Source organism: Pseudoalteromonas sp. NGC95 (assembly GCF_015864705.1).
GTDB classification, from domain to species: domain Bacteria; phylum Pseudomonadota; class Gammaproteobacteria; order Enterobacterales; family Alteromonadaceae; genus Pseudoalteromonas; species Pseudoalteromonas arctica.
Genome location: NZ_JADYWR010000006.1, coordinates 57,672 through 115,342, shown reverse-complemented (window position 1 = coordinate 115,342; position 57,671 = coordinate 57,672). Strand labels below are relative to the sequence as shown.

Annotated in this window: 53 protein-coding genes (2 of these 53 cut by a window edge); 29 read left to right on the top strand and 24 right to left on the bottom strand. The window is 39.7% G+C overall.

The features are described from left to right. On the bottom strand, positions 1–545 hold the beginning of the coding sequence (locus tag I6E70_RS07570; protein ID WP_197188421.1) for an RluA family pseudouridine synthase. The gene continues 1,111 nt to the left of window position 1, outside the view; only the first 545 of its 1,656 coding nucleotides appear in the window; it begins with the start codon at positions 543–545; the stop codon falls past the left edge of the window. A 321-nt stretch (positions 546–866) separates the two neighbouring features. Here I6E70_RS07570 and poxB point away from each other — a divergent pair, with 321 nt between their 5' ends. The 3 genes from poxB (at position 867) to I6E70_RS07555 (ending at position 4,314) form a co-directional block, all read left to right on the top strand. Then, positions 867–2,591, top strand: a complete 1,725-nt coding sequence (gene poxB, locus I6E70_RS07565) for a ubiquinone-dependent pyruvate dehydrogenase (RefSeq protein WP_197188420.1) — start codon at positions 867–869, stop codon at positions 2,589–2,591. Positions 2,592–2,737: 146 nt separating this feature from the next. After that, positions 2,738–3,256, top strand: coding sequence for a TetR/AcrR family transcriptional regulator (locus I6E70_RS07560; protein ID WP_197188419.1), 519 nt, complete (start codon positions 2,738–2,740; stop codon positions 3,254–3,256). Next, the gene (locus tag I6E70_RS07555) at positions 3,256–4,314 is read left to right on the top strand and encodes an alcohol dehydrogenase family protein (RefSeq protein ID WP_197188418.1); all 1,059 of its coding nucleotides are present in this window, start codon (positions 3,256–3,258) and stop codon (positions 4,312–4,314) included. The genes I6E70_RS07560 and I6E70_RS07555 overlap by 1 nt, the downstream gene beginning before the upstream one ends. A gap of 62 nt (positions 4,315–4,376) precedes the next feature. Here I6E70_RS07555 and I6E70_RS07550 read toward each other — a convergent pair whose 3' ends face one another. The 3 genes from I6E70_RS07550 to I6E70_RS07540 form a co-directional block, all read right to left on the bottom strand. Continuing rightward, positions 4,377–5,603 (bottom strand): threonine/serine ThrE exporter family protein, encoded by a 1,227-nt coding sequence (locus I6E70_RS07550; protein ID WP_010553647.1) that lies wholly within the window; start codon positions 5,601–5,603, stop codon positions 4,377–4,379. A 116-nt stretch (positions 5,604–5,719) separates the two neighbouring features. Continuing rightward, the gene (locus tag I6E70_RS07545) at positions 5,720–6,949 is read right to left on the bottom strand and encodes a glycosyltransferase (RefSeq protein WP_197188417.1); all 1,230 of its coding nucleotides are present in this window, start codon (positions 6,947–6,949) and stop codon (positions 5,720–5,722) included. Next, positions 6,946–7,941: a LacI family DNA-binding transcriptional regulator gene (locus tag I6E70_RS07540; RefSeq protein WP_197188416.1), complete on the bottom strand. Its 996-nt coding sequence runs from the start codon at positions 7,939–7,941 to the stop codon at positions 6,946–6,948. The genes I6E70_RS07545 and I6E70_RS07540 overlap by 4 nt, the downstream gene beginning before the upstream one ends. Positions 7,942–8,107: 166 nt before the next feature. Between I6E70_RS07540 and I6E70_RS07535 the strand changes: the two genes are divergently transcribed. The 12 genes from I6E70_RS07535 (at position 8,108) to I6E70_RS07480 (ending at position 20,484) form a co-directional block, all read left to right on the top strand. Continuing rightward, positions 8,108–10,570, top strand: coding sequence for a S9 family peptidase (locus tag I6E70_RS07535; RefSeq protein ID WP_197188415.1), 2,463 nt, complete (start codon positions 8,108–8,110; stop codon positions 10,568–10,570). A 71-nt stretch (positions 10,571–10,641) separates the two neighbouring features. Further along, positions 10,642–11,259, top strand: a complete 618-nt coding sequence (locus tag I6E70_RS07530) for a LysE family translocator (protein ID WP_197188414.1) — start codon at positions 10,642–10,644, stop codon at positions 11,257–11,259. Between the two features lie 304 nt (positions 11,260–11,563). Continuing rightward, positions 11,564–12,286 carry a hypothetical protein gene (locus tag I6E70_RS07525; protein WP_197188413.1) on the top strand — a complete coding sequence of 241 codons (723 nt, stop codon included), beginning with the start codon at positions 11,564–11,566 and terminating at the stop codon, positions 12,284–12,286. Continuing rightward, on the top strand, positions 12,286–13,188 hold the full coding sequence (locus I6E70_RS07520) for an LPP20 family lipoprotein (protein WP_197174328.1): 903 nt from the start codon (positions 12,286–12,288) through the stop codon (positions 13,186–13,188). Before I6E70_RS07525 ends, I6E70_RS07520 begins: the two co-directional genes overlap by 1 nt. Positions 13,189–13,196: 8 nt before the next feature. Next, a complete protein-coding gene (locus tag I6E70_RS07515; RefSeq protein WP_197188412.1) occupies positions 13,197–14,327 on the top strand; it encodes a hypothetical protein in 1,131 nt (376 codons plus the stop codon). Next, positions 14,324–15,691 (top strand): hypothetical protein, encoded by a 1,368-nt coding sequence (locus I6E70_RS07510; RefSeq protein ID WP_197188411.1) that lies wholly within the window; start codon positions 14,324–14,326, stop codon positions 15,689–15,691. The genes I6E70_RS07515 and I6E70_RS07510 overlap by 4 nt, the downstream gene beginning before the upstream one ends. A gap of 9 nt (positions 15,692–15,700) precedes the next feature. Further along, complete coding sequence (locus I6E70_RS07505) at positions 15,701–16,996, top strand: hypothetical protein (protein WP_121955187.1); 1,296 nt, start codon at positions 15,701–15,703, stop codon at positions 16,994–16,996. Next, positions 16,996–17,709 (top strand): hypothetical protein, encoded by a 714-nt coding sequence (locus I6E70_RS07500; protein ID WP_165735613.1) that lies wholly within the window; start codon positions 16,996–16,998, stop codon positions 17,707–17,709. Before I6E70_RS07505 ends, I6E70_RS07500 begins: the two co-directional genes overlap by 1 nt. Before the next feature lie 19 nt (positions 17,710–17,728). Further along, on the top strand, positions 17,729–18,946 hold the full coding sequence (locus I6E70_RS07495) for a murein transglycosylase domain-containing protein (RefSeq protein ID WP_197188410.1): 1,218 nt from the start codon (positions 17,729–17,731) through the stop codon (positions 18,944–18,946). 1 nt (position 18,947) lies between these two features. Further along, positions 18,948–19,517 (top strand): hypothetical protein, encoded by a 570-nt coding sequence (locus tag I6E70_RS07490; protein WP_002960153.1) that lies wholly within the window; start codon positions 18,948–18,950, stop codon positions 19,515–19,517. Positions 19,518–19,594: 77 nt separating this feature from the next. Further along, on the top strand, positions 19,595–19,843 hold the full coding sequence (locus I6E70_RS07485; protein WP_197188409.1) for a DUF4282 domain-containing protein: 249 nt from the start codon (positions 19,595–19,597) through the stop codon (positions 19,841–19,843). A 149-nt stretch (positions 19,844–19,992) separates the two neighbouring features. Beyond that, the gene (locus I6E70_RS07480; RefSeq protein WP_197188408.1) at positions 19,993–20,484 is read left to right on the top strand and encodes a DUF2798 domain-containing protein; all 492 of its coding nucleotides are present in this window, start codon (positions 19,993–19,995) and stop codon (positions 20,482–20,484) included. A gap of 72 nt (positions 20,485–20,556) precedes the next feature. On the opposite strand, the gene I6E70_RS07475 is transcribed toward I6E70_RS07480, so the two are convergent. Further along, entirely contained in the window at positions 20,557–21,069 is a 513-nt protein-coding gene (locus tag I6E70_RS07475; RefSeq protein WP_197188407.1) for a MarR family winged helix-turn-helix transcriptional regulator, read from the bottom strand. A 180-nt stretch (positions 21,070–21,249) separates the two neighbouring features. Here I6E70_RS07475 and I6E70_RS07470 point away from each other — a divergent pair, with 180 nt between their 5' ends. Continuing rightward, a complete protein-coding gene (locus I6E70_RS07470; RefSeq protein ID WP_197188406.1) occupies positions 21,250–22,137 on the top strand; it encodes a haloalkane dehalogenase in 888 nt (295 codons plus the stop codon). 120 nt (positions 22,138–22,257) lie between these two features. On the opposite strand, the gene uvrA is transcribed toward I6E70_RS07470, so the two are convergent. Beyond that, positions 22,258–24,810, bottom strand: a complete 2,553-nt coding sequence (gene uvrA / locus I6E70_RS07465; protein WP_197188405.1) for an excinuclease ABC subunit UvrA — start codon at positions 24,808–24,810, stop codon at positions 22,258–22,260. A gap of 255 nt (positions 24,811–25,065) precedes the next feature. On the opposite strand from uvrA, the gene I6E70_RS07460 reads away from it, so the two are divergent. Next, on the top strand, positions 25,066–25,470 hold the full coding sequence (locus I6E70_RS07460) for a hypothetical protein (RefSeq protein WP_197188404.1): 405 nt from the start codon (positions 25,066–25,068) through the stop codon (positions 25,468–25,470). A 55-nt stretch (positions 25,471–25,525) separates the two neighbouring features. Next, positions 25,526–26,071, top strand: coding sequence for a DUF7010 family protein (locus I6E70_RS07455; protein ID WP_165742590.1), 546 nt, complete (start codon positions 25,526–25,528; stop codon positions 26,069–26,071). A gap of 344 nt (positions 26,072–26,415) precedes the next feature. On the opposite strand, the gene I6E70_RS07450 is transcribed toward I6E70_RS07455, so the two are convergent. Both I6E70_RS07450 and I6E70_RS07445 read right to left on the bottom strand, forming a co-directional pair. Continuing rightward, positions 26,416–26,916 carry a hypothetical protein gene (locus tag I6E70_RS07450; protein WP_050548727.1) on the bottom strand — a complete coding sequence of 167 codons (501 nt, stop codon included), beginning with the start codon at positions 26,914–26,916 and terminating at the stop codon, positions 26,416–26,418. Positions 26,917–26,958: 42 nt separating this feature from the next. Then, the gene (locus I6E70_RS07445) at positions 26,959–27,201 is read right to left on the bottom strand and encodes a DUF2798 domain-containing protein (RefSeq protein WP_007581809.1); all 243 of its coding nucleotides are present in this window, start codon (positions 27,199–27,201) and stop codon (positions 26,959–26,961) included. 137 nt (positions 27,202–27,338) lie between these two features. Between I6E70_RS07445 and I6E70_RS07440 the strand changes: the two genes are divergently transcribed. Then, on the top strand, positions 27,339–28,256 hold the full coding sequence (locus tag I6E70_RS07440; protein WP_007581810.1) for a LysR family transcriptional regulator: 918 nt from the start codon (positions 27,339–27,341) through the stop codon (positions 28,254–28,256). A gap of 93 nt (positions 28,257–28,349) precedes the next feature. Here the strand turns inward: I6E70_RS07440 and I6E70_RS07435 are convergent, their stop codons facing one another. Further along, on the bottom strand, positions 28,350–29,933 hold the full coding sequence (locus I6E70_RS07435; protein ID WP_197188403.1) for a tetratricopeptide repeat-containing sulfotransferase family protein: 1,584 nt from the start codon (positions 29,931–29,933) through the stop codon (positions 28,350–28,352). Positions 29,934–30,036: 103 nt separating this feature from the next. After that, positions 30,037–32,454 carry a TonB-dependent receptor gene (locus I6E70_RS07430; protein WP_197188402.1) on the bottom strand — a complete coding sequence of 806 codons (2,418 nt, stop codon included), beginning with the start codon at positions 32,452–32,454 and terminating at the stop codon, positions 30,037–30,039. A 477-nt stretch (positions 32,455–32,931) separates the two neighbouring features. Between I6E70_RS07430 and I6E70_RS07425 the strand changes: the two genes are divergently transcribed. Next, complete coding sequence (locus I6E70_RS07425) at positions 32,932–34,026, top strand: NADH:flavin oxidoreductase/NADH oxidase (RefSeq protein WP_197188401.1); 1,095 nt, start codon at positions 32,932–32,934, stop codon at positions 34,024–34,026. 74 nt (positions 34,027–34,100) lie between these two features. Beyond that, the gene (locus tag I6E70_RS07420) at positions 34,101–35,297 is read left to right on the top strand and encodes an MFS transporter (protein ID WP_024608862.1); all 1,197 of its coding nucleotides are present in this window, start codon (positions 34,101–34,103) and stop codon (positions 35,295–35,297) included. An 82-nt stretch (positions 35,298–35,379) separates the two neighbouring features. Here the strand turns inward: I6E70_RS07420 and I6E70_RS07415 are convergent, their stop codons facing one another. The 4 genes from I6E70_RS07415 to I6E70_RS07400 form a co-directional block, all read right to left on the bottom strand. Then, on the bottom strand, positions 35,380–36,243 hold the full coding sequence (locus tag I6E70_RS07415; RefSeq protein WP_197188400.1) for an EamA family transporter: 864 nt from the start codon (positions 36,241–36,243) through the stop codon (positions 35,380–35,382). Positions 36,244–36,478: 235 nt separating this feature from the next. Continuing rightward, positions 36,479–37,222, bottom strand: a complete 744-nt coding sequence (locus tag I6E70_RS07410; RefSeq protein ID WP_197188399.1) for a FadR/GntR family transcriptional regulator — start codon at positions 37,220–37,222, stop codon at positions 36,479–36,481. Between the two features lie 428 nt (positions 37,223–37,650). Beyond that, on the bottom strand, positions 37,651–38,637 hold the full coding sequence (locus tag I6E70_RS07405) for a Gfo/Idh/MocA family protein (protein ID WP_197188398.1): 987 nt from the start codon (positions 38,635–38,637) through the stop codon (positions 37,651–37,653). A gap of 37 nt (positions 38,638–38,674) precedes the next feature. After that, positions 38,675–39,685, bottom strand: coding sequence for an AraC family transcriptional regulator (locus I6E70_RS07400; protein ID WP_197188397.1), 1,011 nt, complete (start codon positions 39,683–39,685; stop codon positions 38,675–38,677). Positions 39,686–39,787: 102 nt separating this feature from the next. On the opposite strand from I6E70_RS07400, the gene I6E70_RS07395 reads away from it, so the two are divergent. Further along, the gene (locus I6E70_RS07395; protein WP_197188396.1) at positions 39,788–41,392 is read left to right on the top strand and encodes a GMC family oxidoreductase; all 1,605 of its coding nucleotides are present in this window, start codon (positions 39,788–39,790) and stop codon (positions 41,390–41,392) included. Positions 41,393–41,419: 27 nt separating this feature from the next. Here the strand turns inward: I6E70_RS07395 and I6E70_RS07390 are convergent, their stop codons facing one another. The 3 genes from I6E70_RS07390 to I6E70_RS07380 all read right to left on the bottom strand — a co-directional run bounded on the left by I6E70_RS07390 (position 41,420) and on the right by I6E70_RS07380 (position 43,326). After that, a complete protein-coding gene (locus tag I6E70_RS07390) occupies positions 41,420–42,235 on the bottom strand; it encodes a class I SAM-dependent methyltransferase (protein ID WP_121955528.1) in 816 nt (271 codons plus the stop codon). A 3-nt stretch (positions 42,236–42,238) separates the two neighbouring features. After that, positions 42,239–42,640 carry a hypothetical protein gene (locus I6E70_RS07385; protein ID WP_002960599.1) on the bottom strand — a complete coding sequence of 134 codons (402 nt, stop codon included), beginning with the start codon at positions 42,638–42,640 and terminating at the stop codon, positions 42,239–42,241. A gap of 266 nt (positions 42,641–42,906) precedes the next feature. Beyond that, complete coding sequence (locus I6E70_RS07380) at positions 42,907–43,326, bottom strand: DUF3429 domain-containing protein (protein WP_165725021.1); 420 nt, start codon at positions 43,324–43,326, stop codon at positions 42,907–42,909. A gap of 282 nt (positions 43,327–43,608) precedes the next feature. On the opposite strand from I6E70_RS07380, the gene ahpC reads away from it, so the two are divergent. Together ahpC and ahpF are read left to right on the top strand one after the other, a co-directional pair. Next, a complete protein-coding gene (gene ahpC / locus I6E70_RS07375; protein ID WP_007581822.1) occupies positions 43,609–44,178 on the top strand; it encodes an alkyl hydroperoxide reductase subunit C in 570 nt (189 codons plus the stop codon). Between the two features lie 157 nt (positions 44,179–44,335). Beyond that, on the top strand, positions 44,336–45,910 hold the full coding sequence (gene ahpF, locus I6E70_RS07370; RefSeq protein WP_197188395.1) for an alkyl hydroperoxide reductase subunit F: 1,575 nt from the start codon (positions 44,336–44,338) through the stop codon (positions 45,908–45,910). Between the two features lie 416 nt (positions 45,911–46,326). Here the strand turns inward: ahpF and I6E70_RS07365 are convergent, their stop codons facing one another. The 3 genes from I6E70_RS07365 to I6E70_RS07355 all read right to left on the bottom strand — a co-directional run bounded on the left by I6E70_RS07365 (position 46,327) and on the right by I6E70_RS07355 (position 49,760). Continuing rightward, positions 46,327–48,348: a GAF domain-containing hybrid sensor histidine kinase/response regulator gene (locus tag I6E70_RS07365; protein ID WP_197188394.1), complete on the bottom strand. Its 2,022-nt coding sequence runs from the start codon at positions 48,346–48,348 to the stop codon at positions 46,327–46,329. 410 nt (positions 48,349–48,758) lie between these two features. After that, a complete protein-coding gene (locus I6E70_RS07360) occupies positions 48,759–48,980 on the bottom strand; it encodes a hypothetical protein (RefSeq protein ID WP_007581825.1) in 222 nt (73 codons plus the stop codon). Positions 48,981–48,989: 9 nt separating this feature from the next. After that, positions 48,990–49,760: an undecaprenyl-diphosphate phosphatase gene (locus tag I6E70_RS07355; protein ID WP_197188393.1), complete on the bottom strand. Its 771-nt coding sequence runs from the start codon at positions 49,758–49,760 to the stop codon at positions 48,990–48,992. Between the two features lie 236 nt (positions 49,761–49,996). Here I6E70_RS07355 and I6E70_RS07350 point away from each other — a divergent pair, with 236 nt between their 5' ends. Genes I6E70_RS07350 through I6E70_RS07340 form a run of 3 tightly spaced genes read left to right on the top strand, consistent with a single transcriptional unit; the run spans position 49,997 to position 52,118 of the window. Next, entirely contained in the window at positions 49,997–50,284 is a 288-nt protein-coding gene (locus tag I6E70_RS07350) for a hypothetical protein (RefSeq protein ID WP_197188392.1), read from the top strand. Continuing rightward, positions 50,281–51,876 (top strand): PepSY-associated TM helix domain-containing protein, encoded by a 1,596-nt coding sequence (locus tag I6E70_RS07345; RefSeq protein WP_197188391.1) that lies wholly within the window; start codon positions 50,281–50,283, stop codon positions 51,874–51,876. Before I6E70_RS07350 ends, I6E70_RS07345 begins: the two co-directional genes overlap by 4 nt. Then, positions 51,873–52,118 carry a hypothetical protein gene (locus tag I6E70_RS07340; RefSeq protein WP_197113724.1) on the top strand — a complete coding sequence of 82 codons (246 nt, stop codon included), beginning with the start codon at positions 51,873–51,875 and terminating at the stop codon, positions 52,116–52,118. Before I6E70_RS07345 ends, I6E70_RS07340 begins: the two co-directional genes overlap by 4 nt. Before the next feature lie 9 nt (positions 52,119–52,127). Here I6E70_RS07340 and I6E70_RS07335 read toward each other — a convergent pair whose 3' ends face one another. Continuing rightward, a complete protein-coding gene (locus I6E70_RS07335) occupies positions 52,128–52,964 on the bottom strand; it encodes a patatin-like phospholipase family protein (RefSeq protein WP_197188390.1) in 837 nt (278 codons plus the stop codon). Positions 52,965–53,131: 167 nt separating this feature from the next. Here I6E70_RS07335 and I6E70_RS07330 point away from each other — a divergent pair, with 167 nt between their 5' ends. Next, positions 53,132–54,004 (top strand): SMP-30/gluconolactonase/LRE family protein, encoded by an 873-nt coding sequence (locus tag I6E70_RS07330; RefSeq protein ID WP_197188389.1) that lies wholly within the window; start codon positions 53,132–53,134, stop codon positions 54,002–54,004. 34 nt (positions 54,005–54,038) lie between these two features. Here I6E70_RS07330 and I6E70_RS07325 read toward each other — a convergent pair whose 3' ends face one another. From I6E70_RS07325 to I6E70_RS07315, 3 genes are all read right to left on the bottom strand, one after another. Then, a complete protein-coding gene (locus I6E70_RS07325) occupies positions 54,039–54,494 on the bottom strand; it encodes an NfeD family protein (protein ID WP_197188388.1) in 456 nt (151 codons plus the stop codon). A gap of 21 nt (positions 54,495–54,515) precedes the next feature. Next, on the bottom strand, positions 54,516–55,469 hold the full coding sequence (locus I6E70_RS07320) for a slipin family protein (protein WP_007581832.1): 954 nt from the start codon (positions 55,467–55,469) through the stop codon (positions 54,516–54,518). 130 nt (positions 55,470–55,599) lie between these two features. Then, positions 55,600–57,039, bottom strand: coding sequence for a diguanylate cyclase domain-containing protein (locus I6E70_RS07315; RefSeq protein ID WP_197188387.1), 1,440 nt, complete (start codon positions 57,037–57,039; stop codon positions 55,600–55,602). Positions 57,040–57,422: 383 nt separating this feature from the next. Between I6E70_RS07315 and I6E70_RS07310 the strand changes: the two genes are divergently transcribed. Next, positions 57,423–57,671, top strand: partial view of a cation diffusion facilitator family transporter gene (locus I6E70_RS07310; RefSeq protein ID WP_007581834.1) — the 5' portion only. 645 nt of this gene lie beyond the right edge of the window; the window shows 249 of its 894 coding nt (coding positions 1–249); the start codon lies at positions 57,423–57,425; its stop codon lies beyond the right edge, outside the window.

The following is a 57,671-nucleotide window of genomic DNA, read 5'->3' as shown; positions in this document are numbered from 1 at the left end:
TTTAACTGCTCAAAATCACTTTCGCTAAGCTCTAATTCGCCTTCGGTACGTTGTATTTTACGTTGCTGGCGACCGGCTTGTATTACTGCCTGTTGGGCTAATAGTGCTTGCTGGTAGCTTTGTGTTGCATCATCAAGTTTGCTATTAACTTCATGCAGTTGTTCACTATTTTCTAACTGCTCAATTTGAGCATTAATATCGTTAATTATTTTACTTTGAGTCAAATAGCTATCGTCTTGCAGCTGCATGCTAGAAACAGGCGGCACAAAGCTAATATTACCTTTATCACCTTCAATTTGCCCCGAATAAGCACTTAAAAAGCCTAATTGTTGCTTAGCATTTTGCACCACTAAAACCCCAAACATTTTACCTGCATTTTCTGCTTTTAAATGCGTTAACGTTTCAAGCTGTTGCTGTAATTGTTTTGTGGCTGCTACAGCTAAAGGTTGCGGCTCGTAATAAAAAGGGAAAGTAAACTTTTCAGGAAGCGCGAGAGAATCAATATTTTGAGAAAATAATGTAAAGCACAAAGCAGAATTTGACATAGAAGTAAGAGAAAAGCATTCAGTAAAATAATTGAGCGCATAATAACATATTCATAGTTAAGCCACTAAAAATCTCGCACCCGCATATTCATAAACACTTTAAAGCGGACATTCATGTTTTATGTATCAGTATGGGGGCACAGCAAACCTAGTAGTACCGTTTGTTAGTAAAGTCTCGGTAGTAATATGTCTATCATTATCAAAATACCTAAGCTTATCGATTCTCAATAATTGAGCGCATTTCGAAACGATGACTTACTTGATAGAGCAGAGACGAAAAATCAATTTACAGAATAACTGAATATTTAGGAGTTCTATATTATGAGTCAAAATATCGCAAGTTTTATCACTAAAACCCTTGAACAAGCTGGCGTAAAACGTATTTGGGGAGTAACTGGCGATTCACTTAACGGCATTAGTGAAAGTCTGCGAAAAATGGGAACAATTGAATGGTTAGGAACGCGACATGAAGAAGTTGCCGCATTTGCAGCCGGTGGCGAAGCGCATTTATCAGGCGAGCTTGCGGTGTGTGCGGGTTCTTGCGGGCCAGGTAATCTTCATTTAATTAACGGCTTATTTGATTGTCAGCGCAATAATGTACCGGTATTAGCTATTGCCGCACACATTCCTTCATCTGAAATTGGCAGTAGTTATTTTCAAGAAACCCATCCGCAAGAATTATTTAAAGAATGCAGTGTATATTGTGAAATGGTTTCGAGCCCTGAGCAAATGCCGTACCTGCTAGAAACCGCAATGCGACAAGCAATACTAAACAAAGGCGTGAGTGTACTTGTGCTACCTGGCGACATTGCATTAAAAGATATGCCCAAAGCTATTAAGCCAAAATGGAACGTGCCAAAACCAGCAACGTATACCCCCGCTTTATCTGATATTGAAGCGATGGCAACTCATCTTAATAAAAGTAAAAAAGTAACCTTGTTGTGTGGTGCTGGTTGTAAGGATGCCCACGACGAAATTGTTGCGCTAGCCGAAAAATTACAAGCACCGATAGTGCATGCCATGCGCGGTAAAGAATTTATTGAGTACGATAACCCTTACGATGTTGGTATGACTGGGTTTATTGGCTTTGCGTCGGGCTATCATGCAATGCAAGAAGCCGATACGTTACTTATGATTGGTACTAGTTTTCCTTATCGTGCTTTTTACCCCGAAAATACCACCATATTGCAAATTGATAATCAGGCAGCGTCACTTGGGCGACACGTTCAAATTGATTGTGGCGTATTAGGAGACACAAAAAATTCAGTGACCACACTGCTTGATTATATTAAAGGTGAGCGTACAAGTTCACACTTACAAAAGAGTGTTAAAAACTACAAAGAGTCTCGACAAGATCTTGATGAACTTGCCAGTGGCAAAACCTCGCAAAATTTAATTCACCCGCAATACCTAACACGTTTACTCAACGAGCAAGCGGCTGACGATGCTGTTTTCACTTGTGACGTAGGTACGCCAACAGTGTGGGCTGCGCGTTATTTATCAATGAATGGTAAGCGTCGCTTAATTGGCTCGTTTAATCATGGCTCTATGGCAAATGCGATGTCGCAGGCAATGGGGGTCCAATCTGTTGATAGAGACCGCCAAGTAATTGCAATGTGTGGCGATGGTGGCTTTTCGATGTTAATGGGCGATTTAATCTCGCTTAAACAGCTTAATTTACCAATAAAGATTGTTGTTTATAATAATCGCTCACTTAGTTTTGTGGCCATGGAAATGAAAGCCAGTGGGTTTTTATCAAGCGATACTGATTTAGAAAACCCAAGTTTTGCTAAAATTGCAGAGGCTTGTGGCTTAAAAGGGATTCATGTGGACGACCCTGAAAAATTACCATCGGCAATGAACGAGATGATGAACCACTCAGGACCTGTTGTTTTAGAAGTAGATACCGCAAAACAAGAGCTTTCAATGCCGCCGCAAATTAAACTAGAGCAAGCAAAAGGCTTTAGCGTTTACATGATGAAGGCGCTTATAAACGGCAAAGGAAACGAAATTATAGAGCTTGCCAAAACTAACTGGTCACGCTAAGTGAGTTACTTTTCTTAGAAATTGATAGCGCTCTAAAATTGCACGAGTGCTAATTAATAAAACCGTATAATTTTTTGAATATTGACCATGTAGAATGAATGCTCTACCATGTGGGTAGAGTGTTCGTTCTACATGAGTTTAATACTATGCTTAAACAAGAAATAGCAGGGGCTTTAGAAGTCGCCTTTAGTCAGTATGGCTTTGCTGAGCCAAGCGTCGCAAAATTGCAAAAGCTGAGTGGCGTTAGCCTTCGCACGCTTTACAAATATTACCCTTCAAAACAAGCAATGATCGTTGCTGCACTTGAGTATCGACATCAGCGCTATATCGCATTTTTACTCGAAAACGCTCCAGCTAAGGGAGCCGATTGCATAGTGCATATTTTTTCACGATTAAAGCATTGGATGGAGCAATTTGCCCCTAATGGCTGTTTGTCGATTAATGCGCTTAGTGCTTTTCCTGATGATTTAGAAATTAGTAGCGCCGTGCAAAAACACAAAAATGAGGTGAGGCAATTGCTTGCGCAGCAAAGTTTACAGCAGCCACTTGCCGATGTTTTATTTTTACTACACGAAGGCGTTTCGAGTGCATGGCCTGTAATGGGTGACACCGCTGTTATTTCTGCGCAGCAAAGTGCTTTATTACTAATGAAGGAGAAAAGCTAATGACTGATTTACCAAAAACCATGCAAGGTGTTCAGCTTACAGGGCATGGTGATTTTAGTATGCTTAAATACACGGCAGACATAGCATTAGCAACACTTGGCGAAGACGATGTTTTAATTAAAGTTATGGCAGCGGGTGTTAATAATACCGATTTAAATACGCGTTTAGCTTGGTATTCTAAACAAGATGAAGGTAGTGAAGATGCAAGTTGGTCTGGTAATGCTCTGGTATTTCCACGTATTCAAGGTGCTGATGTGTGCGGTGTTATTGTTGCTGTTGGCAATAATGTAAAGCCAAGTAGAATTGACGAGCGTGTACTTATTGAGCCTTGTATTGTTAATGCTGCTGGTAAAGAGCTTGAAACACCGTGGTATTTTGGTTCTGAATGCGATGGTGGTTTTGCACAATATACCTCTGTTGATGCAAGCCATGCTTATAAAGTTAATAGTCATTATAGTGATGTGGAACTTGCGTCATTTCCTTGCTCGTACTCCACAGCCGAAAACATGCTTTATAGGTCTAACGCAAAACACGGCGAAACCGTTTTAATTACTGGTGCATCTGGTGGCGTAGGCTCAGCTGCAGTGCAACTAGCTAAAGCGCGTGGTGCGTACGTTGTGGCTCTTACGAGTAAAAGTAAGGCGCAGCAATTAAAAGATTTAGGTGCAGATAAAGTTATTTTTCGAGAAGACGATTTAGTCCAAACATTAGGGAAAAACAGTATAGATGTTGTTGTTGATTTAGTTGCTGGTGAGCAATGGCCTAAATTATTAGACGTATTAAAACCTAAAGGGCGTTATGCGGTTTCGGGTGCAATTGGTGGCCCGTTAGTTGAGCTTGATATACGCACACTTTATTTAAAAGATTTAAGCTTTTTTGGCTGCACAGTGTTAGAGGCTGGGGTATTTAAAAACTTAATACGCTTTATTGAGCAAGAAAAAATAAAGCCAATCGTGGCGCATACTTTTCCTCTTACACAAATAGTAAATGCACAGCAGGCCTTTAGTGAAAAACAACACGTGGGTAAGATTGTATTAACTATCCCTCATAGTGATTAAGTTTATTTTAAAAGCTCGCGATGCTGTAAAAAGCGCAGCGAGCTTTTGCCTCAAAGGGGATTTTACAAACTCTTTTTAGGCGGTAGGGCTACGTTTGCAAATATTAGTCCTGCAACAAGCGACATAAATATTAAAAACGTTTGTTGGCCTATGTGCTCTGCATATACAAAGTCTTGGCCTTCAATAAGTGAGTTTAAGCCAATATACGTTTTGCTTCCTGGTACTAATACAATTAAACCTTGCATGGCAACAATAGAGGCCGGCGCATTAGCAACGCGGTTAAACAAGTTACTAAATATACCCACCGATAAAGCACCTACAAACGTACCTAACGTGTAATCAAGGTACATAGCCGAGCCAATACTGGTGCCGTACGCTATAAAGCCTGATGCAATAGACCAAACTGCGTGTTTAAGTTTGGTTCTAAAAATAACGATTAGGCTGCTACAAAGTAAAAATATAGCCAGCCATGCGGTCCACTTTGGTAATGGCTCAGGTTGTACAAAATCAGCTTGCCCAAAAAGTGCAAAGCCAATACCTATGCCAATAAAACCGCCAAAATACAGTTTAAATAGCAGCATAAACGAGTCCATGACTCGCGCAGTACCAGAGACTAAGTGCCGTGCTGCCAGCTCAGCTAAGCCAAGCGCAAGTGCTAAACCGGGTATAAACACAATAATGGCCGAAAGTACCACCAAGCGTATGTTTATTTCAGGTGTTATGTATACGCTTACTGCACAGGCAAGTATGGCCGATATTATTGCTACTAATGGCTCAAGCATATGTGCTACGCGTTTTGAGCGCCCAGACCAAAGCACAAACACATAAACAACTAAAGTAAGAAGCGATGACCAAATAACATCAGTCCAGCTAGTACCCATTAACATGGCAAACGCACCACCAGAAGTTGCAAACGCAACGCCCGTAACAAGTTTATTGTATGGGTTTGGCATTACAAAAATAGCGTCTAGTTGCGCATCAACTTCTTGTAAACTTAGCTTGTCGTCAAGCATTTGGTTTACAAGGTCGTCGGTGTCGGCAAGTGAGCCTAAATCGTGATCGCCAGGGTCTACACGTGCAACATGGGTATATTCGTCTTCGTGGCCATCGGTCCAAATAACAAACGTTACAGAGGTTGGCGACATAACAAACGACGATTTAAGTCCTAAGTATGTAGCCACTTCCATTAGGTGGGCTTCTAGGCGGTAAGCAGGCGTACCATACTTGTGAAGCATCTTACCTAATTTAACGATAAATTTGCGTTTTTCTGTAAAGGTTGCAGTTTTCAAATCTTTTTGGACCAAATATTGCGATAACTAAGCTAAAAATATAGACAATACAGCTAAAAATGCCCACGTTTGATGGGCGCGATTTTAAACACTAATTGGTGCGTGTCTAGTCATTTTTAATCTAATTTTTTATTTTTTTCAGCTATCCATTGCGACATGTATTGAGTGCTGCGCATTGTATGATGTTTGAGCATTTGGCCTGTGAAGTTTTTTTCGCGATGAGCGTTTAAATCACTACTTATTGAATCGACTTTTTGAATTAACGCTGCGCTTAATTGGGCTTTATCGTACAGCGTATTAAGGAGTGTATTACCATCTTGCTGCGCTTGTTCAAAGTCACTTTGATTGGTGTACATTTCAATGGCAGCGTTGGCAAAGTCATCGGCGGTGTTGGCTATTTTACCCGGCCATGGTAAATCGTTATGCATGCCTTCTGCGCCAATATTGGTGGTAACGCTGGGTGTTTGCATAATCATGGCTTCAAGCAATTTACCTTTAATGCCTGCACCAAAACGCAGTGGTGCTAAACATACGCGTGCGCTTTGCATTACATCAAATGCATTATCGGCCCAGCCTTTTATTAAAAACCCTGTTTTAGGGTTATTTAGTGCCGTGGCTTTTGGTGGTGGGTAAGAGCCATAAATATGTAGTTCTGCTTTTGGTAGCTGCTTGCGAATAAGTGGCCATATTTTTTGTAGGTAAAGTACAGCATCCCAGTTTGGCGCGTGTCTAAAGTTACCTATGGTCATAAAGTGCTGGCGCTGCTCAAACGTTTTTGTACTTGTAGGCAGTGAGCTTAAATCGACCATAAACGGTAAATGGTGTAATAAGCTTGGCTCTATTTTAAATACGCTGTTTAGCAGGCTCATTTCATAACTTGAAATAATTAAGCTTAGGTCGCAGCGTAAAATAGCGGCAATTTCGCGTTTTGCTATGTCTGAGTGTAAATCGCTGGTTGTAAATTCACGCTCACCTTTAAACGCTTCGTGGCGAGCGTTACGCAGACATTGTAAATCTTCGGTATCTAAAATTTTAATGGCTTGTGGGCAGTGTTTATCGACGCGCCAGCCAAATTGTTCTTCCATCATAAAACGGTCAAACATGACTATATCTGGATTATAGGCTTTAACGTATTCGTCAAAACTGTCACAGTTTAGCGCAATGCTTTGGCTGGTTATGCCGAAGTCGTCAAGGTTTACCATGTGGTCGGTGCGCTGCGCGGGCGTTGCAAATTCAACGTCCCAGTTTTGCGCTCTAAATGCATTTAATAACGACATCATGTGCGTTCCCGCAGCAGACGAATTTGGCTCTGGCCATACGTAGCCAATTACCAGCACTTTTTTCATTGGCTAGAATCTCTAATTTGTAAGTTTACATTTACCAGTGTTTTTACTGGCGGGGCTGTATTTTGTAGTAGCTCTTGCAGTATTAAAAGACACCGCTTGGCTATATCGGTTGTACTTATAGCGACGGTGGTTAAGTGATCATTTACAACCGCGCTATTAGGAATATGGTGGCAGCTCACCACTTTAATACAGTGATGTGTTAATGAGTTAATAGCAGCAATAACACCTTGAGCAATAATATCGTTTGCACACACGACTGCGTTTAATGTTGGGTTGTGTTTATATGCTTCTATAAATGCATTTTTAGCGCTAAGGGCTGTGTTTACTGCGCAGTAAATGGATGCTAATGGTGTAATGCTGTGCTGCGTGCAAGCGGTATTAAAGCCACTTTGTAGTGCTTGTGAATCACTTAAAGTAAGTTCACTGCCTATAAATGCAATGTTTGTCACGCCTTGTGAGAGCAAATGCATACTGGCTACGTGGCTGGCTTTTTTATAGTCGGGTAATACACAAGGAGCTGCGCTAAAGGGCACTTCACTCATTACGGTAATTACTTTGTGTTGCGCGCTGAGCGTATCAAGCCATTTGGGGCAAGTACTAGCAACGGGGCAAATAATAAATGCAGCAGCGTTGTATTCTTTTAAGTTTTTAACTGCGTTTGCTTGTAGTTCAAGACTATTATTACTGCTTACAATCATGGCTTGTAAGCCATTGTCGTTTAACAAAAATTGTAGGCTGGTAGCAAGGTGTGCCATAGCTGGGTTAGTTAAATCGTTTATTACTATGGCCACTAAATTTGAGCGCTTTGAGCGCATAGCAGCGGCATCACGATTATAAACGTACCCTAGCTCATCAATCGCTTTGAGTATTTTTTGTTTACTTTTATTGCCCACTTTATCGCTTTGGGTAAGCACCAAGGATACGGTTGATTTTGATACACCAGCACGTTCTGCAACATCAAAAATAGTGACTGATTTGGCTTTGTTATGCATTGTATTTTAAGTACCGCAGTGGTGAATAAATAGCGCTGTAGTTTAGCTTAATCAGCACTATTAAGTCATCTTTTAGAGGTGTTTAACTTACCTTAATACTTTATGAACAAAGCAAAACGTGTTTATATACGCCTATAAGAGTAAAAAATAACAAAAGGATAAAAACATGAGCGCTTTTAGGCTGTTAGTTGCCTTTATTTGTTGTGCGGCATTAGTACCAACAAGTTACGCCGAGCAGGGCTATCAAACCCCATCACCCGAACTTGCAGCTTTGGTTGACGCTAAGTTAGCACCCACTAGTTACTTATCGAGCGATGGCCAGTGGCTAGCGCTTTTTGCACGCAAACGTGTAGTAACCCTTGATGAACTTGCAAAAGAAGAGCTTAAGCTTGCTGGTATTAAGCTAAACCCCGCTAATTTTTCGCGCTCTCGTGTGAGTGCCAAATTTAGTGCCGTGGAGCTAAAGCATGTTCAAAGCGGGTCGGTTATCAGTATTAACAACTTACCTAATGGCATTATTCGTTCTCCTAAGTGGTCATCTAATAGTCAATATTTGGCCTTTATTGTTGAGCAACCAACCCAAGCCAACTTATGGCTTTACAGCGTTGAAACCAAACAAGCAAAAGAGCTTTCAAGCGCTGCATTAAATTCGGTATTAACTGCCTCACCATATAGATGGCTGCCAGATAGCAGCGCCATTGTTGCAAATCTTGCTGTTAATTTTGGTAAACCAAAGCTTGAAAATAACAGCCAAAATGTAGTGCCTGTTATTCAACAAAGTACTGGCGAAAAAGCGCCAGCACGTACTTACCAAAATTTATTAACCAGCCCGTTTGATGAATCACAATTTAAGTTTTACGGTCAAGGACAACTGGCTTACATAACGCTTGATGGCAATACTCAAGCAATAGGTAGCCCTTCTTTATTTAAATCATTTTCGGTGTCACCTGATTCTACCAATATTTTAGTAGCCGGTATTAATGAGCCGTTTTCGTATCAAGTGCCTTACAGCCGATTTGCAAGCACATGGCAAATATGGGGCATGCGCGGCTATGCATTAGCAGAGCTGGCAAAACAGCCACTTGCCGATAACATTCCACAAGGTTACGACAGTGTACGCACTGGCCGCCGCGATTTTGAATGGCGAGCAGACCAAGGTGCAGAGGTTATTTGGGCGCAGGCGCAAGATGGCGGCGATATGAAAACCGACGTTGAGCATCATGATTATGTTTACAGCTTACGTGCCCCCTTTAAACGCGAGCCTAAATTATTTGCCAAAGTAGAACGTCGTTATTCGGGAATAGAGTGGGGTAACGAAAACGTAGCAATGCTGACAGACTGGCGCTTTAGCGATCGCCAAGTACGCACCTTTGTTGTACAACCTCGAAATGCCGACAGAAACCGCGTGCTATTTTCAGAGCGTAGTTACAACGACGCGTATAAAGACCCTGGTAATGCAATTTACGAGCGCAACGATTTAGGCGCAAACGTAATTAAAATTGTAGGCGGGCGTTATATTTACCTGCGCGGTAATGGAGCTTCAGAGCAAGGTAATATCCCGTTTTTAGACCAATACGATGTTAAAACAAATAGCAGCAAGCGTTTATGGCAATCAGAAGCGCCATACTACGAGCGTGTACGCGCTCTGCTTGACGACGAAGGTGAGCGATTTATTACTATTCGCGAATCTAAAACTGAGCAACCTAACTTTTTTATACGTGATTTAGATAACGACACGCTAACGCAATTAACGACATTTGAGCACCCGTACCCTGCATTTAAAGGCGTAACTAAAGAGCAATTACGTTATAAACGCGACGACGGTGTTGAGCTTTCGGGCACGCTTTATTTACCACCAGGGTACGATAAAACACAAGGCCCGTTACCGGTACTTATGTGGGCTTACCCACTTGAATACAAAGATAAAGCCGTAGCATCACAAGTACGCGAATCGCCTTATGCATTTACCTACATTGGTTATTGGGGGCCAATGCCTTATCTTGCTAAAGGGATTGCCGTGTTTGACGACCCTAAAATGCCAATAGTGGGTATTGATGGCAGCGAGCCAAACGATAACTTTAGAAAGCAGCTAGTATCAAGTGCGCAAGCAGCTGTTGATGTATTAGTTAAAAAAGGCATTGCCGATAAAGATAAAATTGCCATAGCAGGGCACTCATACGGTGCATTTATGGTTGCTAACTTATTGGCTCATAGCGATTTATTTAAAACAGGTATTGCCCGCAGTGGCGCGTATAACCGCACATTAACGCCGTTTGGTTTTCAAGGAGAAGAACGTGACTTTTGGCAAGCACAAAGTGTGTACGCTAATATGTCGCCGTTTTTTCACGCTGAAAAAATCAATGAGCCAATGCTAATGATCCACGGTCAAGAAGATCCTAATTCAGGAACCTTCCCAATGCAAAGTGAGCGCATGTACGCAGCGCTAAAAGGTTTAGGTAAAGATGCTCGCTTAGTAATGCTCCCTTACGAAGCACATGGTTACCGTGCGCGTAAAAGCTTATTACATGTATTGTGGGAACAAGAACAGTGGTTAGATAAGTATTTGTTAAATGGTACAGCAGAGCCAGTAGAGGTTATTACTGAACCCGTGGTAAGTACTGGGCAATAGTAATAAACATGAGTAAGCAACAGCGCGGCTACTTATAGCCGCGTTTTTGCTTTTAATATGAGAGTAAATTAATGATTGATGTAGCAGCACTTGCGGTTTTTATTCCTACGTTCTTTTTTGTGTCGATAACGCCTGGTATGTGTATGACCCTTGCCATGACACTCGGTATGAGCATTGGCGTGCGCCGCACATTATGGATGATGATAGGTGAGCTGCTAGGCGTAGCAACCGTTGCCATAGCTGCGGTATTAGGCGTTGCAAGCGTAATGCTAAATTACCCAGATGCATTTGCCATTTTAAAGTGGGTAGGCGGTGCGTACTTAATTTACATTGGCGTTAACATGTGGCGAGCCAAAGGCAAAATGTCGGTTGATACCTCAAAACCAAATGACGTAAGTAGAAAGTCGTTATTTACGCAAGGTTTTGTAACCGCAATTGCTAACCCTAAAGGGTGGGCGTTTATGATCTCGTTATTACCGCCGTTTATTAGTGTTGAGCATGCTGTAGCCCCTCAGCTTTTAGTATTGCTTGGCGTTATAATGACCACCGAGTTTTTAAGTATGTTAGCTTACGCAACAGGCGGTAAAAGCTTACGTTTATTTTTAGCCCGTGGCGATAATATTAAATGGATGAACCGTATTGCTGGTAGTTTAATGGTTGCTGTAGGTGTGTGGTTATCGTTGGACTAATTATTCAAGATTAATAATAAATGTGGTTGAGCGATATTTGTACAGTTTGCAAGGTTTTTTATATAAAACTAAATAAATAGAGCTATCATACAAAAATGAGACAAAAGTATTAACTTAAGCTGAACGCCTTGTCGTGGTTACATTTGTTTGTTTTTTTGTTGCTGGTAATATAAATTTATTAATTTTCCGTGTTGCATTTTTTTACAAATTCGGTAATTCTAATCTCATATTCAAGGAAGAATGAATCAAGTCAACTGCTTAGCTTTGTGCTTTCTTGCCTTTTTAATGTATAGGGAATTACCTCATGAAAAAAGCTATTCTATCCGCACTTATTTTCGTACCTCTTTTTGCTGGTTGTGTTTCAACAACCGATACTAGTACTTCTGCTAATTTAGACCGCAATACTGCAGTTGCTGAGTTGACTACTCGAATGGATACACTTGGCTATTTTCACCCGGTGGCTGTACAGGTAGGTATTGACGAATTTTTAAATATGTCAGCTATTATCCTTGAGCGTCAACGAAAAGTTATGGGTGAATACCGCACTCAAACTGATAACTACCGTGATGTACAAGCCTTTTTATATGCCCATCAAAAGTCGACACCAGAGCAACTTCAAGCTGCAATCGAAGAGTTTGACGCAGGAGCAAAGAATAAAGATGAAGAAATTGGTTATAAAATAGCAGCTTATAACTTAGCGAACGAAGGTATTTATCAGCAAAATGTTGAACTTGCGACTGATTTAACGGTAGAGATTGCTAAATCTGCTTATATTTTAAGCCAGCACAGCACTGTCATAGCCAAAGTAACAGCTTTAAAAATGGGTGGAAATCTTGTCAATTCATGGCTTTCAAGCGATGAAGAGAATGCTGAGCAAGAAGAGGATCCTAAAGATATAGGCACAGCTCTTATTAAAGCAAAAGATCAACTTGCGTTAGCGCTTGAAGCAAACGAAATTATAGAACTTGAGCAAGCCACAATTACTGCAATAAATGAGTTACAACTTGAGCAAGAAGCGAAAGGTTAATGAAAACAAGCATTTTTGCTTTTTTTATAGCATGTGCTTTTAGCTGCTCAGCTCAAAACTGGCCAGATTGGGTAACTCAACCGCAAAAAAGTGATGAATATATTACTGCGGTTGGGATTGGTGAGAGTCGCTTAGCTGCAAAGCAAGCGGCTATAGCCGATATTACTACTCAACTAAGCGTTGATGTAAGTACGCAGCAATTACAAAAGCTCATAAAGCAGGACAACCAAGCAAGCAATTATTTTGAACAAGCAACAACCTTAACTAGTTTACCGTTTACATTAACTGGACTAGAGGAGTTAAATACGCTTGAGCAAAATAACTTATTTGCTTTAAAAATGGGAGTTAAAAAATCGGCTTTAGTTAAAAACCTAAAATCTGATTTATTAAAACTTTCTCGTATCTCTGCGCCAAAAAATGACAACGAACAGCGTTTCATTTGGGCACTTAAAAATAGTGGAGGTCTTGATGTTGCGGCAAAAAAGCTAGCAGTATTAGAGCTCCTTTCTGGGCCTAAGCTATTAATTCAATCGACTTTAAATAATTTATTGAATGAGCAAGCAAAAGCATTAAATGCTGTTTCTTGTGATGTGATCGGTGCTAATAATATTAGCGAAATTAAATCAGCACTAAATAATGCACTCCCACATAGCGGCGATACACGTTTATGGATGCGTCCCCAAATACGTTGGCAGTACGCCAAATCTAATAATAATTATTCAGCCAAAGTTATTTTAACTCTAGCGCTTACGCGAAGTTCAAGTCCTTTCAAAGTATTACTACAACAGGATCTTTTTGCGCAGGAAAGTGCCACGACACAAGAAAATGCAAAACAAAAAGCGATTAACAATTTAATACAACAACTTAAAGCGCCTGCTAGTCAGTGGCTGTTCGATATTTAGGAATGGTAATGAAATTAATAAAAAACTTAACTCTATCAGCATTTACACTCGCCTTATTAGCAGGTTGTAACTCTTCACCTAAACAAGGAAGTGCTACACAATCAGGGTTGGTTAGTAACAACGCCTCGAATACCGTAATAGCCAAAAGTGCTTATATATTTAATGACGCGGATATAGCTATGCCTGCATATTTTGATACCCAAGGTTTAGAGCGTTGCACGTTTGATGCAAATACAGAAACAGATAGTTGTCCGCTTAAAAAACCAATTGTACGCATGTACTTTGATTTAGCTGGTGTAAATGGCAGTGGTATTGGTGTTGATGCTATGCGCGAGTTTGACAACCAAAACTTATTGCTAATGCTCGAAAATCAATTTGCAGGAATTAATCGCTTTAGAATAGTAACGCGTGATGATGATGCTATTTCAAAGGAACAACAATTAATTTTACAACAGCAAGGCTTAAAAACAGCGGCCAAACGTGCCGAAGTTAAAGCATTAATCCCCGATTTTGTGGTAAAAATTGATTCATTAAGAACACTAAAAACTGAAGGCGCGATTACAGATTGGGCCGATTACACATTAGAGCTAACAACCGGTGTGATAAATCCGCAAACACGTGAAAAGCTATCGCATCCTAATTTAGGAAAGATTCGCGTTAAATCTGAAGATGTACGTGATCGCTCGGAGTTAAAATTTACGACTGTAAGCGGACGCTACGTCGCAGGTTTTCACTTTGATCAAAGTGCTCATGTAAATGCAGTACTCAGCGATATGGGATCGCGTGGTATTGATATTTTGCTTACCCGTATGTTGAGTGAAATGCCTGCCACAGCGCAAGTTTTAGGTATTAAAGGGAACAAAATTAGTTTAGATAGAGGTCAAAATGCAGGCGTACTTCCTAACGAAACAATGATAATTTTTAGCTATGAGGCAGGATTTGTTGAACCGATTGGCGTTGCGAATGTTAACCCTTCGCGTAGTAGTGCAAATGGTGAAATTATTCGTTGGAAAGACTCCGATGCAGCAGATGATGTTAAAAACAAAGCTGAAAATGGTATTTATCGACCGTCAAATGGTACAAAAATATTTGCTGTATCGGTCGGTACTCCCGCTGACTTTTTGGAGAGCCGTACATGATCAAAAAGCTTGGTTTATTAGCATTATGTTCCTTGAGTGCGCAAGCTCAAGTGGATGTATTGTCTGATGGTACGCTACAAACACAGGCATGTGCATATGGACGAGGTAGTACGGCTATTTCGGGTGCAAAAACCCAGGCTAGTGCTGAGCTTATAAGTTTTATTAAAGGTAATAAAAGCCTAACAACCCAAAGTGCGCAGCAACATTTAACAACAAGTTTAGATAATGATGCCGCCAGCTTATATGAGCAACAACGGACTATGATGATGGAAGGTTTGAGTGCTGGTGCCGTTCCTTTAAATTACTCAACGCCTACACTCAGTGGTAACGACACATGCATGACTGTAAGCCTTAACCCGCAAGAGTTAGGAGAGCCGCAAGAGCAAAGCTGGCAACAAACCACTCAAAATATTAGTGTGACAGTAATAGGCCAAGGCTGGAAAAAAGAAGGTAAAACAGCACTGACGATTGCAGAACAAGATGCTTTGCAACGTGCTGTATCGCAAGTTGTAGGTGTGTGGCTTACTCAGCAGCATACGCAATCATCAAGTACAAGTATGAATATTGTTGACGGTAACGAATCAACAAACATACAAGAGTTAATAGGGCAACAGCTTTCGAGTCATAGTGAAGGGCTTGTGAAAGAATGGCAAACCCTGCAAACCAGAGAACTGCAAAATGGTGGTGTGGAAGTCACCGTTATGGCTGTTGTAGAAAAAGCACCACTTATTCAAAAAGTATCTAAATTACTGAGCATGATTGGTTCACCTAGAGTGCAAGTTATTGCGCCTGAACCATTAAAAAAAGAACTAAAAGTTTGGTTAAACGAGCAAGGAATTGAAGTTGGTAACGCGGCTAGTTTAGTTATTTATGCAAAATCTGAAGTGATTAAGCGCGCTAACAACAGACAACTTTATTTAAGTGCTGACGTTAGAGATTTAGCTGGAAACATTTATGGTCAGTGGAAAAACGATCCTTCATTTATGTCGTTGCCTAATGCTCCTTACGTAGAAAAAGATTTAATGGCAGTACATTTGGCGAGCGAGTCACAATCAAAAGCGCTTCATAAAGCCCTTAATAATGCATTTACTCAAGTAGTTGCAAGAGGGGGCTTGGTTCGTGAAGTCATGTTGCCAAGCAATAAGCTAACGCAACCAGAAAAATTGCATGATGTGTTAAGTACGTTAGGTGGCGTAAGCGATATATCTATACATAAACAGCAAAAATATACCGTAGCAAGCCTGAGATTTAAAGGTAGCACCGGGGAACTTGCTCATGCGCTTGATCAGGCGTTAATGACAATAACAGCAAAAAGCCTTTCAAAAATTACAGTCGAAGACGACTTTACACTCAGGTACAAATAAGGATAGATGATGAAATTAAAAATATTAACATTAGCAATGGTTTTAGCTATGCCTGCAATCGCAGAGGAAGAATTTAGCTTAACAGATATGATACCTGCTCGCCCAGGCGCGCAAGTAGTGGGTGCTGAACAAGCCGAAGTTTCTGGCGATGTAGTGGTTGCAAAAGATACAAGCGTTGCAGTTGCTGTTGCTCATCAGGCACTGATGGATGACAACGAAGACGGTATTAAAATGATTCAAGTTGGTAGTGGCACCGGTATTTTATCTATTGGTAGTGCTAGTTATAACACCTACGAAAATATGAATGCGACTTTGCTGTCTAAACGCGGTGCTTATAATCAAGCTTATTTAATTGCGAAAAAACAATTAATTGAAAATATGAAAGGTGTTGAACATCAATGTAGCAATGTAGTGTCTGCAAGAATGGATGTTATTGATACGGGCGTTGAAGGTACGGCAAACGAACAAACTAATATGATGGAGGCGTGTAAAGAGTCTGTATCGGGTTCGTTAGCGGGCTTTGTTACTTATGACGTTTACGACAACATTGATGATAAAGGCGTACGTGTAAGCTTAATTTCAACGCCTAAAACACGTTCACAAATTAAAGGTAATCGTGGTGCCGTAGCGGTAACTACTGAACCGAATGTAATTTTCCAACAAGTAATCAGTGATGTTAAAAGTGGTGTTTTACCACCGGTTGGCGCCAAAGTACTTACTAACGCTGATACTGGCGAAGTTATCGTTTTAGGTTATGGCTCTGCAATTGCACGTCAAAATAGAAACAGCAATGTTGCTCGTAAGCTTAAAGGCGTTGCTAAATCGCAATCGCAAACACGTGCGCGTTCTGCGTTGCTTGCCACTATTCAAGGTGAAAAAGTGTATTGGCAAGGTAGTTTTGACGAAAAGCAAATGGAAGGTACTAAACAGTTTGAGTACGATGACCCATACTTAAATGATCCGCAACAAGTAGAAATTCTTGAAGAAGATCGCAGTACGTTTTTAAATCAATTAAAAACATCTGACGAGTATTCAACCGTTGCAAAAGGTAAATTACCACCTGGTGTAAGTGTTAAAAGTTTTGCAAGTGATGATGGATTTTGGCAGTACAGCGTAGCTGTTTATGCGCCAAGCTTAGAGGCAACGGCACGCAAAGCAGCTAAAGAGATGGAAGGTAATAATGGCCAAACTGTTAACGGTGTAAGTCACTACGGCCACAAAATAAAAGCACACGGTGGGTTAAACGAAAAAGCGGCTAACCCCCAAGGTGCATCAGGTAAAGTAGCGAGCGAAAAGGAACTTTAATGCTAGCACCTATTTTAGCGCTTTCGTTGGTGGCTTCGGCCACTTTCGACTCAGAGCAAACCATTGAACAACAAACTGCTTTTTTTAAAAGTCAGGCTAATGGTCAATACGCCCGAGTAATGGCGTTAAAATCGAGTGCAAAAAATGCGCTTGAGCAGGCATGTCGAAATGCATTGACCTTGCCTGATCGTCGTATTATTAAAAATACTTTAGCTAATAAGCTCAATATTACTTTGCCAGAGTCGGTAAGCTTTATTGACGCTGAAATTACGGACTATGAGCAAGAAAAACAGCAAGAATGGTTAACTTGTACTGGTGTTGTAACACCTGCCGCGCAAGATATTAACGAAGCTGGACTTGCCATTAGAGCGGCTTGGCAAGTTGGTAGCCAAAAAGATAAAGCAAACTTACGCCCTTTATTGCAAGTTGCATTGAATCACCCTACAACGATGTCTGATGCAGTAGCATTAGCAGCGGATCAATCGCCAGAGGAGCAACGTTTAAGCTATCTCGATAAATATTTAAAAGCGAGTGAGCTAAAACTCGACGAAGCGAGAGCCTCAGTTGCACAAACCTGGTTTGTTAATAAGCGCTATAAGCAAGTAATTTCGTTAACCCGGCGATGTGAAAGCATAGACTGTAAGCGTTTAAACTTAGCTGCTCAAACTGAGTTTGATAATCTATCTGCTGATGATTTAAGTAGTTATTTTTAATTTTATAGGGATATAAAAAATGCACTCAAAAGTTAAAATACTACTAAAAATTAGCGCTTTAGCTTGTTTAACTATGAGCTTAAATAGCTTAGCTCAAACAAGTGAAGAAGCCGAATTTGAGGCTTTTTTAAAAAAGCGTCAAAGTGAGTTTAGTCAGTACGAACAACAGCAAAAGCAAGAATTTGAAGCGTTTGTAAGTGCTTGGCATAATGCGCAAAATGCATATTTAGAACAAGTAACCCAAAAGTGGCAAGATCCAAATCTGCCAAGCTCAACAGTGTGGGTTAAATACAGTGATGATCTAAATAAACGCACGAGTGTAAATTTCGAAAGTGGTGAAGTCGTTGTTGAGTTATTAAACAGCCAAAACGACGAGCAAGCAGTTGAATATGCAAAGCAGCAATTAAATGAGCTTTCACAAGTAACGGTAAATAAAACACTTTCAAATGATCCCGTTTATATTGCGGCAAATAACACAATAAACAGCAAAAACTTTACCTCAACGGGTAAGCCTTTAAATAAAAAAGTTGAGCAAAGTAAGTCACCAACAACGACTCAAGCTAAAAAAATAGTCGAGCAAACGGTGCTCTCTACAGAGATTGTAAAAGAGGTGCTCACTGCAAAGGCACCTGTAATAACTAAACAAAAAGACAGAGTAACAATTAGCTATAAATTGCCCGATAATATACTTTCGAACCAAGCAAAACGTTATCTACCAGAAGTCCAACAGCAAGCCAAGCGTTATAACTTAGATCCCGCACTGTTATTGGCAATTATACATACCGAATCGAGTTTTAATCCGCTTGCACGCTCGCCAATTCCTGCTTTTGGTTTAATGCAAATAGTGCCTACTTCAGCGGGTAAAGATGTGAGCAATTTTTTGCAAGGTAAACCGCTATTACTTAGCCCTGAGTACTTATTTCAGGCTGATAATAACGTAGAAGCAGGCAGCACTTATGTGCATATTTTAAGTAATCGTTACTTTAAAAATGTACGTAATGTGCAATCAAGAATTTACATGAGTATTGCCGCTTATAATACTGGCCCAGGTAACGTAGCCAAAACGCTGAGTGGCTCTAAATCACTGAACCAAGCAAGTATTGCAGCTAATGCAATGTCAGCTGAGAAGGTTTACACCCTAATGGTTAACAATTTACCTGCGCAAGAAACCCGTAACTATTTACAAAAAGTGGTAAAACGCACCGCTTATTATCAAAAGCAATTGAAAGGAATTTAAAATGAAAAAGTTATTACCTCTAATAGCCGCTTTAGCATTAGGTGCGTGTTCAAGCACTGAAAAAACACAGTCGGAGCCGTTAGCAAAAAATGATTCAGTACCAAGTTGGGTGTTATTACCTGTGTCTGATAAAGGTTTAGCATCGTCGTCATGCGTACCTTGGTCAGGCAGTATGTCAACCGACAGAGCACAAGCAATTGCAGCTGCTCGCGCCGATTTATCTCAGCAAATACAGGTTAAAGCAAGCGTTATGGACAAGCTATACCAACGTAAAGCACAAAGTAATGATGAGCTAAACGTTGGTGGAACTTTTGAGCAAGTAAGTAAGCAAGTTGCACAGCAAAGCCTTGTGGGTGCTGTGCCACAAGAAGTTGCATTTGCTAAATTAGACGGGGTAAAGCAACTTTGTACATTCGTTGTAATGAGCAATACACAAGAAACATTTAATAACCTAGTAGCTCAATCTGGTAAGCGTCTAGATCCTAGTTCACGCGAAGCGCTTTACGAAGAGTTTAAAGCCCAAAAAGCGATGAAAGATCTTGAAAAAGAGCTAGATAGTTTAAATAAGTAATAAAAAATTCTATATTACTAGTTTAGTTTCTAACTCCGCTAAACTAGTATTCTTAAACGGAGTTATAAAGGACTAAAATGAAAGATATATTCTTTTTTGATTCAATGTTAACCCCAAAAATAATTACATTCGTTTACTGGTTAATTTTAATAGGTACTTTGATCTCAGGTGTAACAACAATGTTTGCTAAGTATGGTGGTGGTTTCATTAGTGGTTTGGCCATAATCGTTGGTGGGGCAATTGGTGCGCGCATCTGGTGTGAGCTATTAATTGTATTATTTAAAATTCATGAGAATCTTCAAAAAATAGTTAATAAATCAGAATAAATTTAAATACTCATAAAGTAGTGGTTGCATCGAGTGCTACCACTACTTTTAATCTTAGGCGGTCCAACCAATTTAAAGTAGTTGATATTATCAATTAATTTGCTATAGTTGATTTTGTCATCTATTTAACGCTTAAGGCATGCCCAAAAATGAGTACACCCGTATCAGCAAATCCAGTAATGGTTGAGCCTAAAAAAACACCTGTAATTTATAAAATACTGGTTATGGTAAGTATTATCACTCTAATCGGCGGTACTCTAACTGGCATTATGACTTATGTGAATGTGGGTGTTACAGAGCATTTTTATGCCGACTGGTTTACCTCATTTATAAGTGCAGTATTGGTTATGGCGCCTGTTGGTTTTGTAATGTTGACCTTAATGCATAAGCTAGTTGCCCAGTTATTACCTAATAGCAGTGAGCTAAAACGTAATTTATTGATTAGTGTTTTTATGGCGCTGATCATGGAGTCGGTGATGGCGTTTGTTACCGCTACTAATAATATTGGCTATGCAGATATGCGTGTATTTGTAACTGGATGGGCTGAAGGGTTATTAGCCGCATTACCAATAGGTTTAACTATAATGCTGATAATGTCGGTTACGGTAAAACCTAAAATAGAACGCTTTTTAAAGAGCTAACACTTTGAGCGCTAACGTATTAAAGCAAATAATTTAATACGTTTATAGTGGGCAGATGCATGAAGTAATTAGTTACTTAATTGAGTTTTCTACCGGGCAGCCTTGTTTACGGCATACACCTTCGTTACATAATTTGCATATTTTACGTGCTTCTACCCGCTCGCTTGTTAGGCTGCCAAGTGCTACTTCTATCAAACTTAAAAAACTTTGTTTTTGTTCATCATTAAAGTTGTTTAGTATTTTAGAGGTGGCAGTTTCTCTGCTGGCTAGTACTAGTTCAACTCTTTGGCTTCCTTTATCAGTTACGCATAAAACAACAGAGCGGGCATCTTTTACTGACTTTCGCCTTTCTACAAGTTCTTCTTTTTCAAGTGTATTTATTAATCTAACTGCACCAGAATGCGTTAAGCCTAAAACCTTGCTTAGTACATCAATGGTTTCATTCGGATGATTGTAAATAGTTACCAGTGCCGCTTCGTGGCTTAGGCTTCGCCCGCCTAATTCGGCAATCTGTTTTTCAATGTCATTAGAAACAGAAGTAGCAAACGTGCCGATTAAATTTGATATATATTTTTCATTTTTCATAAATTTAATTATATGTGATTCGATCATATAAATATAGTGACAAATTAAGTGCGCTCATTTATTGTGTGACTCAGTCATGTATATTGGCTCGGAATTAGTTAATCTACTTCGAATATTACACAAATTACATGAGCGAGGATTTACCGCCAGCTCATCAGTTAAATAAAGCGATATAATTAAATGAAAAATGATTCAGAAACATTACGTTATACAAAAAAGTTTAAAACAGTATTAGATAAAAAAATGGCCTATATAGATGAAGGCGAAGGTGATCCTATTGTATTTTTACATGGTAACCCTACATCTAGCTTTCTTTGGCGAAACGTTATGCCCTATTTGCAAGGAAAAGGGCGTTTAATTGCTATTGATATGATTGGATTAGGAGATTCGCAAAAGTTAGATAACACCCATGAGGGCAGTTACTTACTTGCTGAAAACAGCAAATACACATTTGCACTTTTAGAAGCGTTGGGTGTAAATAATAACGTTACCTTGGTGCTACACGATTGGGGCTCTGGTGTTGGCTTTAACTGGGCTAATACACATCGTGATGCAGTAAAAGCCATTGCCTTTATGGAAGCAATTGTTACTGACTTTCCAACATGGGACGATTTTCCTAAAGATTTGCACGGCCCTATTGGCACTATGCGCTCAGCTGAGGGTGAAAAAATGGTGCTTGATGACAACTTTTTTATTGAAACAATATTACCAGCGACCATTGCACGCAAATTAACGCAGGCAGAGCATGATGAGTATCGCAGACCCTTTATTAATTCAGGAGAGGATCGCCGTGCAATTTTAGCAGGGCCTCGCCAACTGCCCATTGCTGGAGAGCCTGCCGATACCGTGGCTTTAGTTAAAAGCTATGCGAGCTATTTAGCTAACTCTCACGATATTCCAAAGCTATTTATTAATGCTGAACCGGGTGCTTTTTTAGTTGGTTACGCAAGAGACTTTGTGCGCACATGGCCAAACCTAACTGAGGTAACCGTAAGCGGTATTCACTATATTCAAGAGGATTCACCGCACGAAATAGGTAAGGCTATTTCTGATTGGTTACCAAGATAAAAACGGGATGTATTAGTAAACCTGAACTTTGGATAATTAATCTATCTCAAGCCGTTATTTTCAGCGTTAACTACCATATATAGATGACGCTTTTATACAACTAAAAGCGTCATCTATTAACTATTTAAGTAAAAATGGTGCGGTTTTACTCGCCTTTACGCTTGCCACTTTTTCGGGTGAACCTTGTGCTACAATTAAGCCGCCTTCTTCACCAGCACCAGGACCTACATCAATTACCCAGTCACTATTGCGGGCTACTTGCATATCGTGTTCAACCATAATAACGGTATTGCCAGCATCTACTAATTTATTTAACTGCGCCATTAGCATTGATACATCCGATGAATGCAGGCCTGTGGTTGGCTCATCAAGAATATAAAGCGTGTTGCCGCGCTGGGCACGTTGCAGCTCGGTGGCTAATTTAATACGCTGCGCTTCACCGCCCGAAAGCTCAGTGGCAGGTTGTCCTAAACGCAAATACCCAAGACCTACTTGCATAAGTGCATCGAGTGCTCGCAGTATTGCAGGTTCATTTTCAAAAAAGGTATACGCCGATTCAACCGTTAAATTGAGAATATCGCTTATGTTTTTATCACGATATGTAACCTCTAGCGTTTGTTCGTTATAACGTTTGCCATGACATACTTGGCAAGGTGAATAAACGCTAGGTAAAAACAGTAGCTCTATACTTACAAAGCCAACGCCTTCACAGTTTTTACAGCGACCCTTAGCAACATTAAACGAAAAGCGACCGGCATCGTAACGGCGCTCTTTTGCTTTTTTTGTAGAAGCAAATAGTTTACGCACATGATCAAATAAGCCTGTGTAGGTAGCTAAGTTTGAACGAGGGGTACGGCCAATCGCTTTTTGATTTACGGTAATTAGGCGGCTTATATTATTTATACCTTCAATGATTTTTCCGCTGGTGTGTGTTTGCAGCTCTTGTTCGAGTAAGTCGGCTTCGCCAGTTGGCGCTTCCGTTATTATTTTTTGCCCAAGTGCTTCGTAAACAAGTTCTACTAACGCTTGGCTTACTAGGCTTGATTTACCAGAGCCCGAAACCCCAGTAACTGTTGTCATAACACCCAATGGAAATTCTGCATTGAGTTTTTTAAGATTGTTACGCTCAATATCAGCTAATTTTAACCACGCTTTTGGCTGCCTTTGCTCCTTTTTTTGCGCGCTGTTTTGAGTAGACTCTTGACTGGCGTTTTTAGCAAAAAGGTGGCGGGCAGTGTGCGAATTTTTTACTTTGCTTAAACCTTCAACAGGGCCGCTGTAAATAATGTCGCCACCATGCACACCGGCATCAGGGCCTACATCAACAATCCAATCGGCATGTTTAACAACGCTAACATCGTGTTCAACAACAAATACAGAATTGCCAGCCGCTATTAACTCGTCGAGCGCTTTTAAAAGTGCTTGTGTGTCTGCAGGGTGTAAACCCGCTGAAGGTTCATCTAGCACGTAAACCACCCCAAATAATTTAGAGCGAATTTGTGTGGCAAGTCGCAATCGTTGTAGTTCTCCGGGTGAGAGCGTTGGCGTTGTACGCTCAAGCGACAAGTACCCTAAACCAAGCATGGTTAGTGCTTCAATACGAGTGAGAATATCGCTGGCAATGCGCTGCGTAACAATGGCTTGCTCTGGATTTTTTGTATTCTTATTTACTTTGGTGCTGGCGGCATTACTTAATTTTTTAGCAAGCTCGTTTAATGTAAGTTGAGATAGCTCGCCAATATCAAGCCCTGCAAATTTAACACTTAACGATGCTTGTTTTAATTTTTTACCTTGGCAAGTAGGGCACTGCGATATTTGCATAAACTGCGATACGCGCTTTTTTGTACGCGGGCTTTGGGTAGTAGCAAAAGACTGTAAAACAAAGCGTTTAGCGCTTGAAAAAGTTCCCATGTAGCTTGGATCTTCGTTATTTTTTATCGCATTTTGTGTTTGCTCATAGGTGTAATCTGGGTATACCGGCACAGTAGGAGTTTCGTCGGTAAATAAAATCCAATCGCGTGCTTTTTTAGAAAGTTTGTTCCAAGGCGTATCTATGTCATAACCAAGCGAGGTAAGTATACGGCTTAGGTTTTTACCTTGCCATGCTGGTGGCCACGCTTCAATGGCGCGCTGGCGAATAGTTTTTGTTTCATCTGGCACAAGTAGCTTTTCGGTTACTTCAAACACTCGGCCTATTCCTGAGCATTCTGGGCACGCACCTTGTGGCGTATTCGGCGAAAACGCATCGGCGTAAAGTATGCTTTGCCCTTTGGGGTAATCGCCAGCACGAGAGTAAAGCATGCGTAGCGCGTTAGAAATAGTTGTTATGCTGCCAACGGATGAGCGAACCGAGGGTGCGCCGCGTTGCTGCTGCAAAGCAACAGCAGGCGGTAGTCCTTCAATAGAATCAACATCGGGCTCATCAACTTGATCTATTAACCTACGGGCGTAAGGCGATACTGAATCAAGATAGCGGTGCTGCGACTCAGCAAACAGCGTTCCAAACGCAAGCGACGATTTTCCAGAGCCCGATATTCCTGTAAAAACAACCAATGCGTTACGAGGTAAATCAACGTCTACATTTTTTAAGTTGTGAACGCGTGCCCCTCTTACTTGAATGCTATTACTGGGATCAGATAAATCCATTGTTGAATTTTTATGTGTGCTTGCCATACGTTTATACTCCTGTTTAATCGCGCTTTTTACTTTAAGTTAGCTTTAATTATTTACTCTTATCACTCGTTATTACCCTAAAGTAACGCAAGCACACTGAATGAGCGCTTAGTCTGTAGTGGCGCAGCCAAAGCGCTGGATAAAATTGCGATGATTGTTTGTTTACATAATAGGTATGGAATGCGAATATAATTTAAACAGTTATTGTTATGTAATTTACTAGATATTTTACTAGGTAATAAAAAGGAACTAACAGTGAATAAAGCCTTAGTGATCATTTTATTAGTGCTTTCGTGGGCAACCCAAGCCGACTCTATTAAAGCGCTAAATGTTGACCGTGCAGTACCAAATAGCATGCACTTATCGTTTGCAAACGATAGCAACATAACCCCTAAAAAAGGGAATTTTAAAATCGTTAATTATGTATTAATGAGCAATGAAGAGGGCGAACGCTGGGCTGTTATAACGCTAACTAACTTATCGTCGGGCAATCGCGAATTAGGCCAGGAACATTTACTTGCACTTTTTGCTGACGGCAGCCGATTCATGCCAATGGAATTTAAACTCGGTTTTAAAGGCAACGAAACACAATCGGTAACTGTATCGTTTGCCGATTATAAATTCCCTATTTTAAGTGTGTATTCGAGTAACGATTTGTAACTAATAACGATGCGATAATATTAAATTAGGGATATTTCTAAAATTAAGGGTTTTTATGAAGTTTGAAGATGCGCAACAAAATATGAACCTCGCATACTTCGGTGGTGGAACCGGTGTATTAGTGTCTGGCTTGGTTTGGTGTATAGCTGGCTTTGTCGCATTACTGCATTCAAATCAATCGAGTATGCTTACTTTGTTTTTTGGTGGTATGTTTATACATCCTTTAGCCATGCTACTTTCAAAAGCTCTTAAACGCTCTGGCAATCATGACCCTAAAAACCCATTAGGTAAATTGGCCTTAGAAAGCACTATTATTTTATTTGTTGGTTTGTTTTTAGCGTTTTACGTAGCAAAACTTCAAGCTGAATGGTTTTATTCAATAATGCTGATGATAATTGGTGTTCGCTATTTAGTTTTCAACACTTTATATGGCATGAAAGTGTACTGGATTTTAGGTGCTTCGCTTATGTTTTTTGGCATGTTGTGTATTGTATTAAATGCCAATTTTGTAATCGGCGCCTTTATTGGCGGGATAACCGAAATAGTATTTGCGCTAGTGATATTTGCCCAATCGAAAGGTATGGTTTTAAAAACAGAATAATAAGCCTCTATAATCACAAAATAATGTGCTGCTGGAGTTACCCTTCAGCTTGGTATATAGCAAAGGCTTTTTAAAGTATTGAGTATCTGCAAATTGCATGTAGCTACTAGTTGGCTTAGAGCGAATTGCAGACACTCGGTATGCTCATTTTTTGGCAATTTATATATAGGTTCTCGTCTAGTTAGGAAATTTGTAGTAGCCAATAAAACTTGACGCTACATTAGGGCCTACCAAGCTTGTTTTGGACTGAAACGTGTTTCAGGTTTCTAGTGGCTTTTATTTTTCAGATAAGCTTGAGTTAGGCAAATCTCCAACCTTCATAGATCCGATGAAATCAAATAGATTTACACTTTCTTCTTGCTCAACCATAGTCCCAAAGAAACAAACATAACTAGCACGGTTAATACTGGCGGCTTCGATTGCAGCGGCAGCACCTCAGCTGGGACATTGGGTGAAAGGTGTACATACACCGCCACGCTCATAATAACCACAGTAAGCATGGTGACTAGGTTCAATATCATAGCCGCTAATTTCGATGAGATAAACTTTCCTTCAGTTAGGATAAGTAAATACAAAAGGCCAGCAAATATCTCACCCATTTGTCCTGCAAATTTTGAGAGTGCAGGGAAAGGTAAACCACTCAACTCAATTTGAGCTGCAAAAATATCGGCGAAGGGTAAGAAAAACTTAGCCATTCCAGCCATCATCATGAATCCCCCTAAGAGGGCTGTTACAAAGTTTTTTGTTTTATTGCTCACTGTGTCCTTCGAACGTATGAAGTAACCCGCTGTAATAAGAAACATGGTTCCAATCATCACAGCTTCTAATAAAATCTGTTGGTTCATTTCTAACTCCGTTGTCGAATTTATTGAAAGTATCCGAATAGATTACGCTTGCTCAGGCTTGAGCAGCACCTTTGTCACAAACAGGCGCACAATTGGCGCAACAACAGCAAGCAGTAATAATGCCGAAGGTACAACTTGTACTATGGTCGATCCCCATGCTGAGACAAAGTCAGCACCAGTAGGTAGGTTGCGAAAAGCTATAATGCCAGACATACCCAGCAGCATGGTTGGCAGTACCATAGATATCATTAGTGGGTATTGAAATTTACGGTTAAATTTTTTCATAAGTATTTCCATTCAGTATCTGTAGCCATAAGGCGATTCGATGGAGAGAGTATAAGAGGAAATTAAAGATTCAAAAATAGACAATATTGAATTTTAAAAGTACATTTATGTACTCTATAAATAAAAAGCAGTCTACGATGATCAGTACCAAAAATATGACCAACTTATATTGGTTTTGTCTTTCTGTTGAGTGTGGAGGGTTTGCGGCGGCAAGTATAAAAGCAAATACCTCAGCCCCAACAGTTTCTCGCTCAGTCGCGAGCCTTGAGCAGCAGTTGAATGAGAAACTGTTACACCGTGACTCAAAAAACTTTCAACTAACTAATGCCGGCGAAGAGATTTATAATAAATTTTCAGGGCTCTTTAGCGGGCTAGATGAACAGTGGCAGAGCCTCTCAAATGCACAAGGGGAGTTGACGGGAGATATTCATATTTCATGTCCAGAGCCATTCGCCGATTTTTTCTTACAAGCGCTCGCATTGGAGTTTATGGCGGAGCATCCTAAGGTGAATATTCATGTGCATTTTGCATCGGACGCAAAAGACTTCATATCTGAGCAAATCGATTTGGCGATTGTTACACTGCCAGCCACGGCCTCTCACCTTGTTCAGCGCCAACTATTTGAAACTGAGTTAGCGTTGGCAGCGTCAAAAAGTTATTTAACCCAAAAAGGAGCACCAGGTTCTGCTAAAGAATTACTCGATCATAATGTATTAGCTGGTAATAACTTCCCATATTGGTTGCTAAAAGAAGGCTCGGAGCCAATCAAAATACCGATTAAGCCCAAATACTCAATTAATAGTTTGAGGTTGAATATTCAAGCGGCTATAGAAGGGGCGGGTATTTGTTTGATGCCAAAAGTGGCACTAGAGCACCTAGCTTCGCAGAATAAACTGGTGCCAGTGCTACCGGAGGTTGAATGTCCTAAAGGTACGGCATACTTGGTATGGACAGATAGAAAAATGATCGCTTCACGCGTTGTCGCATTTAGAGATCTTGTGTTTAGTCGTATGAATCATAATGCCGAAACATTGTGGCGCAATATGTTAGGTTAATCTGCAAAAGCGGTTTCAAGTGCGGCGAGCAACTTGTTTTCACTTGCTTGCGGGCGTACATCTTCCGCTTGATCAATCCATTGTATAAAACCCTTACTCAAAACTGATATTTTGTTTTAAAAGGTACTCCACTGCTTTATCAGTATGGGGCTTAAACGCTTTCCAACGGCCTATTGCTTTGCTATTTAATGGTTGGCGTACTTGCATTTTACTTGCAGTAGAAACCGGTGCGGTGTTTAAGTGAAAATCTATACATTGTGCTTGCCAATCTAAGTTACAAAAGCTGACTAACTCTTTAATTTGTTGCTCGGGCTGTGCGACTAACTCTTCGTATTTTACTAATTTTATATTGCTGTGTTGCATGCTGAAGTGCTGCATTAGTTTGTAAAAACGGCTGTAAAATTTTGCAGTGTCGAGTAGGTCGAGCGAGTACGCGTAGTAGGGGTTATTTATAGTAAATAGCTGGCGGTAGTTACCAATACAGGTGTCCATTGGATCGCGCAGCATACAAATAATTTTAGCGTTTGGCAGTGCTTTGGTTATTAAGTCGATATAAAAAAAGTTAAACGGGAGCTTATCAATAAAGTGTTTATGGCTGCCCGTTATTACGCGTGTTGCGTTTAAATAGGTTGACCCAAGCTGATTAAAATCAAGCTCGTAGGCTTTACTGAGGGTTTGAGTGTCGAGCACGTGAGGTGTTTGCGTTTGGCTGAGCTTTTTAACACTTAGGCCAAAGTCTTGTAATTCACCGGCTGATTGCACGTCGCTGTGGCTTGATAAAATACGCTCAACCAATGTGGTGCCAGAGCGGGGCATACCTAATACAAAAATAGGTTCGGCCGTTGGGTTACCTTGTGTTAGCGCTTGTTTGTGCTGTTCACTTAAGAGTTTAATATGTTCAAATAACTCAGTTGAGCTTTTATGATCAAACGGCTGCACAGCACGTTTTGCTACTTTACCTTGCTCTAACGCGTTAAAAGCCTCTGAAAACTCACCAATATCTTGATACTCTTTTGCTAAAGCATGGCCAATATGCAGTTTTGCATCGGGGTGTGTTACTTGCTCAAACACGTTTTTTAAGCGTTCAATATGGTTGTTTTGCTTACTTACTTTAGTTAAATCACTTAATGCAAAATGACTTTGATGATGCAGCGGGTTAAGCGCTATGGCATTTTCAAAAGCGTGTTGGGCTTTATCAAATAGCCCTAAAAACTTAGCGCTTACGCCGTAGTTATAATAAAACGGTGGTTGAGCTTTGTTAGCTGCTGTAGCCAGTTTAATAGCGCACTCAAAGTAGTTAAGTGCTTGCTTGTGAATACCTGCTTGAGTAAGTGCAACGCCGAGTGTGTCGGCATCAAGCGCTTTAGTTATTTGCTTTAATGGCACCGATAGTGCGGTTTTTTTTGCTTTTTGTAATTCGCCAGTAAGTGCGTAACATTTAGCAAGTTGCGCGGTGTATTCAATACTTTGGCCAAGGGTAAGAGCTTTTTCGATGAGCTTTATTGCTTTGTGTATTTGCCCAACAGTTAAATTAACCATGGCAAGCAAAAAATACCCATCAGCAAAGTCTGGTTTGAGTGTAACTAACTCCACTAGGGCTTTGTGTGCTTGCTCTATTTTACCTTGGTTTAGGGAGTGTATTGCGCTTTGATGAAGTTGCTTTAAATTTGGCTGCATGGTTTTGGTAATTATTATTTTGTAAAAGAAAATAAAAAGGCTCAAATAAATTTGAGCCTTAAAACAGTATTTAAAAAGTGAGACTGTTTAAAAGTCGCTTAAATTATATTTCAAATTTGTAGTTAAATTTAACACCTACCGTAAGCGGGCGATTAATGTAATGGCCGTAGTTACGTTGTATGTCGGCGCCATTAGCTGATGTTATATCGGCATCTGAACGACGAACGGATGTAACCGCGTATTTGTTGAATAGGTTATCAACATATAGCGTAGTTGACCATGCATCGGCTGTTAATTTAGCTGATATATTACTTAAGCTGTAACCTGGTAGTGTTTCGCCGTTATCACGAAGCCCTACTCTTGAAAGCACGTCGCTTTGCGCGGTTAAACCGTAGTTAATATCAAGCGTTTTGTCGTTAAACACATCTGTTTGATAGTTTACACCCATCGAAAATTGGTTTTCAGGTGAACCAGGTAAACGGTCGCCGTCTTCTGCGCCACCGGTGCCATCGGCATTAAACAAAAATGGTGCATCTGATGTTAGCTCTGCTTTTGTATAAGCATAGGTTGCGTAAACTGAAAACGAGTCAGATAAAATAGCGCGGGTTGAAATTTCTACCCCTTTTGCATTAGCGCTACCTGCGTTTGAAAGGTACGTTAATTGGCCTATATCCGTAGCGCCCGTAATTTGTGCATCATCCCAATCTATATTAAATAACGCGGCATTAAAGTGTAGTTGGCTTCTAAACCATGTACTTTTAAAACCTAGCTCGTAGTTAGTTGTTGTATCAGCATCGAATAGTAATTCGTCAGGTTGACCACAGCCTTTTTGTTGATCCTCCGAAATAGCTTCCTCACAAGACACTAAACCGTTTGAGCCGCCAATTCTAAAGCCTTCACTTACTGTTACATAACCCATTACTGAGTCAGTGAACTGGTATTTAGCATTAAATTTAAATAAGTTACCGTTATCGCCTGCTTCGTCTTTTTCGTATGCAACGGTGGTTACATCAGGATCTACTCCACCATACAATGTATTTGCTAGCGGGAAGTCAAAAGCCGCTTGCGACTCTATATCGTATTTGTAAAAACGGGCACCAATGGTCACATCTAATTTGTCGGTAACTTGGTAGCCAACTTCACCAAATAGTGCGGACTCAGTGACGGTACTTTTTGTAAGCTCTAAGTATTCTAATGAGTCAGGTCTTAGCTGCTCGCCACCAAAGTTATCGATAGCGAATTGGTCAAACCCAGGCGTAAACTCTCTGCTTGATGCTTCGGTTTCTGTTTTGTTGTAAAAGCCACCCACAATCCAGTTAAAGTCGCTGTCGCCTTGCGACACTAAGCGAATTTCTTGAGTGAAGGTATCTTCTTCGTCAATTTCACGGGTAAACGTTGAAAACGAAGGGAATTCTTCATAGCCGTAATCTAGGCGAATAAGTAAGTCTGTTTGGTCGCGTTGGCCGTCGGCATCAAAGCTTGAAATACCGGTTGCCGATACGAGCTCTGCAAAACCTAAATCTGCTTTTAGTTCGAGGCTTAGTAATTGATCTTTTTTCTCGCGCGGCTCTTCAAAGCGATAAGCCGATTCGTATTTACCTATTACGTCGCTTAAACCGTTGTTTGCATTAAGGCTGTTGTAATGAACAATCGAGCGGCCTTCGCTGTCTTGGTTTTGGTAAAAGTAGTTAAGCGTACCTTCAAACGATTCATTTGGTTTAAAGCGAACAGAAATACGACCAGTAGTGGTGGTTTCGCCGTTGGCGTCTTTTACATTTTTAAGGTTGTTATTAACTGCTGAGCTATCGCTCCAATCTGGATCGGGTAGTGATACGCCAGATTCACGTACTACATATCCGTAATCGATAAAACCCGGATCTTCATATACGTTTAAGCTGGCGCGAACTGCTAATTTATCTTCGATAATAGGAAGGTTAAATATAAAACCGCCTTCGCCGCCTAAAGAGTCACTTTCTTTTGTTTGAAATAGGTCGCCGTAAACTTCAAGCGATGTAAAATCAAGCTCAGGCTGTTTAAGCATGTAGCGAATTGCACCGCCCAATGTGCCTGCACCATAAAGCGTGCCTTGTGGCCCAATTAATACTTCAACACGCTCAATATCTACTAGGCGCATATCTACCGAAACTGGAATTTCGTTTATATAAGTAGATACCGTGCCGCCATCTGACGATGGACCAGATGAATTAGTATTTAAACCACGAACAATAATAGGTGATCCAGAGCGACCACCTTGATCGGTAATTGTTAAACCAGGTACCCAGCGTGCTACATCCGCAAGCTCATTGATATTTTGATCTTTCATAATATCTGCATCAAGGGCTGTAATATTTAGCGGTGCATTTTGCACAGAGCCGCTGCGCCTTGTTGCTGTAACTTCAATTACTTCGAGTGATTTGTTTTTAGCTGCAACTTCTTCTTGAGCAAGTGCGGCATTAGGCAATAAAAATACGCTAGAAACAGCGCTCGAAATAGCCAAGGTTAACAAGCTTGGTTTAAACATAAAAAGTGATCCCCAGTTCAAATGTTTTACATTAGTAAATTAAGTTAAGCAGTTTATCAGGGAGTGAAGTAGCTTGGAATATCTAAATTGAATTTTAATTCACTTTTATAGAATAAATATGGTTTGTGTGTGGGGTTTTTATTTAGTTAATAGGCAATATAAGCAATAGCTTAGTGCTATTAGGTACAGTTAGGTTAAAAATCACACCCTTGTTTAAAGGTAAATAGTCATTCATTTTTTAAAGATGGCTTTATGACGTGCTCGTTAAACAAATTATTACATTAAAATTGATAGTTTATAATGTCATTAGTTATGCTTTTATCAGCACTATTAAAGTATGTTTTTATCCCCATTAAGAGTGGTAGTCGTATTTATAAGTAACTGTGTAAGTTATTGAGTGAGCGTGTTTGATTGCCGCTTCGTATTCTCTTTTTTATTTTGTCCGCACTTTTTTGTGCGTGTTTTTAAGGATTAACAATGAGCCAACTATTTTCGCCTTTATCACTTGGGCAAGTAACGTTAGATAACCGTATTATTATTGCACCAATGTGCCAGTACTCAGCAAACAATGGCGCTGCTAGCGATTGGCACACTATTCATTTGGGCCAATTGAGTTTGAGTGGTGCAGGATTGCTAATTTTAGAAGCAACAGCAGTAAACCCAGAAGGGCGTATTAGCTACGGCGATTTAGGGCTTTGGAATAATGAAACCCAGCAAGCACTGGGCAAAAGCCTGAAAGCAGTAAGGCAATACAGCTCTATGCCTATTGGTATTCAGTTAGCGCATGCTGGGCGTAAAGCCTCTACAGGTAAGCCATGGGAAGATATTGGCGCTATTGCACCTGATGACGTAAATGGCTGGCAAACCGTGGCACCTTCGGCAGTTGCGTACGACGATAGCAGCCCAGTGCCAAAAGCAATGAGCCAAGACGACATAGACTCATTAATTAAAGACTTTGTCAGTGCAGCTAAACGCGCTGATGAACTCGGCCTTGATTTAATCGAGCTACATGGTGCGCACGGTTACCTGTTACACCAGTTTTTGTCGCCACTTTCAAACAAGCGCGATGACAACTACGGTGGTAGCCTAGAAAACAGAATGTGTTTATTGCTTGATGTGTTTAAAGCGGTAAGAGCGGTATTTCCTAGTGAAAAAGCGGTAGGTGTGCGTATTTCGGCAACTGATTGGGTTGAAGGCGGCTGGGATTTAGATCAATCGATAGTGCTTAGTAAAGCGCTTGATGAACTCGGCTGTGACTTTATTCATGTAAGTACTGCGGGTTTAAGTCCTGAGCAAAAAATACCAGTAAAACCTAATTTTCAGGTACCGTTTGCAACAGCCATAAAAGAAGCGGTTAAAATGCCTGTTATAGCGGTGGGTTTAATTACACAGGCGCAACAAGCCGAAGATATTATTAGTGAGCAGCAAGCCGATGGTGTAGCGCTGGCGCGTGGCATTTTATATAACCCGCATTGGCCGTGGCATGCAGCTGCAGAGCTTGGCGCTACAGTAACTGCACCTAAACAGTATTTACGCTCAAGCCCACATGGGCAGCCATCACCAATAAAATAAAACGAAGTTTTTTGTAAAAACCCAACCCGCGTTTGCTGGTTGGGTTTTATTATTTTTATAAAGTAGAGACACACATGACCCAACCAGGCGTTTCAGCGCAACCACTTAGCAATACACTCGTTACTATTATTGCTTTGTGTTGCGGTCTTATTGTTGCCAATATTTACTACGCTCAACCTATTATTGAGTTGCTTGCCCCAGAAGTTGGATTAAGTGCGCACAGTGCTAGCCTTATCGTATCGCTTACACAAATAGGCTACGCTTTGGGGTTGTTTTTTTTAGTGCCATTAGCTGACTTAATTGAAAATAAGCGTTTAATGCTTATTACTTTAGCTGTGTCGTTTTTGAGTTTAGTGGGTACGGCACTTGCTGACTCACCTAATGTAATGCTTATTTTATGTTTAATGATAGGTATGAGCTCGGTTTCTGTTCAGGTGCTTATTCCGCTTGCTGCGCATTTATCGTCTGACGAGAAGCGCGGACAGGTTCTTGGCAATATTATGGCGGGTCTCTTGCTAGGTATTTTGCTGGCAAGACCTATATCGAGCTTAATAGCCGATCACTTTGGTTGGCGCGCTGTATTTTACTTTGCAGCAGGGTGTATGGTGTTTATTGCAGGCGTAATTTATTTTGCTATTCCAAGCAGGCAACCTACCCATAAAACAACGTATTTTAAGTTATTAAAATCGCTTAAACAGTTAATGATAAGCCAACCAGTGCTGCGCCAACGTTCACTTTTTCAAGCATTAATGTTTGCATCGTTCAGTTTATTTTGGACAAGCGTACCGGTTGTGCTTGCCCGTGAGTATGGTTTATCGCAATCAGAAATAGCATTGTTTGCATTAGTGGGTGCGGCAGGTGCTGTAGCAGCCCCTATTGTTGGTCGCTTGGCAGATAAGGGCTATACACATCAGGTATCGTTACTGGCCAAAGTAATTGCAGCAGTGTGCTTTTTACCAAGCTTATTTGAGCTACCTTACGGCATTATAGTATTGGCATTAACCGGTGTGTTTATTGATTTTGCTGTGCAGGCCAATATGGTATTGGGTCAACGTGCAGTGTATGCACTAGAGCCACAAAGCCGTGCGCGTTTAAACGCTATTTACATGACGAGTATATTTGTAGGTGGCGCAGTAGGCTCGCTTATTGCCAGCCCATTATATGAAGCGGGCGGGTGGACAGGTATTGCACTGGTTGCAACGGGCATGCCGCTTATTTCGTTGATTGGCTATTTGGTTACAACTAAAAAGCAAAGTAAGGCTGTGAGTTAAAAAATTACTGGATACAACACAATAAAGTCACCATGTTGCGTGGTGACTTTATTTAACTTGTTAAGGTTAGTTTAGTAGTTAATTAAGTAGCCTGTTTTTTTGCGTTTGAAAAAGAGCTACCAACAGATGCAATAATAACAAGTAAAATAGCGAGCCACTGCCATAAAGTAAGTAACTCACCCAGTATAATAAACCCTGCGAGCGAAGCTATTGCAGGCTCTAAGCTCATCATTACGCTAAACCCTTGTGAAGGCATGTTACGCAGTGCAACCATTTCAAGTGTGTAAGGCAGTGCACTTGATAAAATAGCAATACCAATACCCAGTGGGATAATTTCCCACGTAAACGCGGCGCTTTGCATAATGCCGCCGTAAGGTACTAGCACTATAGCGGCAACGGTCATACCCAATGCGACAGTGGCTCCACCAGAGCTTTGTGTGCCCGTTTTTTTACCAAATAATATATAACCTGCCCAACATGCACCAGCACCAAGCGCAAGCGCTACACCCAATGGATCAAGGGTGTCTTGGCCGCTCATATCAGGAAGCAGAAGCAAAATACCGGCAATAGCACACGCAACCCAAAATAAATCACGTTTACGGCGCGATGAAAATAAGGCAACAGCAAGCGGGCCTGTAAATTCAAGCGCTACACCTATGCCTAGTGGAATGCGTTCAATGGCGTAATAAAACAAAATGTTCATGCCGCCTAAACTTAAACCATACACAATTATAGGAATACGATTACCAGAAGTAGGTAAGTGTTTCCAAGGTTTAAACACTAAGCAAAGTATAAAGGCAGAAAAACCAAGCCTAAGGGCAGTTGTACCTTCAGGACCAACAATAGGAAAAAGCTGCTTTGCAAATGACGCGCCTGTTTGAATGGTCATCATTGCAAGCAGTACACACACTATAGCCAGTAAATAACTTTTTGAAGATGCTTGCATTTTTATCCTTGAGTTGAGTAACTCTATCAATTAGTTAAATTGTAATGCAGGGAGTATAAAAGCTAAACCCGCCCGATATTAATGGCGGCATAGTATCTTTTTTTAAATTTATAGGTAAGTGTTTGCGACCAAAAATAGCGCAATTAAAAGTATATTAAATAGGGCAGGTAAATAAAGTAAGAGGTAGGGTTAGCAAACAGGCGTTTGCTAACTTTAATCAGTTGGTTAAAATGCCTTAGTGGGCACTTTTATTAACTAAGCCGTCAAGCGAGTAAAGGCCTCGTTTTTCATTATTTTTGCGTTTAATTTCTTCAAGTGCACGCGATTCTACAGCGTCAAATAAAGCATTAATTAAGCGGTTAAAATGTTTGTGCATTGCACTGCGCGCTGCATTTGCATCATGCGACTTTAGAGCTGTATAAATAGCGGTGTGTTCGTCCATAACGCACTCGTTATTGTTTTTACACACACTGCCATAGTCAGCAACAATTTGTGGGTTTGTTAAACGTAAATCCCACAAGTTAGACACTGCAAATTCAAGTGCTTTATTGCGTGTTGCTCTAGCTATAATTTCGTGGAACTCACGGTCGGCTTGCTCAACATAAAGGCCTTTTTCCATGGCAATTAATGTTTTATTTAGTTGCTCTAGTTCTTCTTCTGTAATGCTTTGAGCAGCTAAAGCGGCAATTTCGCCTTCAATTAATGCGCGAGCTTGAGTAAGTTCAAATGCACTGATCTCTTTTGATTTTATAGATGCATTTTTTTGTTCTACTACGTAAACACCAGAGCCGGTTTTAACTTCAACTCGGCCACGTACTTCTAATGCGATAATAGCTTCTCTAATGGTAGGGCGACTTACATCAAACATTTCTGCAAGTTCACGTTCAGGTGGTAAACGACTCCCAGCAGAAAATTCGCCTTGATTTATTAAAGACTCAATTTTATCAACTATGCGCCAAAATAAGCGACGATTACCCATACTTTACCTTCATTACCTTAAGGAATAATGGCCTCTGGGGCCTAAAAGTCAAAACCAACTGTTAATACCAGAGGTTACCTCAAAATTCACTATTATGTCAAAATTCTAACGCGATGTTATGGTTAAAAACCACTATACACCAATGGTTGCATTCTTGTATTACCAATTTAGTTTAAAATAATGCAATTGGCTAGCTTGATTGGTAATGTTTTTATGTGTTAGGTTAGTTTTAAGGTTATTGAATAATAAATATTGGTAATAAACCGAGTTGGGTTGTCAGTGTTAAGTTTGTTATAGAAGTATTTGATTGCCCATGGATGGGGATCGCTATTTTTAAAGTGTTTTGTAAAATGTGTCGTTGTACGAGAGCTATTTAAGCTTTCTTCTGGGCGTTAACTGTCGTTGGTTAACGCCCATATTTTATTTAATTAGTCGTTAGGGTACACAACCCCAAGCTGTTTGCGCGCTTCATCAAGAACGCTCATTACGTTACTGGCTAAAATGTGCGTATTAACAGGTGACTCAAGGATATTTTGCTTCACTAATGACATAAAATGCTCAACTTCGTATTTCATAAAGTGCTCATCAAACGGCTGGGATATAACCTCTACATCACCATTATTAGCAATAAATTCCACCTTTTTAAGTTGCGATACGGCTTCTATACGTATGCGCCCAAGCTCGCCTTGTATTTCGGTTATGTTGTCGCCTTGCGATATTTTGGAGTAACTAATAACGGCTTGTTTATCAGCGTAGTTTAGTAATACATCCCCCGCACCATCTACACCAGTATCAAGCAATACGCCACTGGCATTTACGCTTTGCGGCGCTCCCCAAAGTGCAATTAATAAATACAGTGGGTAAATCCCTAAATCAACCAAAGCACCGTTAGCAAACTCGGGTAAAAATGTATTTGGGCGTTCGCCATTTTTATACTTATCGTAACGCGATGAATATTGACTGTACTGGCCAATATATTTACGTGGAGTGCCAATTTTTACCATTGCCTGTTGCAGCCGTGCAAAGTTAGGCAAGTGAGTGGTCATCATGGCTTCCATGTAAAGGCGCTGATGCTTTTTTGCTGTAGCTATAATGCTTGCAAGCTCTTTAGAATTAGCAGCTGATGGTTTTTCGCCAAGGACATGTTTACCTGCTTCTAGGCACATAGCGGCATATTGCTTATGTAAGCTGTTAGGGGCGGCTATGTAGACAGCATCAACATTTTGATCTTGGCATACTTGCTCGATTGAGGTGAAAATTTTTGCTTGTGCATTTTGTGGGTGTTTGGCTAAAAATGCTTCGCCGCTTGATACTGCGCGCGAGCACACCCCATATAAATTAAAATCGTTTAACGTATTTGCAGCGGCTAACAGTGTGTCGCTAATAAAATTGGTGCCAACAATAACAAAGTTCATGCTCACTCCTTAGCTTAAATAAAAATAATAAGAGTGTTTAGTTTAACATTTTTTTAGTCCTATATGCTCGAGGAGAACATCCAAACCAGCGTTTAACATTAACACTTAGTGTTGCTTGCTCCTGATACCCTAAAAGCTCAGATATGGTTGATATTGTAAATTGGTTTTGCGCTAAATAGTGTGCAGCTAAAGCGCGACGAGTGGCATCTTTAAGTTTTACAAAGCTCGTATTATGTTTGATAAGTTCTCGATGCAGAGTACGCGGGTGCATACCCAGCGCAGCTGAAATAGTTTGGTTACTACATTGATAAATAGGAAGCATAGGCCTAATTAGTGCACTAACTTGGTTGGGTAATGGTTGTGTGTGTTCTTTGTTTTTTGCCAAGAAGCTTAGCGCCGCTTGTACTTTATTTAGTTCAGGGTGATCAAGCTCAAGAGTTAAATCACTTTTTGAGATTACAATACCAGCGCTGTTGCGATGCTCTATAACGTTACAACCAAAGTAAGTGTTATAGGCACGATTATTAGTACTTAATTTTTTTGGCAAAAATATATTAATTGGTTTGCAGCGGTTATTACTCAGCTTTTTAATAACAGCCAATGCTAAACCAATGGTTAGCTCAATCACTTGGTTGATGTTCGGTAATGGTTTTAAATTAATTTCGAATGATAAAAACAAGCTTTTATCATTCTCTAAAGGGTGGGAGTTTAAGCTAAGTGCAGGGCTGTGCAAGTGAAGGTATTTAATAACCCAATTAAGTGCATCACCTAAATTAGTACTACTTTTAGCTGCTATTGCAATATGCCCTAAAATATCAAAATTTTGTCTACTTGCGAGCTTAAGGCCAAAACTAGAACAATTGAACTTACAAGCACAGTATTCTAATAGCTCAGCGTAATCTCGATAAGGTAAATATTGGTTATCGAGATTTTTAAAGTCAACGTTATTAACATTACAGTTTTGCATTATTTCATGCGGATCGCCGCCAAATTCGCTAATTAGGGTATCTATACCTTGTAATGACGTGGCTCTGATTAGTCTGCTCATGGTTAACCTCAAATAAACTATGTCTAAAAATATCAAGTTTTGTTGAATTTTTCTATGCACTATTACTGTTAAGGCCGTTTAAAACTTTTATTAAGGTACACCATGAACAATACAACATTTGATTACATTGTGATTGGCGCAGGTAGTGGTGGGTGCGTTATGGCATCGCGATTGTCTGAGGATAAAAATGTAAGTGTGTGCTTAATTGAAGCTGGCGGTAGTGATAACACTGTATTTGTGCAAATGCCAGCAGGCATAGCAGCGAGTGTGCCTTATGGCATAAATAGCTGGCATTACAATACGGTGCCACAAAAAGAGCTTAATAACCGGTGTGGTTTTGTGCCGCGTGGCAAAGTACTGGGTGGGTCAAGCTCGACTAATGCAATGGTTTACATAAGAGGTAATAAGTACGATTACGACCAATGGGCTGCTAATGGCAATACGGGATGGGATTTTGAGAGTTTACTCCCGTACTTTATTAAAGCTGAGAACAATAAAGCGTTTACAAATAATGAGCTGCATGGGACAAAGGGTCTGCTACATGTACAAGAGCTAAATAACCCAAGCGATGTAAACCAGTATTTTTTAAATGCCTGTGCTGAGCAGGGCGTTAATTTAAGCGACGATATAAATGGCAAAGAGCAAAGCGGCGCACGTCTATCGCAGGTAACTCAGCACAATGGCGAGCGTTGTAGTGCAGCAAAAGCATATTTAACACCGCATTTAAACCGCCCCAATTTAACGGTATTAACCCATAGCCACGTTAATAAAATAAATATAACCAATAAGATAGCGCAAGGCGTGCAAATAGAGCGTAATAAAGAGGTTATTAATTTACGTGCTAAAAAAGAGGTAATACTTAGTGCTGGCGCTATTAATTCGCCTCAAATATTAATGCTTTCAGGTATTGGCCCAAAAGAGCATTTAAGTGCACATAACATTAAGGTTCAGCACGTACTTGAAGGTGTTGGCGCTAATTTACAGGATCACTTAACAGTAGTGCCACTTTATAAATCAAAAACAAATAAAGGCACATTTGGTATAAGCCCGCTAGGCATTGCCAGCATTATAAAAGGCTGTGTTAACTGGTTTAGTAAACGAGAAGGGCGATTAACCAGTAACTTTGCAGAGTCGCATGCGTTTATTAAATTATTTGAAGGCTCGCCAGCGCCCGATGTGCAGCTAGAATTTGTAATTGGGCTGGTGGACGATCATAGTCGTAAATTACACACTGGGCATGGTTACAGTATACACAGCAGTATTATGCGCCCCAAAAGCCGAGGTACTATTACATTAGCCGATAACAACCCGCGTAGTGCACCGCTTATTGACCCTAATTACTTAAGCCATCCAGATGATTTAACTGTAATGCTTGCAGGCCTTAAAAAAACACTCACTATTATGCAAAGCAAAGCTTTTGATAACATACGCGGTAAAATGGTCTACCCGCTTGATATAAATAATGATGATCAGCTAATTGAGTTTATACGCCAAACTGCAGATACCGAATATCACCCAGTAGGGACATGTAAAATGGGGCAAGACTCAATGGCAGTGGTGGATACTAATTTGCGAGTGCACGGGGTAAGTAACTTACGCGTAGTCGATGCGTCGATTATGCCTACTATTATTACCGGCAACACAAATGCGCCGGTAATTGCGATTGCTGAAAAAGCGGCTGATTTAATTAAACACGAAAAGGTGTAATTAAATAAACTGTAGTATGGCTATTAATTAGCTATAAAACTCATTTAGCCATTGTTGCCAATCGCTTTCAAGGTGCAGCATTTGCTGATGCTTTTTAGCGTTTAGATGCTTGGTTTCGTCCTCGCTTGCCATATAAGGTCCAACGCGGCAAAGGGGGCAATGGTTAGATGTTAAGTATGCAGGTTTGGTAAGACGTGAGCTTAATTCGCTAGTATGTGTATCAATACTTTTTGGGCTGAAAACGTAAGTTATGCCGCTGGTGTCTTTTACATGTTTGTCGCGGTCAACATTACGAATTTTATAACCTTCAAAATGGCTAATATCAAATGGGATTTGGCCTAAATAATCAGCGTTTAAACCGTTATTTAAACTCCCTTCTATATTCCATTCTCGATAAGGTTTTACATCTTTTGAAGTGATGTAGCACAGCATTGGGCCATTTTTATCAAGCGCGTATTCGTTAGCGTATTTAATAAATTGATGCAGCAAAGCGCGGTTTAATACGTTCATACTGGTTTGGCGCGTGTTGTTTTCAAATGCTTCACGGCCAACAAACGCAGGTATAAGCGGAAACTGAAAAATAACCACGTCAAAGCTGTGCTGGTTTTCACTTAGAGTTTGCCAACACGCGGGATTTGTTACATCAAAACTATTAAGTACCTCAACGTTATGCGCTTTTAGGTTACCAAGTGCATTGTGCTGATACTTTTGCTCAATAGTCGTTTGGTCATCGTAAGTGGATGCAACCAAAGCTTTTGGCGATAGATGAGTGTAAATAGCGTTCGAAAACGATAAATCGCCATCGCCTACGGTGAGTATTCGCCATTGAGGATTTAAATACATATTTTATTTAGCGTTTATGTTTGTAGCAGTATTATTTATATCGCTATTTGTTTGTGAGTCTTTTGCTAGTAAACGATGAAACGCAAGTCTGGTTTTTAACCCTTCAATTGCGATTTGTTTAATAATAAGATTAAAGGTAATTAAAATGGCAAAGGCAATATGAATAGGGCCGTGAGTAAATCCTGCATCTGTATCGTAGAGTGTTAAACCGAATAGTAAAAATAAGACGACTAAGAAAATTTCGAGTAATTGACTTGAATAAAAGCTTAAACGACCTTCGCTTTTATGATCTTTTTTAATGCGTATAGCACAAAAAAATGGGATCACTTTGATTTTAAATGCAGCGTTTTTTTCTACGTAGTTTTCGCCAAGTTCGTCGAGTTGTTGGCGTAGTTGGTCAATCATGGTGTGTCCTCAAATAGCAGTGCGCGGATATTACCTTATTACCACGCAATATTTAAGTTTACAGCTGCTATTTAACCTGAACTCTGGTTAATAGATTTGCTAACGCATTGAATTATGGTGATATTTAATTTTATTTTCTCTAGCCAGAGATTTTCTGTGAGAACAAGGCGAATTTACGCGTCAATAGCGGGCCTATTGCAAGTAAATTCAACGCAGTTAGCGCTGAAAATAGCTGCTTGAGATAGATTTATTATCCAGAGCTCAGGTTACTTAGGGTAAATACTCATACCAATAGTAAGGATATGACAAACAAACACAACAGAGGTAAGTACTACACGCATTTTTTGATAATCTTTATGATAGGTTTGCCATTGCGGCGTGGCTTTTTCAAATATAAGTACTAACCAAAAACTAGCACCTAGCCAAGCCAGTGCCCACTCTACAGGTAAAAATGATAAAAATGGAACTGGGATAACAGGTAATACCGCTTTAATTGCATTGCTATAGCTTTGCTCTCCGGCGCGCCACAAGCTACCTGCCATAAATGCTAAAATGGCGATACTGTAAAAAGTAAAAAACTCTAAGTTAAGGCTATTACTGCCAAACATAAGCGGCCAACCCACACACCCTAAAAACGGGATTAAGCCTAAGTAACCTAGTTGTATGTGGTTAAAAAATTTTTCCATTACGGCGTGCCTTATATTTAATGACTTATTTGAAGCGCGGCTATTGTAGCAGTATTGCGATTAGCGATCTTAATAATTCGCCAGCGTTTACAATCCAAATAATGCTTACGATAAAAAAGATTATATAGTTTAATCCAAAAAACCGATTGTTTTAATCTAAACAATCAATTTTATTTAATTATCCATTAGCCTTATTGTATTAACCAAGCCAACGCAGAAGGTCGTTTTAAACGAGAGCGTTGATTACTTTTTAAATACATTAAATATAGATGAGGAAATACCATGAGCACTTCATTAATCAATACTAAATTACAACCATTCAATGCAACCGCTTACCACAACGGTGACTTTGTAGAATTGTCTGAAAAAGATGTTCTAGGTAAATGGTCAATCTTCTTCTTTTACCCAGCAGACTTTACATTTGTATGTCCTACTGAACTTGGTGATGTTGCAGATTATTACGCACAACTTCAAGAAATGGGCGTAGAAGTTTACTCAGTATCTACTGACACTCACTTCACTCACAAAGCATGGCACGATACGTCAGACACAATTGGTAAAATTACTTACCCAATGATTGGCGACCCAACAGGACGTATTACTCGTAGCTTTGGCGTAATGATTGAAGAAGAAGGCTTAGCACTTCGCGGAACATTTGTAATGAACCCAGAAGGCGAAATTAAAATTATCGAAACTCACGATTTAGGTATTGGTCGAAGCGCTAAAGAACTTGTTCGTAAAGTACAAGCTGCACAATACATTGCAACTCACGACGGTGAAGTTTGTCCTGCATCTTGGCAGCCAGGTGAAGACACACTTGCACCTTCACTAGATTTAGTTGGTAAAATCTAAGTATCAGATTTATTCCTACTATAAGGGCAGGTAACTGCCCTTAAATCAACGAACATCCGTTTGTTGGTGCCTCCTATATATCAATATACTTGTTTAAGCACATGCATTATTTGGCATGGGAGGCTTGCTGTTTAAATTTTCCTAAAAGGGTTAAGCCATGTTAGATAACAACATAAAAAATCAATTAAAAAGCCATTTTGAATCGCTTACTCAACCTGTTGAGCTGCTTATTGCCTTGGATGACAGCAAAAAATCAGCAGAAGTAGAAAGCTTAGCGAACGATTTAGCCTCACTGAGCGATAAATTTACGGTAATAAGCAATCCTGATACAAGCGCGCGTCGCCCGTCAATGGTTGTACATTCACCTATTAAAAACACTCATATTACGTTTGCAGGCGTACCTATGGGCCACGAATTCACAAGTTTAGTGTTAGCTCTTTTACATACTGGCGGACACGCAAGTAAAGCTAAAAGCGAAGACATTGAACAAATACAATCGCTTACTCAAGAACTTAACTTTGAAGTATATATAAGTTTAAGTTGCCAAACGTGCCCGCAAGTAGTCCAAGCACTTAATACTATGGCAGCGACAAACAGCAATATTAAAGCGACCATGATTGATGGCGCATTATTTCAAGATGAAGTAGAAGAGCGAAATATTTTAGCTGTACCGGCTGTATATTTAAATGGCGAACCATTTAGCCAAGGTGCACTAAGCCTTACCGACATACTCAATAAAGTAGATAGCAAAGGGGCACAGCGCCAAGCTGAATCGCTAAGTAAAAAAGATAAATTTGATGTACTTGTAATTGGTGGCGGGCCTGCGGGCGCATCGGCTGCGATTTACTCAGCACGAAAAGGGTTAAATACAGGTATTGTTGCCGACAGATTTGGTGGACAAGTTGCAGATACATTAGCAATAGAAAACTTTATTTCGATTAAGGCGACTGAAGGGCCAAAATTGGTTGCCCAGCTTGAAGAACACGTTAAAGAATACGATGTAGATGTAATGCATAATCAGCGGGCAGCGGCACTTGGTTATAACAATGGCTACGAAATTACACTTGAAAATGGCGCAGTACTTAAAGCTAAGTCGCTCGTACTTGCCACTGGTGCACGCTGGCGCGAAATGAACGTACCAGGGGAGCAAGAATATCGCGGCCATGGTGTGGCATATTGCCCACATTGTGATGGCCCTTTATTTAAAGGTAAACCTGTTGCCGTAATTGGCGGTGGTAATTCAGGTATAGAAGCAGCAATCGATTTAGCTAATATTGTGCAAAGTGTTACGGTACTTGAATTTGCAGACACACTACGTGCTGATGAAGTGCTTATTCGTAAAGCTAAAAGCATGGCTAATATTACCATTATCAAAAGTGCACAAACTACCGAAGTACTTGGTGATGGTAAAAAAGTAACTGGCTTAATGTACACAGATAGAGTGTCGGGAGAGAGCAAAGAGCTTGAACTTGCCGGTATATTTGTACAAATAGGCTTAATACCAAATACCGAATGGTTAAAAGACAGCGACCTTGAATTAAGCAAATTTGGTGAAATACTGATTGATGCTAAAGGCGCAACTTCACTACCAGGAATTTACGGCGCGGGGGATGCAACCAATACTCCGTTTAAACAAATTATTATTGCAATGGGCAGCGGTGCAACAGCAAGTTTAGGTGCATTTGATTATTTAATTCGTCACTCTGAAGAAGCTGATCAAAGCGCTGCTTAATGTAATTAGTAAAAACTCTCTTGATATAACAGCAAGGCTACACCCATAGCTGTTTGTTAACCCAAGCCGCCCTTCTCCAAAGGCGGCTTTTTTAATGCTTAAGAATTAGCACACGATTTAATCGCACCCACCACCAGAATCACCGCCGCTACAATTTGTGTGAGAGTGCGATGAGTTACTGCTAGAGGAAACTGATGAGTCACTGCCAGTATAAGCGGATGATCCACGTGATGACTTAGCACTGATAAATGTAACTAACAGCAATACGCCTGATACGATAACTATTGTTATTGATGAGCTCCATTGCCCAGTGGAAACGCCTTTAAATACTGCAACAATAAGTACTGTTAGTAATATAGTTCTAATTATGTTTTTAATTTTATATCCTTATTTAACCAATCAGTTAGCTATAAAGGTTAGCTAACTTTAGCTGTATGCTCAAGCGCGTTAATAACCGCTTTTTCAAGTATGGGTAGTTTAAACGGTTTTGATATAAACATATCCATACCGGCTTGTTTGCAGGCAAGTTTGTCTTGTGATGAAGTATTAGCAGTTATAGCCACTATGTAGGTTTCTTCATGCGAGCAGATGTTTTCTGATCTAAGCTGCTTTGTTGCCTCAAATCCATCGAGTATGGGCATTATGCAGTCCATAAAAATAAGGTCATAATGCTTTTGGCGACATTTTAATACAGCATCTTGGCCATCAACTGCAGAGTCGGCTTTTATATTAAGCTTGCCTAAAGAAGCATGAAGTACCAACCTATTAATGTCGTTATCATCGACTACAAGCACTGATAGTTCACTGCCGTTGATATCTAACGTTGATTTAAGGCTTTCTTGTTTTTGTTCTGTCCCTTTTTCAATAGGAATATTTACTAAAAACGTAGTGCCTTTATTAGGTGTACTTTTTACCTTTATTTTTCCGCCCATATATTCAACTAGCTCTTTTACTATTGCAAGGCCAAGGCCTGTTCCACCTTTTGAATTCTTAGCATCTACTTCCTGAGAAAAAGGAGAAAATAGTGATTCTAAAAAGTTTTTACTCATTCCTCGGCCTGTATCAGACACTTCAATATTTAAACTTAGCTTATTTTTTATTTTAGAAAGGCTGGTGTTTAATGTAACTGAACCATTTTCAGTAAATTTAAGTGCATTACTCAGTAAATTAGAAGCAATCTGGCTAAGGCGTGTGTTGTCGCTAAACGCCCAGCAGTTGTCATCAATTGTATTATTTACTTGTAGCGTTACATGCGTGTTTTTAAATAGAGGTGTATACAAAGAAGTTAAATCGGTAAAAATTGTTTTTAGTAAAAAGTCAGTAGGTTCAAGCTTTAGCTCACCATGATTAATTTTAGAAAAATCGAGCACTTCGTTAATAATACTAAGTAAAATATCGGCGCTTCTAAGTCCTATTTTAATTTTTTCAGCGCGAACTTCTTCACTGTGTTCATCAACTAATGTGGTTAGCATACCTGTAATGCCATTCAGTGGGGTTCTTAATTCGTGGCTGATTTTGGCAAATAGCATGCTTCTGTCTTCAAGTAGGCGCTCTGCTTGAGCTTGCTTTTGTTTAAGCTCTTCTCGGAGCATTACTGACTCGGTTACATCTTGGCAGGTGCCAAATAATCGGACACATCGGCCTTCATCAAATTCGGCCTCACCAAAGGTAGCCACCCATAAGTGTTTATTTTTAGCGGTTACTACTTCTAGTTCTAAATTCCATTTTTTGCCTTTTTCTATGGCTAATTCTACCGCGCGAGTAATGCCTTCACGACTTGGGCCTTCTTTATAAAACTCGATTGCAGAATTCATTTGCGGTTGAAATTGTTCATCCACTTCATGTATGAGATATGTTTGCTCGCTCCAGGTAATTCTATCGGAGACTAGATCAACCTCCCACGTACCTATATTTGCAACGTGTTCTAACTTTAATAAAGTATTACTATTTTTTATGAGTTGTTCTTTAGCTTGGGTGCGAGCAAATTCCGATCCAAGCCATTGTGCAAATAACTCAATATAATCATAGGCTGCATCATTAAAAGCTGGAGAGCTGTTTATGGATGAAAAGTTAACGGTACCAAATATTTTTTCACCAATTTTTATTGGCGCGCCAATATAAGACTCTAACTGAAAGTTTATATAACAGGGGTGGTTTGCAATTGCGCTTTGAGATGCTTTATGAAAGGCAAGTGCAGAGCCTGCAGCGAGCGTATGTACGCAATAGGTGCCTTGTAATTCAAACACGGTACCGGGTAAAAGTGAGTTGTCAGGGGTTTTGGCATATAAAACGGTGTAGCTGTTTTCATCTACTTTACTAATAATACCTAGCTCAAGGTCAAATACTTCTAACCCAAACACTAAGAGCTTATTAATTTTATTTTCAAAATCAAGAGATTGATTAGAAACTATATCGTGAAAACATCGTAAAAAATTCAAAAGAAAACACCCCGTAAGCTTTTGTTCAATTTATATAATACATAGGCCAATAAGGGCATTGGTATTAGTTTAAAATCCAGTTTAGCAGTTTTAATTACTAATAACTAAAATTGATACGTATTAAATTTTATAACCTTATGTTTTTATGAACTAAGTTAGTGGTTTATTAATAGTAGTAGGGCCTGTTGACCTTTCAGGATTAAAAATTGTCCCTAGGCAGAACCCAAAGGGCAACGCATGTTTGGCATTTATGCTGCGTTATCGCCTATTTATGGGGAATAACCACACTAAATAGGCTCTGCCTTGCCTAAAGACCAAACAGTCTGCTGTAAATTTAACCTCGAAAGATAAACAGGCCCTTGTATATAGCGCAACATGCCGCCGAGCATATAATACTCAGCGGTATACTTTTAATACGTTGAATTTGGGGTATATTGCGGGTTGATATCGCCGCCTACTTCCTCTGGGTCAACATCGTTAATAAGCAGTGTTTCACGTACCGCTTCAATGTGATCAAGTACGCTTTGGTAGCGCTCGCCATATTCATACTTTGTCACTTCAATCGCTTTAGGCATGTAAGTAAAAGCTATTTTTAGGGCGTGGAGTGCTTCTTCGTTTATTTTTTCGCTCATAATATTCTCTTATGTGTAGGCTATAGTTAGTAAAATAACACCAAATACGATTCGGTAAAGACCAAAACTAACAAAAGTGAAATTTTCTAGAAAGCGTATGAATAGTTTAATAGTAAAATAAGCAACTATAAAAGACGTTAAAAAACCCACAGCAAGGGCAGTTAGGTCATCTAAGCTAAACAGTTGGTAATGTTTAAGTAAGTCGTACCCTGAGGCTGCTGCAAGTACAGGTAAACCAAGTAAAAATGAAAATTCAGCGCTGGCTTTTCGGTTTAAACCACACAACATGGCACCAACAATAGAACTTCCAGCACGACTAGTCCCTGGAATTAACGCAAATACTTGTGCTACGCCAATCCAAAGAGCTTGTTTATAAGTAACTTGGGTTACATCGGTAGTTGTGCAGTGAGTCTCTTTATAACTGCGCTCTAATAGTAAAAAAATCACACCGCCTACAATAAACATAACACCTACGACTGGTACGCTAAACAGTGTTTTTATTACATCACTAAATATAAAACCAATAATACCCAAAGGAATAAATGCAATGGCAACTTTCACCCATAAATTGAAATGTTTAGGGCTAAACTTGTCTTTATAGTTGGCTAGTACCGCTAAAATGGCGGCAAGCTGGATAATTACTTCGAAGGCGAGGTTAGCATTTGTTGATTCAATGCCTAACCACTTTGACGCTACAATTAAGTGCCCAGTTGATGATATGGGTAAAAATTCTGTTATACCTTCAATAATACCTAAAATAATCGCGTTAATTATATCCACGGTTTACTGCTTCCTGAAAAATTAAAAAGCCCGAACTCGGCTTAACTGAAATGACGCATTATTGCGTACCTAAATTGCGAGGCGTAGCATAAAAGCTCTAAAGGCAAACCAACAGTGTTTTTAGACTTAATTTGTTTAATAAATTGCATTAAGCATTAAATGCACAATATAATGGCAATTGTTATCATTTGCATGTGCTGTTTTGTATATGTTTGGGCAAATTTACTGAGCGAATAATGAATAATAAAAAAACGTTTACAGCTACACGGCGAAGGCACTTAATTGCGTGTGTATTAGCGCTAATTACAGCGGTAATAATGATTCCGGGTATGACAACCTATTTACCGTTTCAAATGAATGAACAAATATTACTGCCTATTTTACTCTTTCCTATTATTTGGACTGCGTTGTTTATTTATGCGTATTTGGCGCAAAAAGCATGGCAACCTTTTGTAGTAATGATTGCATTGTGTGTATTACATGGTTTATTGAGTTTTTGGGCGTTAACGCAGGGGCAGGGATGAAGTCGATTACTTTAAAAAAGCTATTTTTATTACATAGCTGGGTAGGAATTATTACTGCGGTACTGCTATTTATTGTTGCATTTAGTGGGGCGTTAGCAGTTCTGTCGCGACCTGAGTTAAAAATATGGGCTAACCCAGAACTGCAATCTAGCCAACACGTTGCCAGCGCGCAAATTAATCGACTAGTAAACGAATACCATAAAAAAGTACCTAGTGAATTTGGCGAAAACATTCATGTGTTTTTACCAAGTGGGCATAACTTTCATTTATTAACGTTGGTATTTGAATCCCACCATGGCGATGAAAATTACGACCAAGAGGTGGCCAGAGTATTTCAATTTCATCCCGATACGTTGACGCTGGAAAATACTTACTATGGGCCTAGTAAAGAGTTTTACGCCAATAAAAAAACAGATGCGCCAACTTATATAGGTGAATTTCATGCAGATTTGCATTTAGGGCGACCAATTGGGTTAATACTCACTGGGTTTTTAGGTTTAACGCTTTTAGTAAGTGCAGTGACAGGCTTGTTTATTCATCGCAAATTGATAAAAGAGCTCTTTACGTTTAGGCGAGATAAAGGGTTAGATATTGCAGTAAGCGATGCTCATAAGGTTATAGGTATTTGGGGCAGCGTATTTAATATTGTGATTGGTTTTACAGGATCATTTTTAGGGCTCGCAACCATTATTTTACTACCAGCAGCTGCGTTTGTGAGCTTTGGTGGCGATCAAGATAAGTTAATAGAAACGTTTACCGCTATTCCTGAGCCTGTAGTTAGCCACATTAAGCAACCTACAAAAATAGACACTATTTTAGAGCATGCTCATAGTCGTTACCCTGAAGCAATAATTAGGGATGTCACAATAATGGCGCATAACGATGCGAATGCGCAGGTATATTTGCGTTTGTTGGGTGGCGAGGCTGTTGCTTCTCAGTTACTGCATTATCAGGGCAATGGTGAGTTTGTGCAGTCGATGAGTAGTTTTGGTAATATTTCAGGTGTTTCGATAAAAGTAATTGAGTTGATGTTTCCGCTGCACTTTGGGAACTTTGCAGGAGTGTTTGTAAAATTACTTTGGGTATTACTTGGCTTAAGTACTGCGCTTTTACCTATTTCGGGCATGATGATGTGGCTAGCAAAGCGCACACGTGGCAGTAGCCCTTCACTGAGTATGCAGGCATATGCTCGCTGGAATCGTTTTATTATTGGCAGCTGTGGAGGTTTGGTATTAGCAAGCTTTGTACTGTTTCCTCTGCAAGTTGTACTTAATTATAGCGTTGTTGGTGTGGCGCAAAATAGCTTTTTTGGACCCGTGTTCTTTTATACGTGGTTGGCATGGGTATTCTTAAGTGTATTACCCATAGGTTATAAAAACTACTTTAAGCTGACTCTTTTACTATGCGGCGCTTCGCTTGCTTTGGTGCTGCCACTTAATATTTTACTTGGCGTTAGCAATGTTATTAACCTTAATAGCTCGCTTGTCGCGGTAGTAGATATAAGCTTTATGGTGGTGGGTATCGTGTGTATGTTTGTTGCCTTAAAAATAAAAAACACACAAAAATTACAAATTGAGGTACAACCCGCATGAACGAGCTACTAATTACAATTGCGATGGTGAGTTTACTACTAATGATGCTCAATATACGAAAAAACACACTTACATTAGCGACTAAAACATTTTTAAGTGCACTGCTATTTGGTTTAGCGCTGATATGTTTTATGAGTGTTTACGGTATTTTAGGCGGTGCAATATGCACCGTTGTGGGAGCTATGTTAGCTGGTTTACTAACCGCAGTTATTGCGGGTAAAGCACCGCAATTATTAGGTTAAATAATGCAGTTATTTAGCTAAAAAGGCCTTAGCAGTATCAACTCCCATGTTGTAACCACTATTAAGTATTTCAAACTTTTTAGTGGTACGCCCAACTTTAAAATTAGCCGGTGGTGCAATGATATTGATTTTGCAGTTATTAGGTGGATTCATAATAAAATCGATAGACTTATTATAAAAATCAGCCCTATTTAAGGTCGTTTGAATTAATGCGGGATAGTTTTTATACATTTTTTTAGTAAGCCAAGGTGCCTTACTTGGTTTTTTACGATAGCCTAAACATTGAGACAAAATAACGGTGATTTCGCGTGCACCCATTTCGTAAGCTTTTATTACCGGAATTGAATCAGCAACACCGCCATCGGTCATCGCTATGTCATTAATAATAGGGTAGTCACGATATGCAATGGGTATAGCGCATGATACTTTTAATTGATGCACCATATCGGCGCTGGTGGCTTTTAAATAGTGTGCTTTGCCTGATTCGATTGCCGTAGATACAATATAAAACTCGTGTGGAGTTTGCTCAAAGACCTCCGTATGAAGGCGTATTTCGCGAATTGTTTCTTGCCATAACCAATCTAAATCAAATAAATGACCACCTTTAATAAAGCGCGCTAAATTAATGAATTCAGGACGACATGAATAGTCGGTAATTACTTTATAATTTCGCATTGGTTGTTTGCATAAAAATGCGGCTATATTAGTTGCTCCAGCTGAAACACCAAAATAGCGTTCAAATGGCTGGTATTGCTGTTTTAAAAACTCATCAAGCACACCAGCGGCAAATATACCGCGCATTGCACCGCCTTCAACGACGAGTGTGTTTTTATTATTGTTGTTCATGGCCAATCCTTTTTATGAAATTTGATGTTATCAACTCAGTCTAAAAAATGCGATAGAGATTACTGAAGGTGTTGATAAATTAAAGCCGGGTACACATCGCGAAATTCACTGTTTTCTGGTAAGGTTTAGTATTACAAGGCTTTGTTAATAATAAAGAATAAGTATTTATGTTTGACCCTAGCGTAACCATTTTTGAAAGCACACAGAATCAGCTTGGAGAAAGCCCACTTTGGCATCCAATGCTGAATACTTTTTTTTGGGTCGACATAAATAAAAAATTACTTTTAAGCAAAAAAATACACAGCGAAAGCCAACTAAAAACAGTTAATATGCTTGATACACTCAGTGCAATAGCGTGGATTGATGAGCAGCACTTGTTACTCTGTACAAGTACTGGTTTATATAAATATCATATTAATTCAAACACTCGCCATCTTATCCTCAATATTGAAAATACACTGTTAAACAGGCGTTCAAACGACGGCCGCGCTGATCCATGGGGTGGTTTTTGGTTAAGTACAATGGACGTAAATGCTAAAAAGGGTGACGGTAAAATATACCGTTATTATAAACACCAGCTTAAAGTCGTTGTAAGTAACTTGAGTATCCCAAATGGATTGTGCTTTGATAAGCCACGTTTACGCGGTTATTACTGCGACTCTTTAACGAGTTGTATTTATGTATTAGATTTGGATGAGCAAACTGGCGAACCTTGCTCTGAGCCACGTGTTTTTTATCAATTTAATAATACTGATGTTGACCCCGATGGCTGCGTAACCGACCAATTAGGTAATTTGTGGCTAGCTGTGTGGGGAATGGGGTGTGTTATATGTTTATCCCCAGACGGTGAGCTAATTAAAACAATAAAGCTTTGTGCAATAAAACCGACATGCACTTCATTTGGTGGTGAAAATGCTGAATTGTTACTTGTGACATCGGCATTTGATGAATCGATTAATAATACTGTTACTGAACAAGGCGCTGTATTTCAAATCTCAGGCATAAAAAACGGGCAGTTTGAGCCGCCCGTTTTACTGTAATTTATTATACACAGTGCTTGTTTTAAAGTGATGGTTAGCTTTTAGGCTTAACCCACATAACACCCACTTCTTTTTTGGTTACTAAAACCTCAGTACCGGCGCTAATTGGTTGCTCACTTTTGAGTTTCCAGCTAATACCTGAATATTGATGGGTAGTTAAACCTTGCTCTGTTACATCGCTAGTAAGTACAAAAGTAAGTTCAGCAAAATCACTATTCACTTGCTTCTTATCTACGCGATTTTGCATTTGTTTTAATGGTTTCCAAAGTGCAACGGCTAAGCCTGCTGTTACAATTGCATTACTCCAAAGGGCGGTGGTTAATGAGTCAGGTAAAATACCAAAACTCATTAATAATCCTGTAAGGAATAACGATAATCCAAAAAACAACAAAATAAATGTAGAAAGGCCAAGTACTGCTACTTCTATTATTAAAGCAACAATACCAAGTACCATAAGTGTTTGCGGTAAATTTTGCGTAATAAAATCCATACAAACCTCTTTATTTAGTTATTAACCCAAATGCTTTTTATTTAAGCTATTAATGATTGCCATACCTTGGGCAACCATTGAGCTTGCATCTGTCGCGTTGTCTGGCAGTAATACAATTGATGATTCACGAGCAATCGCTTCTTTAGCCGCGATTGCTTTAGTTGCTAAATCTAACTGAATTGCTTTTTGACCTTGCTCTGTATCTGCAGCTTCACCTATTTTAATAAGTGCATTTGCTTGTGCTTCTGCAACCGTAGTAATAGCTGTTGCTTCACCTTCAGCGCGTAAAATTTGCTCGGCTTTGTCGGCTTCAGCAGCAAGTACTTGTGCTTGTTTTTTACCTTCAGCAACGTTGATATTTGCTTGGCGATCACCTTCTGACTCTAAAATTTGAGCTCGTTTAACACGCTCAGCTTTCATTTGTGCTTCCATCGCTTCCATAATAGAGTTAGGCGGCACAATATCTTTAATTTCGTAGCGAAGTACTTGAATACCCCAAGGCTCAGATGCCTGGTTTATAGCTGCAACAATGTTGGTATTAAGTAAATCACGCTCTTCAAATGTTTTATCAAGCTCCATTTTACCTAATTCTGAACGCATTGTTGTTTGCGAAAGTTGTACAACTGCAAATGTATAGTCGTCAACGCCATACGTTGCTTTGTACGGGTCTAGTACCCTAAAGTACAGTACGCCATCAACTATAAGTGAGATGTTATCTTTAGTGATAGCTGACTGCGATGGTACATCTTGAGCTTGTTCTTTTAAGCTACGATCAGCCGAGATTCTATCAATAAATGGAATAATAAAGTTAAGGCCGGCTTCTTTAGTTGATTGGTATTTACCAAAACGTTCGATTAACCAGGCGCGGTTTTGTGGTACAAATTTAACGCTACTTTTTAAAAGCACGATAACAAAAACAAGTAAAAAAGCCTCAACAGTAAAAACCATATCGAGAATTTGTGTGACTGGATCCATTTAAACATTCCTTATAATAATTAAACGCTGAGTGGTTGTATTGTTTATAATTTCAGCGTGTATAGATTATCACTACAGCGAACTTTTAACCACTAAAACTCACTGTAGCGCGCCGACTTAGTCGGTTTTTTTAAAAGCTGGCTATTTTATTTCTGCCTGTTTCTTTTGCGTTATAAAGGGCTATGTCGGCGTTAGTTATAACTTCTTTAGGTGTTGTTTTTTGATTGGGTATAAGGCTATAAAATCCGATACTCAAAGTGAGGTATTTACTGGCACTTGAAAAGTTATGTTTAATTGCAAGTTCTGCAATTTTTTCCTGAATAAGAACAGCATATCTTTGGCAATGATCTGTGTCGACTGCAGGTAAAATTATCGCAAATTCTTCACCACCGAAACGAGCGGCTAAATCACCTTCACGTTTACAAAGATAATGCAGCGCTTTGGCAACTTTTTTTAACACTTCGTCACCTAGCTGATGCCCATAGTTATCGTTATAACGCTTAAAAAAATCAATATCACACATTATTAAACTAATGGGTTCTTTATTACGTGCGCCGCGCTTAATTTCGCATTTTAAAGTTTGATCAAAACAGCGTCGGTTAGCAATGTTTGTAAGGCCATCAGTATTAACTTGTTTGTTAAGTTTATGATTGGCATTAATGAGTTGCTGCTGAGCTTGTTGTAGCTCTTGCTTGTAATTTAAATTTTTGAAAGCATTAGCAAGCATTTCACCTACTAACCTTAAGCGAATAAGGTCTAAATCAGTCCAGTTTCGCTTTTGAACAACGCAATCACAGCCTATAAAGCCAACGAGCTCTTTGTCATAACGTAGACCAATGCAAAGTACTGATTTTATTTTTTGTCGCTGGAAAATTGTTTTTTCGCTCATTGCTTGAATGGGTAACGACGTTACATCGTTAACTCTAAATAAGTGAGTACGTGCCATCAAACTAAAAAAATATGGGAGATCGCTTTTCGGAAGGTTTTGTAAGTCCTCTTTAAATGCTTGTATATCATTATTGACCCATTCGTGGGTGTTATTTATGGTTTTACCATCCTCGGCAAACTTAAAAAGATAACTTCTATCTGCGTGGCAAACGGTACCAATAGCTTTTAATGCGTAGTTGATATGCTTATCAACGTCGTCGTTTTGAATATCAATTAAGTCAGTTGATATGTTCGAAATAATATTATCAAAATCATATTGTTCATCTACATTATTATTCAATACATCGATTATAATAATGGAGCTTGAGTTAGGTAATTTTGCAAATTTTACATTGAGTAGCAATTTAGATACCTGTTTTGATAAAACAAACTGGCATTGGTTATTTGCAGTGAAATAATCAAAGAATAGCTCCTCGACTAATAGTTCTTTTTTACTGTGATGATTGGTCAAAGTGATGTGTGAAAAATCAATTTTATTAAAATGTGATTTATTTCTTAAGCCAAACAAGCCCTGTGCTTGGCTGTTAACTTTAAATATATTTTCATTGGCATCATAAAGTAATACACAAAACGGCAGTAACTCCAAGTTTCGCCATATTTCATTTGATAGGTTATTACTCACTCAACTCTCCATGTGTTTAAGCCACAATTAAATTGTTATCTATTGTATTTTTATTGTTTTTACTTGGGCGTGTTAATCTTCCTTAGATCGAGCTCAAAGGGCAGCTCATGCTTGGTATTTATGCTGCGTTATCGCCTATTTATGGGGAATAGCTACACTACATAGACTCTGCCTTGCCTCAAAACCAAAAATACTACTGCAAATTCAACCACCGAAGTTCAACAAGCCCTACTAATTATTAGCACATTTTTTTTGATTTACTAAGTTTTTAGTGCGTTTGATGGCGGTACGTATTATAATTGATACTGTATATCATTACCCTTTTCTACTCTAAGCCATCTTTGGTTTATTTGCACTTTAAGTATAGGTTATTCAAGCATTTCATGACAGAAATCACTACACACCAAGCTTCTCGTCGTCGGTTACTTATTGCGCTAGCAATTACGTGTTCGTTTATGGTAATTCAGGTTATAGGTGCTTATTATTCTAATTCGCTTGCTGTACTTGCCGATGCGGGGCATTTGTTTGTTCACAATAGCTCGTTATTCATCGCACTGATTGCATCAAGTCTCGCTATTCATTTTGCTAAAACTTATAACGATGGTCATCAAAGAGCCGAGCTTTTGGGTGGT

Bases quoted from the DNA above. Each gene is read 5' to 3' on its own strand.
- poxB (WP_197188420.1), top strand. From the start codon at position 867: ATGAGTCAAAATATCGCAAGTTTTATCACTAAAACCCTTGAACAAGCT.
- I6E70_RS07560 (WP_197188419.1), top strand. From the start codon at position 2,738: ATGCTTAAACAAGAAATAGCAGGGGCTTTAGAAGTCGCCTTTAGTCAG.
- I6E70_RS07555 (WP_197188418.1), top strand. From the start codon at position 3,256: ATGACTGATTTACCAAAAACCATGCAAGGTGTTCAGCTTACAGGGCAT.
- I6E70_RS07545 (WP_197188417.1), bottom strand. From the start codon at position 6,949: ATGAAAAAAGTGCTGGTAATTGGCTACGTATGGCCAGAGCCAAATTCG.
- I6E70_RS07540 (WP_197188416.1), bottom strand. From the start codon at position 7,941: ATGCATAACAAAGCCAAATCAGTCACTATTTTTGATGTTGCAGAACGT.
- I6E70_RS07535 (WP_197188415.1), top strand. From the start codon at position 8,108: ATGAGCGCTTTTAGGCTGTTAGTTGCCTTTATTTGTTGTGCGGCATTA.
- I6E70_RS07530 (WP_197188414.1), top strand. From the start codon at position 10,642: ATGATTGATGTAGCAGCACTTGCGGTTTTTATTCCTACGTTCTTTTTT.
- I6E70_RS07525 (WP_197188413.1), top strand. From the start codon at position 11,564: ATGAAAAAAGCTATTCTATCCGCACTTATTTTCGTACCTCTTTTTGCT.
- I6E70_RS07520 (WP_197174328.1), top strand. From the start codon at position 12,286: ATGAAAACAAGCATTTTTGCTTTTTTTATAGCATGTGCTTTTAGCTGC.
- I6E70_RS07515 (WP_197188412.1), top strand. From the start codon at position 13,197: ATGAAATTAATAAAAAACTTAACTCTATCAGCATTTACACTCGCCTTA.
- I6E70_RS07510 (WP_197188411.1), top strand. From the start codon at position 14,324: ATGATCAAAAAGCTTGGTTTATTAGCATTATGTTCCTTGAGTGCGCAA.
- I6E70_RS07505 (WP_121955187.1), top strand. From the start codon at position 15,701: ATGAAATTAAAAATATTAACATTAGCAATGGTTTTAGCTATGCCTGCA.
- I6E70_RS07500 (WP_165735613.1), top strand. From the start codon at position 16,996: ATGCTAGCACCTATTTTAGCGCTTTCGTTGGTGGCTTCGGCCACTTTC.
- I6E70_RS07495 (WP_197188410.1), top strand. From the start codon at position 17,729: ATGCACTCAAAAGTTAAAATACTACTAAAAATTAGCGCTTTAGCTTGT.
- I6E70_RS07490 (WP_002960153.1), top strand. From the start codon at position 18,948: ATGAAAAAGTTATTACCTCTAATAGCCGCTTTAGCATTAGGTGCGTGT.
- I6E70_RS07485 (WP_197188409.1), top strand. From the start codon at position 19,595: ATGAAAGATATATTCTTTTTTGATTCAATGTTAACCCCAAAAATAATT.
- I6E70_RS07480 (WP_197188408.1), top strand. From the start codon at position 19,993: ATGAGTACACCCGTATCAGCAAATCCAGTAATGGTTGAGCCTAAAAAA.
- I6E70_RS07475 (WP_197188407.1), bottom strand. From the start codon at position 21,069: ATGAAAAATGAAAAATATATATCAAATTTAATCGGCACGTTTGCTACT.
- I6E70_RS07470 (WP_197188406.1), top strand. From the start codon at position 21,250: ATGAAAAATGATTCAGAAACATTACGTTATACAAAAAAGTTTAAAACA.
- uvrA (WP_197188405.1), bottom strand. From the start codon at position 24,810: ATGGCAAGCACACATAAAAATTCAACAATGGATTTATCTGATCCCAGT.
- I6E70_RS07455 (WP_165742590.1), top strand. From the start codon at position 25,526: ATGAAGTTTGAAGATGCGCAACAAAATATGAACCTCGCATACTTCGGT.
- I6E70_RS07450 (WP_050548727.1), bottom strand. From the start codon at position 26,916: ATGAACCAACAGATTTTATTAGAAGCTGTGATGATTGGAACCATGTTT.
- I6E70_RS07445 (WP_007581809.1), bottom strand. From the start codon at position 27,201: ATGAAAAAATTTAACCGTAAATTTCAATACCCACTAATGATATCTATG.
- I6E70_RS07440 (WP_007581810.1), top strand. From the start codon at position 27,339: ATGATCAGTACCAAAAATATGACCAACTTATATTGGTTTTGTCTTTCT.
- I6E70_RS07435 (WP_197188403.1), bottom strand. From the start codon at position 29,933: ATGCAGCCAAATTTAAAGCAACTTCATCAAAGCGCAATACACTCCCTA.
- I6E70_RS07430 (WP_197188402.1), bottom strand. From the start codon at position 32,454: ATGTTTAAACCAAGCTTGTTAACCTTGGCTATTTCGAGCGCTGTTTCT.
- I6E70_RS07425 (WP_197188401.1), top strand. From the start codon at position 32,932: ATGAGCCAACTATTTTCGCCTTTATCACTTGGGCAAGTAACGTTAGAT.
- I6E70_RS07420 (WP_024608862.1), top strand. From the start codon at position 34,101: ATGACCCAACCAGGCGTTTCAGCGCAACCACTTAGCAATACACTCGTT.
- I6E70_RS07415 (WP_197188400.1), bottom strand. From the start codon at position 36,243: ATGCAAGCATCTTCAAAAAGTTATTTACTGGCTATAGTGTGTGTACTG.
- I6E70_RS07410 (WP_197188399.1), bottom strand. From the start codon at position 37,222: ATGGGTAATCGTCGCTTATTTTGGCGCATAGTTGATAAAATTGAGTCT.
- I6E70_RS07405 (WP_197188398.1), bottom strand. From the start codon at position 38,637: ATGAACTTTGTTATTGTTGGCACCAATTTTATTAGCGACACACTGTTA.
- I6E70_RS07400 (WP_197188397.1), bottom strand. From the start codon at position 39,685: ATGAGCAGACTAATCAGAGCCACGTCATTACAAGGTATAGATACCCTA.
- I6E70_RS07395 (WP_197188396.1), top strand. From the start codon at position 39,788: ATGAACAATACAACATTTGATTACATTGTGATTGGCGCAGGTAGTGGT.
- I6E70_RS07390 (WP_121955528.1), bottom strand. From the start codon at position 42,235: ATGTATTTAAATCCTCAATGGCGAATACTCACCGTAGGCGATGGCGAT.
- I6E70_RS07385 (WP_002960599.1), bottom strand. From the start codon at position 42,640: ATGATTGACCAACTACGCCAACAACTCGACGAACTTGGCGAAAACTAC.
- I6E70_RS07380 (WP_165725021.1), bottom strand. From the start codon at position 43,326: ATGGAAAAATTTTTTAACCACATACAACTAGGTTACTTAGGCTTAATC.
- ahpC (WP_007581822.1), top strand. From the start codon at position 43,609: ATGAGCACTTCATTAATCAATACTAAATTACAACCATTCAATGCAACC.
- ahpF (WP_197188395.1), top strand. From the start codon at position 44,336: ATGTTAGATAACAACATAAAAAATCAATTAAAAAGCCATTTTGAATCG.
- I6E70_RS07360 (WP_007581825.1), bottom strand. From the start codon at position 48,980: ATGAGCGAAAAAATAAACGAAGAAGCACTCCACGCCCTAAAAATAGCT.
- I6E70_RS07350 (WP_197188392.1), top strand. From the start codon at position 49,997: ATGAATAATAAAAAAACGTTTACAGCTACACGGCGAAGGCACTTAATT.
- I6E70_RS07345 (WP_197188391.1), top strand. From the start codon at position 50,281: ATGAAGTCGATTACTTTAAAAAAGCTATTTTTATTACATAGCTGGGTA.
- I6E70_RS07340 (WP_197113724.1), top strand. From the start codon at position 51,873: ATGAACGAGCTACTAATTACAATTGCGATGGTGAGTTTACTACTAATG.
- I6E70_RS07335 (WP_197188390.1), bottom strand. From the start codon at position 52,964: ATGAACAACAATAATAAAAACACACTCGTCGTTGAAGGCGGTGCAATG.
- I6E70_RS07330 (WP_197188389.1), top strand. From the start codon at position 53,132: ATGTTTGACCCTAGCGTAACCATTTTTGAAAGCACACAGAATCAGCTT.
- I6E70_RS07325 (WP_197188388.1), bottom strand. From the start codon at position 54,494: ATGGATTTTATTACGCAAAATTTACCGCAAACACTTATGGTACTTGGT.
- I6E70_RS07320 (WP_007581832.1), bottom strand. From the start codon at position 55,469: ATGGATCCAGTCACACAAATTCTCGATATGGTTTTTACTGTTGAGGCT.